Origin of the sequence: Streptococcus alactolyticus (genome assembly GCF_042649785.1) — a bacterium.
In the GTDB taxonomy this organism is placed as follows: domain Bacteria; phylum Bacillota; class Bacilli; order Lactobacillales; family Streptococcaceae; genus Streptococcus; species Streptococcus alactolyticus.
The window spans coordinates 57,672-115,342 of sequence record NZ_JBHRZX010000006.1; the positions used below are offsets into that span (position 1 = coordinate 57,672).

Sequence of the window (57,671 nt, forward strand, 5' to 3'; positions counted from 1 at the left end):
GGTCATTTCAAGCGTGTCAGATGAGAAGGGACGCAAGACAGTTGTGGATTTGTTGCCTGATGTCAAAGAACGCATTTACCCTGTTGGGCGTTTGGACTGGGATACTACAGGTTTGTTGATTTTAACCAATGATGGGGATTTTACAGATGAGATGATCCACCCAAGAAATGAAATTGACAAGGTTTATTTGGCGCGTGTGAAAGGCATTGCGACCAAGGAAAACCTACGTCCTTTGACGCGTGGTGTGCTCATTGACGGTAAGAAAACCAAACCAGCTCGCTACAACATTATCAAAGTAGATCCTGACAAAAACCGTTCTGTTGTGGAATTAACCATTCATGAAGGACGCAATCATCAAGTCAAAAAGATGTTTGAATCTGTTGGGCTTTTGGTGGATAAATTGTCCCGCACACGCTTTGGAAATCTAGATGTGAGGGGCTTGCGTCCTGGGGAATCTCGCCGTTTGAATAAAAAAGAAATCAGCCAGCTACATAATTTAGCGGTGACTAAGACCAAATGATTAAAAAAAGCTTGATTGCTTTGGTGCGGGGCTATCAGAAATTCATTTCCCCACTGACCCCACCGTCTTGCCGCTATGAGCCGACCTGTTCTAGTTATATGATTGTGGCGATTGAAAAGCATGGCATTAAGGGTGTTTTGATGGGGATTGCACGTATTTTACGGTGCAACCCATTTGTCGAGGGTGGCAAAGACCCTGTCCCAGATTATTTCACCCTACACCGTCATAAAGATTTTCGTCATAACTAAGAAGCGACTTCAGGCCTGAGGTCGTTTTTTTTCTCCAAAAAAGCTCCCTTTTTGAAAGGGAGCGGTATGATTAGTATTTAGACCATGTTTTGGGGATGAAAAGCAGTAAGATTGGGAAAATCTCAAGACGTCCCGCAATCATGGCAAAGGACATGAGCAGTTTTGAAAAAGGACTGAAAATGTTGAAGGTTTGGTCGGTGCCAAGCAGTGGGCCGATGTTATTGAACGTTGAAGCCGCGGCACTGGCAACCACCATAAAGTCGCTATTATCAAGTGATAGGAAGAGTGTCAAGACAAGTAAACAGGTCACGTATAGCGACAGGTATTTTAAAACGCTGTGCTGGGTTTCCTTGTCCAGCGGCTGTTGATTAACATGAATGGTCATGACACGGTTAGGATAAAGACTTGAGAGCACTTGATTTTTGGAAATTTTCGTCAAAATCAAGGCGCGCATTACCTTAAAACCACCTGCAGTTGACCCAGCCGACCCACCGATAAACATCAGTATCAGAAGAATGACTTGCGAAAAGAGCGGCCAAACGGTTAAATCGGTGATACCAAAACCAGTGGTCGTGATAACATTGGATACTTCAAAGAAAGCAATCTCTAACCCTTTACCAGCACTGGCATAAAGTCCACTGACATTGAGCCAAATCAAAGCTGTTGCCACGATGATAATACTAATGTAGGTACGCAATTCTTCGTCCTTGAAAAAGGCTTTGAATTTACGCAAGAGCAAGAAGTAGTAAAGGTTGAAATTGATTCCGAAAAGCAGCACCGCGATAGAAACAATATTGGTAATGAGAGAGCTATGGTAGTGGGCGATGGAGTCGTTGTAAACGGCAAATCCCCCAGTCCCCGCACATCCCATGGCGGTAATCAGACTGTCAAACAGCGGCATTCCCACACCAACTAAAATAACGCAAATTACGGCAAACATACTGAGGTAGATGACGTAGAGAATTTGAGCGGTTTCCCTTAGTTTTGATACCACTTTACCAAAAACAGGTCCTGGAACTTCTGCTCGCATGACTTCAAGATGACTGTTCTTACTGTTTTCCATAATGGCAAGGGCAAAAACCAGAACCCCCATTCCTCCGATAAGGTGAGCAAAACTGCGCCAAAACAGCATCGAATGCGATAAGACGCTAACGTCGGGTAAAATGGTTGCCCCTGTCGTGGTAAAACCTGAACTCATTTCAAAGAAAGCATCGATAATGCTAGGAATTTGGCCAGATAGCACAAAAGGCAGAGCTCCAAAGAAGGACCACAAAATCCAACAAAGAGCGACAATCAACAGCCCTTCCTTGGTATAGATATGGTAATTTTGGGGTTTAAAAGCAATTCCAAGTAAACCGATAAGCAGTAAAATCGCAATCGTCATGATAATGCTACTGACCACGCGAGAAGGTTCATGGTAAATAAAAGCGACAACCAAAGGAACCAAAAGCAAACCAGATTCAATCAGGAGCAATTTGGATAGGAGGTAGCGAACCATACTTTTATTCATAACTACCTCGCTAACAAATCATAGATACGTGTCACATTTTTGAGAAATGTGACCACAACAATTTTGTCGCCAACTTGCAAGATGTCTTCACCAGTTGGGTAAATGGTTTTCCCCTTGCGGATAATGGCAGCAATCAAAATATCGTCTTTAAATTTAAGCGAAGAGAGACTCTTGCCAGCCATTTTATTGGATTCGCGGATTTCAAACTGCAAGGATTCGATGCGCCCATTAGCAATGTGGTGCATGGCATCAAGGTTTGAGTCTTGGGCGTTGACGCGTCCACGAATGAAGTGCATCATGGTGTCTACGGCGATATTTTTAGGTGTGACGATGCTTGAAAAACGGCTGGTATCGATGATTTCAAGCAAGCTAGTGCGATTGACCTTGGTAATCGTTTTTGGCACGCCTAAGGTTTCAAGGAACATTGACGTGATGATGTTTTCCTCATCGACTCCAGTCAAGGTAGCCACGGCATCAAAATTTTCCACACTTTCTTCTAGAAGAACGCTTTTTTCCGTACCGTCCCCTTGCACAACATGAACATGAGGAAATTCACGACTGAAAAAGGCAGCACCTTCAGGGTTATTTTCAATAATTTTTAAGCTTATGCGTGTATTTTTTAAGATGTTCAATACATAATAAGCAATGCGTCCAGCTCCGATAATCATCATGTTTTTGATGATTTTAGTTTTCACAGAATTATGGAATTGAATCATCTCGTTACGATTACCAGTGACAAAAATACGATCACCAAGACGTAGCGTGGTATCCCCGTCAGGGATAATAAGCTTGCCCTGACGCTCAATGGCACAGACCACCAAGTTTCCAAATTTCTTGCGGAATTGACTGATCGACAATTGGAACAACTTGCTGCCATCGGCAATGATAAATTCCATTAACATGACGCGCCCATTGGCAAAGTGCTCAACAGACAAGGCATTTGGAAAATCAACCGAATTGGCAATGTAGCGAGCCGTCAGCAATTCTGGATTGAGTACGAGGGAAAAGCCAAGAAAATCATTATCCTTGAAATAGGTGTTGGAATATTCTGGGTTTCGCACACGAACAACCGTTTCTTTTGCCCCCATTTTTTTAGCCAAGACAGCAGAAATCATATTGACCTCGTCTTTTGCCGTCAAGGCGATAAAAATATCACAGTTTCGAATATTGGCCTGTTCAAGAATTTTAAAGTTGGCACCATTGCCAACAATTCCCATAATATCATGGCGTTTGGTAACTTTTTTTAAAACAGACTCTTTTTCCTCAATTAAAATAACATCATGTTTTTCTTCTACTAAAGAACGGCAAAGGGCAGTTCCGACCTTACCTCCACCGACAACAATTATTTTCATCCTGAACCTCCGAAAAGTATCACTTCTATGATACTCCTTTTTTGTAAAAATTTCTAGACAAAACTGAAAGTCCCGATAAGCATTAGCACTCTACTGTTAGAATTGTTACAAATAGATAACACTTACCCAAAATACTTGCGAAATGAGAACAAGAGAACTATAATAAATCGTTATTTAGATTAAGGGAGAATTTCAATGTTTGAAAAGTTAAGGAATCTTTTTATCGGTTATCCATTGAAATCAGCTGGTGATTCCGATGAAGAGCATTTGTTGTCCAAGTCGCAGGCTTTAGCTATGCTCTCAAGTGATGCTTTGTCATCTATTGCTTATGGACCAGAACAAGTGATTTTGGTGTTGACAACCATTTCAGCGGCAGCTATTTGGTGGTCTTTGCCAATCGGGCTATTGGTTCTTGTCTTGTTAGCCAGTCTGACGATTTCTTACCAACAAGTAATTCATGCCTACCCCAAAGGTGGTGGGGCTTATATTGTTTCCACTGAAAATTTATCGCCCAGCATGGGCTTATTAGCTGGTGGAAGCCTTTTGATTGACTATATGTTGACCGTAGCGGTGTCTGTTTCTTCAGGAGCAGATGCCATCACCTCTGCCTTTCCAGCTTTCAAAAATTTCAATTTGGAAATTGCGATTGCCTTGGTATTGCTCTTGATGTTAATGAATTTGCGGGGCTTGCGCGAATCGGCTAGGTCCTTGATGGTACCTGTGTACCTCTTTATCATTAGCACCATGTTTTTGATTGTGTACGGTGCCTTCCAGATTGTAACGGGTCAATTGCCTTACCACGCAACAGCACACGTCGGTGTGGTGGTTCCTGGGGTATCCATTATCTTGTTATTAAGGGCATTTACAAGTGGTTCCGCCTCTTTGACAGGGGTTGAGGCTATCTCAAACGCAGTGCCATTTTTCAAAAAACCAAAAGAAAATAACGCTGCTGGTACCTTGGCTATCATGTCTTTGATTTTGGGAATCATGTTTGCAGGCATTACCTTCTTGAACTACTGGTTGGGGATTTTGCCTAATGCTCATGTGACCGTTTTAGCTCAAATTGCCAAGGAAATTTTTGGCGATTCTCTTGTGGGAAATGCTCTATTTTACGTTTTCCAATTATCTACAGCCTTGATTTTGGCCGTGGCAGCCAATACTGGTTTTTCAGCCTTTCCAATGTTGTCATTTAACATGGCTCGAAACAAGTACATGCCGCATCTCTTTATGGAAAAAGGGGCACGTTTAGGTTATTCAAACGGTATCATCACTCTAGCCGTCGGTGCGATTGCCTTGTTATTCATTTTCAATGGTTCAACCGAACGTCTCATTCCACTTTACACCATTGGGGTCTTTATTCCATTTGCCTTGTCACAAACGGGCATGGTTGTTCACTGGAAACGCAAAATTGGTAAGGGCTTTTTGAGGCACTCTTTAGCTAATGTTTTAGGGGCTATCATTTGCTACGTCATCATTTTAATTCTGCTTATCTTTAGATTAAATGAGATTTGGCCATTCTTCCCAATCATTATTGCCTTGATGATTTTGTTTTATTCTATTAAAAATCACTACAACAACGTGGCCATGCAATTGCGTTTGACAGAGGATGTGACCAACGTTCATTACGATGGCAATACCGTCTTGATTTTAGTGGGAAATCTAACCCAAGCCAGCATTCGTGCCATCAATTATGCCAAAAGCATTGGGCAAACCGTCGTTGCTATGCACGTGTCCACCCTTGAAACCAAGCAAAAAGACTTGGAAATTGAAAAAGAATTTAAAACCTATTTCCCAGAAGTGACCTTTGTCAATATCGAATCCAATTACCGTGATATTGTTAAACCGACCATGTTGTTTGTCAACAAGATGAACCGTGAAGCCCAAAAACAAAACCACACCATGACGGTCATCATTCCAAAATTTATTCCAAAACACAGCTGGCAAAACGTTCTTCACAACCAAATGAGCCTACGCTTACGTGCCCGCTTGCGTTGGTATGAGGATATTATCATTGCCACTTATTCTTATCATTTGAAAAAATAGAGCCTTATCTTTGAAAAAGACTGGTAAAAAAGGCTATAAAATCTTATCAAATCCGTTGACTTTACAGGGCAAAGTGTTATAATAGTTAGCGAAGATTCGTTAGTTTAAATCAAACCTGTTATGATTTAAGTTAATGAACCACCACCAACCACATTGTTTGCTGAGCGCGACTCCGAGCAGTGTGGTTTTCTTTTTATGTCAAAATGAAGGGGAAATCTATGAATATCGAAGAATTGGATTATCACGAAGAAGGTAGCAAAGCGATTAACCATGTCGTGCTTTTTCAACCTCAAATCCCGCAAAATACAGGAAATATCGCAAGAACCTGTGCCGCGACCAACGCTCCCTTGCACATCATTCGTCCTATGGGATTTCCCATTGACGACCGCAAAATGAAGCGTGCAGGACTTGACTATTGGGACAAGCTGGACGTGACCTTTTACGATAGTTTGGAAGAATTTTTGGATAAATGCGATGGAGAATTGCATTTAATTAGCAAATTTGCTGACAAGGTGTATTCGGACGTTGATTACAATGACGGCAAGCACCATTATTTCCTTTTTGGACGTGAAGATAAAGGCTTGCCAGAATCCTTTATGCGTGCCCATGCGGATGAAGCCTTGCGTATTCCCATGAATGATGAGCACGTTCGCAGCCTTAACTTGTCTAATACCGTCTGCATGATTGTCTATGAAGCCCTTCGCCAACAATCCTTCCCAAGCCTTGAATTGAGCCACACATATGCACATGACAAATTAAAATAACCCTGTAAGATAGCTAGTTCTAGCTATCTTTTTTTTCTGTCACATCTATTGCGTCAGGGGCGTTTTTTTGTTATGCTAAAGATGTCTTCAGGGCAGGGTGAGATTCCCGACCGGCGGTGCTTTGTGTCGCAACAAAGCGAAAAGTCCGCGAGCTACGTGAAGTAGTTGACCTAGTGCGATTCTAGGACCGACAGTATAGTCTGGATGGGAGAAGACCAAGGATTAGCTACGCTTTTTTGGTGTCGCTTAATACCTTAGTGCTTCTTTCAATTTGAAAAAATTGGAGGAATTTTTTATGTTTAACACAATGTCTAGGACAAGAAAACTGTCGTATATTGCCATTTTATCAGCCCTTTCCTTTTTGCTGATGTATGTGCAATTTCCTTTAATTCCAGCAGCAAGCTTTTTGCAGTTTGATTTTTCCATTATGCCTATTTTGATAGGCTTGGTGGTTTTGGATTTAAGAAGCGCTATGTGCATTTTAGTGCTGCGGACCTTTTTAAAGCTCTGGCTTAATAATGGGGGCATTTCCAGTCTGATTGGCTTACCCATGAATGTGGTGGCTCTTGGTGTGTTTGTCTTAGCCTTGGCTTTGCTGTGGAATAAGAAACGAACAACTAAAAATTACATCATTGCCTCTGTTGTAGGAACACTTGGTTTGACAGCTGCCATGTTCTGCTTAAATTATATCTATGCCGTGCCATTTTACGCCATGTTTGCGAATTTTGATATTCAGGCTGTTTTGGGACTGGGCAATTATTTATTTGCTATGGTTATTCCGTTTAACCTCATTGAAGGGGTGATTTTCTCGGTTTGCTTTTTCCTTTTGTACCGATGCATCACCTTTCTTAAACTCTAACCCATTTTTTGTGGTATAATGACTCTTATGATGAAACATAAACAATCTTATTTTCTAGGTGGCTCATTTGCATTAGTCCTTTTCATGATGCTAGGCTACTTGGTGAAATTTTACCCAGCAGATTTAGTCCGTATTGATGCTGATATTCAAATCGCTTTGCGTGCGGATTTGCCTCGGCACTGGATCGCATTTTTCAAAATCATTACCAACTTTGGGCATGAAATCTATATCTTTATCTATGTTTTTGCCCTCGCTTCTCTCTTTTATGTTTGGAAGAAATGGAAGATGGAAGCTTTCTTATTGGTTGGTAACCTCTTGTTGATGGGCGTTTTATCAACAGGTTTTAAATACCTTTACAACCGCCCACGTCCAGATATTCCTTATCTTATTGCCAAGCCAATGGGAGCTTCATTCCCAAGTTGGCACGCAGCAGCAACCATGGTTGTTGCCCTTAGCTTGGTCGTTATTGTCAACCAACACCTAACACAGACCTTTGCTAAACGTTGCTTGCAAGTGCTATTCATCGCCTTGGCTTTTGCCACTGCCTTGTCACGCATTTATCTAGGGGTACACTACCCATCAGATATCTTGGGTGGCTGGCTCTTAGCCTTTACTATCGTTTTATTCGTCTATCCTTTTTATGCCGAAAAACGATTTGAATGGCGTTTCCAAGGCAAACAAGATTAAAAAACATCATAAGATGGAAAGACCTTTTGGGTCTTTTTTCGATGAATTAAAGTAAGCAATAAGAGTTTGTTTGTTTTTTGTAAAATGTTATAATAGGTGCTATGAAAAAACGTTATAATACATTAAATGATTATTATCGTCAGCTTTTTGGGGAGAAGATTTTCAAAGTTCCCATTGATGCGGGCTTTGATTGTCCCAACCGTGATGGAACGGTAGCCCACGGTGGGTGTACTTTTTGTACGGTATCGGGTTCAGGTGATGCCATCGTTGCCCCTGAGGCACCGATTCGCGACCAATTTTATAAAGAAATTGATTTTATGCATCGTAAATGGCCCAGCGTTCAGAAATATTTGGTGTATTTTCAAAATTTCACCAACACCCATGATAGGGTTGAAGTGATTCGAGAGCGTTACGAGCAAGCCATCAATGAACCTGGCGTGGTCGGTATTAACATTGGGACTCGTCCAGATTGTTTGCCAGATGAAACCATTGCTTATTTGGCGGAATTGTCTGAGCGCATGCATGTGACTGTTGAGCTAGGCTTACAGACCACTTATGAAAAAACGTCCCAGCTCATCAACCGAGCCCACACTTACCAATTGTACGTGGAAACGGTCAAACGCCTACACCAACAAGCTCCCAAGGTGGAAATCGTGTCGCATTTAATCAATGGCTTGCCAGGGGAAACGCCTGAGATGATGCTGGAAAATGTCAGACGTTGCGTGACGGATAACGATATTGACGGCATTAAACTGCATTTATTGCATCTCATGACCAATACCAGAATGCAACGCGATTATCACGAAGGGCGTCTGAAATTGCTCTCAATGGACGAATATGTCCAAATCATTTGCAATCAGTTGGAAATCATTCCAAAATCTATCATCATTCACCGAATTACGGGTGATGCCCCGCGCGATATGCTTATTGGGCCAATGTGGAGCCTTAAAAAATGGGAAGTTTTAAACGCCATTGACGAAGAAATGGAGCGCCGAGGCAGTTATCAAGGCTGCAAGCTAGAAAATCAAGAGGTGTCTGTATGATAAAACGTCCTTTGCAGGTGTCACATGCCTTTTTGGCGGAAGTTTTAGATAAAGAAGCCATTGCTGTGGATGCAACCATGGGAAATGGCAATGACACAGCCTTTTTGGCTGGCTTGTCAAAAAACGTTTATGCTTTTGATATTCAAGAACAAGCCCTAAAAAGTACGGCCCAGCGTTTGGAAAAAGCAGGTATCTGCAATGCCCACTTGATTTTAGCGGGGCATGAGCAGGTGGACCAGTACGTCACAGAGCCTATCCGTGCGGCTATTTTCAACTTGGGTTATTTACCAAGTGCTGATAAAACAGTGGTTACAAAGCCCGACACAACCCTTGTGGCTATTGAGAAAATCTTGGCCCAGCTCGAAGTTGGCGGTCGCCTAGCCATCATGATTTATTATGGACATGAGGGCGGTGACCAAGAAAAAGATGCTGTGTTGCACTTTGTGCAAAACCTTGACCAAAGGCTCTTTACAGCGATGTTGTACCAACCATTAAATCAAATCAATCAACCACCTTTTCTTGTGATGATTGAAAAATTAAAGAAAGTGAAAGAGGACTAATTTATGCACCCCCTAACGGTTCATGAAACCATTCAGCGTATGCACCAAAAATACTTGGAAACAGAAACGCCAACCGTTTACACTTTAGAAGAAGTGAGCGACCGTGTTTTGCTTATCAAAAGAAGATTGGCAAACTTGGAAAAAGAGCGCTGCATTTGCTTGAGAGAGGGCAGAGATGTCACACGAATTGACCAAAAAATTGCCAAACAAAAGGAACAATTTATGGTGAATTGTTTGCAAAAATAAGAATCAGAGGTGATGGTTATCGAGAGTTCTATCTTACTTATCGCATTTTTCTTAATGCTGATTGTATCTAATATCATCAATCGTCTATACCCTAAAATTCCCTTGCCTTTTATTCAGATTGTCTTGGGAATTTTGGTGGGTGTTTTAGCTAGAGAAAGCACATTAACACTCAATTCGGAGCTGTTTTTGGCTTTGGTTATTGGTCCGCTGAACTTTTGTGAGGGGCAAGAAAGTGATGTCATGACCTTTGTCAAATACAAGTCCATCGTGGCTTATTTGATTTTGCCAACGGTGTTTATCACCATGTTGACCGTTGGTTATGTGACTGGAAAATTATTGCCAGTTGATATTCCCTTGGCAGCTAGTTTTGCCTTGGGAGCTGCTTTAGCCCCAACAGATGCCGTCGCCTTTCTTTCCATTGCCAAACGGTTTAAATTTCCCAAACGAGTGGAGTCTATCCTGACCCTAGAAGGGCTCTTAAATGACGCCAGCGGTTTGATTTCCTTTGAATTTGCCGTTGCGGCTTTGATGACGGGAACCTTTTCGTTGCTTACGGCGAGTTTTAGCCTCTTTTGGGCTATTATCGGCGGTATTTTAGTCGGTATCTTATTTGCCTTGCTAAACCGTGGTGTTTTGTCTTTCCTTGAAAAGATTGATATTGCAGACGTGACAGGGGCGCTGTTGCTAGAATTATCCCTGCCAATTGTGTCTTATTTTGTTGCCAGTCTTTTTGGGGTGTCAGGTATCATCGCCGTGGTTATTGCGGGGTTATCTCAAGCCCGCCGTTTCAAACGCATTCGGCTATTTGATGTTGAGTTGGACCGCGTTAGTCAGATTATTTGGGAAACAGTCAGCTTTATGCTAAACGGCTTGGTTTTTACGGTCTTTGGTTACGAATTAACCCGCATCGTTGAGCCAGCCTTGGTCAATCCTCTAGTCAACAATTACCGTTTGCTGGCTATCGTTTTGACGGTGACGGTCTTGCTCTTTTTAGTGCGTTTTGTGATGATTAGCCTTTACTATGCTTTTCATTACCGTACCATGGTGCGTTCGCTAAGAGCAGCAATCAGAGAAATTCTCCTTTTGACCTTTTCAGGTGTTAAAGGAACGGTATCTATGGCGACCATTTTGCTTTTGCCACAATTCAACGCTTATGCTTACAGTTTGATTTTGTTTACCGTAGCAGCGGTTACCTTATTGAGTTTTGTGACGGGCTTGGTGGTTTTACCTTATCTTGCTCAGAGTTCAGATGGTGAAGAAAAGACCGATTACCTCACGCAAATCGCCATTTTGCACGAGGTGGTGCAAACCTTGGAAGATGATTTGAAAAACACTAAAGACGAAGACAAAGGAGCCCTGTATGCCGCTATTGACAATTACAATAGCCGTATCAAGCACTTGGTTTTGGAACAAGAACCCACGAGTGTCAAACGGGAATTGGTGTATTTGCGTTTGATGATTTTAGGAATTGAAAGTGACGGTTTGGAACATGCCTTTTCAGAAGGCCGCATTGAGTTGGTGGAATACCGCTTGTACCAACGTTATTTGCAAAATCTAGAACGTCAAATCAACCGTGGTTTCATCTCGACCTTTACGTATTTCTTTACCATTAGCATGCGAGGCATTCGCCGTTTGATTCGGGAAAGTTTGAGCTTGTGGCCGACCTTGCGTCGTTTCTTGTCAGGGCAGCCAAGAGAAATTCGCTTGACCGAAGAAAATCGAGAACGCCTGACTGAACTCTACCTCAGCAATACCGAATTGGTGCTAGAAGGTCTGCAAGATTTGGAAGGGGTTTACAACAGCGATTTGATTGCCTTTATGAAACGCTCTCGCTTGCAGGAAGTCGAAATCATCGAAACAGGTGTTTTTGTCGAACGTGTTATCGCCCATATGCGCTCAGACAATATTGATGAAATGTTGCGTGGCTATTATTTGGAGCGAAAAGTCATTGCGGAGTACGAAAGCCGTGGGGACATTACCCCAAGTTATGCGACCTTTTTACGCCGCAATGTTAACAAACTTGAAAGTTATTCCCTCAAAGATGACCTAGCCGAACCTTATAATCACGTTATTATTCAGTAATGATTACATAAAAAATAAAATATGTTATAATATAATCACTGTATTATTTTGATGCAGTGATTTATTCATATTAGTTTTTGAAGAACAGGAGTACATGTAATATGGAAGACCCCAGTCAGAACTTAGCGTTACAATTTGTTTTATTATTGATTTTGACGCTCCTAAATGCCTTTTTCTCAGCTTCTGAGATGGCTTTAGTTTCCCTAAACCGTTCCCGTGTTGAGCAAAAAACAGCAGAAGGCGACCGGAGATATACAAGATTATTGTCTGTTCTGGACAATCCCAACAATTTCTTATCAACCATCCAAGTTGGTATTACCTTTATTGGTCTGCTCCAAGGTGCGAGCTTGTCAGCTTCTCTAGGAAGTGTGATTGCGTCTTGGTTTGGTAATTTTGTTTGGGCCCAAACGGCAGGTAGTGTGATTTCACTTGTCTTTTTGACCTATATTTCCATTGTTCTTGGTGAGCTTTACCCTAAACGAATTGCCCTCAACCTCAAGGAAAATTTAGCGGTTGTTTCTGCCCCAGTCATTATCTTAATAGGAAAAATTGTAAGTCCGTTTGTTTGGCTACTCTCAGCATCAACCAATCTCTTGTCGCGTCTGACTCCAATGCAATTTGACGATGCAGATGAGAAGATGACCCGTGATGAGATTGCTTATATGTTGTCTAATAGTGAAGAAACGTTAGGCGCAGAAGAAATTGAGATGCTCCAAGGTGTTTTCTCTTTGGATGAATTGATGGCGCGTGAAGTGATGGTGCCCCGTACCGACTCCTTCATGATTGACATTAACGACGATACCCAAGACAATATTCAAGAAATTCTGAAACAAAACTTTTCACGTATCCCAGTCTATGACGACGATAAGGACAAGATTATCGGTATCTTGCATACCAAACGTTTGTTAGCTGCTGGTTTTTGCGATGGATTTGACAAAGTGGATTTGCGTAAGATTTTACAAGAACCTTTGTTTGTTCCAGAAACTATCTTTGTGGATGATTTGTTGCGTCAATTGCGTAATACCCAAAATCGAATGGCTATCTTGCTAGATGAGTACGGTGGGGTTTCTGGTTTGGTCACCTTAGAAGACCTTCTTGAAGAAATTGTCGGTGAAATCGATGATGAAACCGATATGGCTGAACAATTTGTTCGCGAAATTGGTGACAATACCTATATTGTTCTTGGGACAATGACTCTAAACGAGTTTAACGATTATTTTGATGTGCAGCTAGAAAGCGATGATGTGGATACCATTGCTGGTTTCTACCTGACAGGTGTGGGCAATATCCCAACCCAAGAGAGTCGTGAAACCTTTGAAATCGACACCAAAGAAAAACATATTGCTATTACCAACGATAAAGTGAAAGATGGCCGTGTCACGAAATTGAAGGTTGTCTTTTCTGATATAGAACAGAGTATTGAAGAAGACTAAGCTAAACCTTAGTCTTTTTTCTTATGAAAATGCTATAATAATATTAGAAAAACGGTTACAAAGGAAATGACAATGACAGAAATAGATTATGGTAAAGTAACAGGAATGGTGCATTCCACAGAGAGTTTCGGTTCTGTTGATGGGCCAGGGGTTCGATTTGTGATTTTCATGCAGGGCTGCAAGATGCGCTGCCAGTATTGCCACAACCCTGATACCTGGGCAATGGAAACCAACAAATCAAGAGAACGCACGGTTGATGATGTGTTAGAAGAAGCCCTTCGTTACCGCCATTATTGGGGGAAAAATGGAGGGATTACTGTTTCTGGTGGTGAGGCTATGTTGCAAATTGATTTTGTGACGGCTCTCTTTACCAAGGCTAAAGCTATGGGGATTCATTGTACCTTGGATACGTGTGGATTTAGTTTTCGCGATACGCCAGAATACCACGAGGTTGTGGATAAGTTGTTAGCAGTGACAGATTTGGTCTTGTTGGATTTGAAGGAAATCAATCCCAAACAACACATCGTGGTGACGCGTCAACCTAACACTAATATTTTAGCCTTCGCACGCTACTTGTCTGACAAGGGAGTGCCAGTGTGGATTCGCCATGTGCTAGTACCTGGCTTGACGGATTTTGATGAGGATTTGATTGAGCTAGGAAAATTTGTCGCGACGCTGAAAAATGTGGATAAGTTTGAAATCTTGCCTTATCATACCTTGGGTGAGTTTAAGTGGCGTGAATTGGGGATTCCTTATACCCTTGAAGGCGTCAAACCGCCAACCAAGGAACGCGTCCAAAATGCCAAAGAATTGATGCACACCGAATCTTATACCGAGTACATGAAACGCATCCACCAATGAGATATTGACATTGCCTCAAAACTTTGATAAGTTATAGCATAAGGTGAAAAAAGCATGAATAGTTACAAAGTTTTAAAATTTGATGAGGCCTTTGTTTACCTGATTCAAGATGGTAAGATTAAAAAAGTGGCGCGTGATTTATTTGATTTTGATATTAAATTGGGTGATACGGTTGATTATATTCAAGATGGAGATATCGTAGTGGTTTTGCCTAGCCAAAAAGCCACAGATGAGGTTGTGGATGACGAGGCTTCGACCAAATCAGCTCTTTTACAGGGCATTTTGAACCTCTTTTTAGAAACCCTAGCCATCCACAATAATGATTTGGGCAATCTCAAGAAAATCTTTTCGCAGTTGCTCGTAACTCTCTTTATGGCGTGGAGTTTAATTGGCGTCATTTTGATTGAGTTTTTGCTGCTGCTAGAATCGCTTATCGTTTTTGTATGGTGGTTATTGGTCAAGGGCGTTCGGAGTTTGCATTTGGTGGATAACAGCCGACGCTACATGGCTTACCGTAAGGAAAAGAAAGCCACACAAAATCGTGAAAACCGCGAGGAAGAAGAACGTTTGTTGCGTTTGGCTTTGGCACAAGAAAAAACCAAACAAACAGAAACTAAAGCTACCGATGACGCTTCAGCTTCTGAAGAACAAGCACCAACTTCCAAAGAGGACACAGAGGAAAACTAAGAACTTCTATAGTCAGAGAATTACTGACCTAGGAGTTTTTTCTTTTGTTGCAACCTTCTAGGAAGTTGAAAGTATTACGCCTCGCATATAGCCTTTTTTGCCTTTTTTTGCTAAAATGAGAGAGAAGTAAAATAATAATGATGAGGTAGAAAACATGTCTAAAATTTTAGTTTTTGGTCACCAAAATCCAGACTCTGATGCTATCGGTTCATCAGTTGCTTATGCATATTTGAAACGTGAACTTGGTGTTGATGCTGAAGGTGTTGCCCTAGGCACTCCAAATGAAGAAACTGCTTTTGCTTTAGACTACTTTGGCGTAGAAGCACCACGCGTTGTGGAATCTGCAAAAGCTGAAGGGGCTGACCAAGTTATTTTGACAGACCACAACGAATTCCAACAATCAATCTCTGATATTCGTGACGTTGAAGTTATCGAAGTTGTTGATCACCACCGTGTTGCAAATTTTGAAACAGCTAACCCACTTTACATGCGTTTAGAACCAGTTGGTTCAGCTTCATCAATCGTTTACCGCCTATACAAAGAAAATAACGTTGTTATTCCTAAAGAAATGGCTGGTTTGCTTTTGTCTGGTTTGATTTCAGATACCCTTCTTCTTAAATCACCAACAACTCATGCCACAGACCCAGCTGTTGCTGCTGACTTGGCAGAAATCGCAGGTGTAAACCTTGAAGAATATGGTTTGGCTTTGCTTAAAGCTGGTACAAACTTGGCAACAAAATCTGCTGAAGAATTGATTGACATTGACGCCAAAACATTTGAACTTAATGGAAACCAAGTTCGTGTAGCACAAGTTAACACAGTTGATATTAACGAAGTTCTTGAACGCCAAGCAGAAATCGAAGCAGCTATTACAGCAGCAAATACTGCAAATGGTTACTCTGACTTTGTACTTATGATTACTGATATTCTTAACTCAAACTCAGAAATCTTGGCACTTGGTTCAAACATTGGCAAAGTTGAAGCTGCCTTCAACTTCAAACTTGAAAATAACCACGCATTCCTTGCAGGTGCTGTTTCACGTAAAAAACAAGTTGTCCCACAATTAACAGAAAGCTTCAACGCTTAATTAATAAGGGATAATAAAAAGGTGACGTGAGTCGTCTAAAAATCTTAGAATTTTATATTAAAACTAAAGTGAGATAATTATTGTATCTCACTTTTTTTCTAAGTTTGTCTAGTCTAGTGATTTTGTTATTTCTAAAAAGTTATTATAATCCATTCAGAAGAGCATTTGTTATGATACAATGAGTACAAAACGAAAGAAAAATGAGGGATTATTATGAAAAAGTTTGTTTTATTTTTTTCTTGCCTATTATTAGTAGGATGTCATCAGGAATCAAATGATACTAAAACAACCACGCAAAGTAGCGAAAAAATACAAACTTCTAGCAGCAGTAGTAATGTATCCTTGCAGGAAGAGAATAAAGATTATAGTGAATGGTACCTAAACTATAAGTATTATTATGTTCAATCTAATACCTCATCATTAATGTTTGGCGGATTATCATTGAATAATGATGGAACAGTAATCTTATATAGATCTGGCGCTGAACTAATGGCTTATAATCAAGGAAATCCTTTGGAAGGAAAGTACACAATCGAGGAGTATGAAGAACCAGATTCTATCCAAACCTATATCACTTCGGGAAATATGACTGTAAATGGTGAAGAACCAAGCCGAACAGAAGTTATGCCGAGTATTAAGATTGTAATTAATATTTCTTCTGAAGACATTCAGCGAGTTAATGGTACAGTTGAATTTTCAGAAGATCAAACGACAGAGGTATTATATGGCTATACCAATGATGAAGGAAATAAAGTATTGACAACAGGAAAAGGAAATCAGTCAGCAATACAGGTTTATTTTCACGGAAAACCTAATAAAACAGAATATGTTGTTAATGCAGATGAGGTAAATTTGCGTTCTAAACCAAGCTTAAATTCCGATATTATTGATTCAAGACGAAAGGGTGATATTATCCAAGTATCTGATTGCGTTAATGGTGATAAGTATAATGATATTTCAAGTTGGTGGGAAGTATCTGTTGATGGAAAAATATGTTATGTTTGGTCGGGTGCGCTACAAATAAAATCAGCATATGATTATGAACAACAATCTGTAAATGATATTGATTTATCTGCAATCAGTAAAGGTGATTATGAATCGTTAGTGGGAACATGGGTTAATGGTAGAGGTGATACTCTTGTCATTCAAGCAGATGGATCTGTTGTCAGTACAGTAAGCGGAAGGACGGGCGAAGGAAGTTTGGGAGGTGCTTTTAGATATGAAAGTGATGGTGTTCCTTATATTGGAATGAGTAATGGCTATATGGGAGGTTTAATAGCATTACTTAAGATTGGTTTTAAAACAGAAGGTGACAATTCAGATACTTCTAAACCACGAATTGTACCAACACAGAATGGTGTGTATAATTTATCGAGTGATGCTTATTATTATCGTCAATAATAATGTAATATTTTTATAGGAGTATTAAGGAAAGGTCAGTTTATGAAAAAGTTTGTTTTACTAGGCATAATGGTTTTATTATTGTCAGGGTGTTCTAAAAAGAGTGATAGTCGAAGTGTAAGTGGTAGTTGGAACACAAACTCGAGTGAGACGATTAGTTCTAGCAGTTCAACTGTATCACAGACAGAAAGTAATGAGGAAGTAACAAGTAATAATAGTATTTATGACGTTGTACTAGAGAAACTTAGAAATGATACCAGTGAGAGCCCTGCGACACATTATGCTTATTATGATATTGATGGAAATGGACAGGATGAACTATTTTCTGGACGGTATTGGGAGTCTACGGGAACAATTGAATTCGCCGCTCTTTATTATGATAATAACGGTGTTGCTGATTATTTGGCACAAAGTTATGTTGCGTCAGCTGGTGGTTATAGAGAAGCTGCAAATATTTATACAGATGGAACGGTTATTACAGCTAAGTGGATGTCAACAGGAACTCAAATGGAAGACACTCAATATCAACTAAGAGCAGACAATAGAGGTGTTGATGTAATAAAAAATGCTAATGTACCTATTGGGAGAGATGTAGAGTTGTCGGATTACTTTGACATCAAGGGGAAAAAAGAGTTTGATTTTAGTATTTTGGATTGGCAACCTTTGGCATCAGAACAGACTTCTTCAGGTGATTTAAATATTGACCAGATACTTAATGGAGATTATACATCATTAGCTGGAACATGGAAAAATGGTAGGGGGCAAACTTTTGAATTTAGTGATGAAGGAATGCTTGAAGGAATGAATATTAGTTCGCCACGAGAAAGTTCTTATGGAACAGTTATCTTAGCATGTGGTGCAGCTAACGGTGCACCCGGTGGATTTGCTATTGAAGTTTACCCTACTGGTGTCAAAAATCCCAAAGGAGATCATTCGGATTCTTCCCAACCAAGGTTGATTGCTGGGCAACAATTTATTGACTTTCCTGCAGAAGCATATTATTATAGAGAATAACAAAACAAAAGCAAACGAATCGTTGGTTTGATTGGTTTGCTTTTTATTTTTGGGATGTTATTCTTGATCACGGATAAAGGTGAGGGTTTGGTCTTTGGATAATTCTGGTGAGAATTGGAAGCCGTCAAAGGTTAGGTGTTTGATTTGCTCAATGGTTTCAATTTGTTTTTCAGCCATTAGTGAGACCAAACGACCACGTCCTTTTTTAGAAATGGTTGAATGAACTTTTGGCTTTCCGTTTCTATTTTCCATAAAGACAATTTTAACTATGCGTTTGCGGATATTTGGAGAGAAAACTTGCTCAAATTCTGATGACAGTAATGAAATGATGAGTTCGTCATCTTGGACTTCTTCGTCGTATTGTTGTCTCCAAAATTGTTTTAATGATGTGTTGTCAATCTTGAGATTTCCTTGAAAATCAAGGCGATGTGGTGCGATTAACGTCATGGGACTGATTAAGCCGTATAAGGCAGTAGCGATACGAAGGTGGTTATCAAGATAATGTCGCTCCGATTCGGTTACCTGAGTTCGTTTCATATACCGATACATGAGACCGTCATATAATAGCCATGCGTGGTAGGTTTTGGCTTCCCCGTCAGCAAGACGTTTCCAGCGCAGCCATTCTTGGTCAGCCTTGTTGGAATTAATTTTGTAAAAGTTGGCCAAGTCATCAACAGCGTATTCGCGTATGATTTTGAGAACTGTTTGACTCATAGGAGTTAGGTTTTGACTTGGAAAAGCATCTTGGTTGGTATGTAATTCTTTGGCGTTAGGAATTAATATTTTCATACTGGCATTATAGCATATCACTAGAGCGTGCTACAATGTTTCGGTTTAAGTGAGAAAGTTTTACAGCCGTCAGGCTGGTTTTTTGTTATAATAAGGCTATGACTATTCAGGAATTGCAGGCGGGGGATTTGCTTTTTGTGAAGGATGCGTCCGACCTGTCACAAGCTATTCAAGAGGCAACAGGAAAGTATAGCCATGTTGCCATTTATTTTGACCACATGATTTACCATGCCACGAGAGATAAGGGCGTGATTAAGGAAGATTTGGCGGCTTTTTTAGCCAGTCATTCGCAGGCAATTGCCGTCTATCGCTATCCGCAAATAAACGTGGAAAAGGTCTTTAGGGCTGCGGAAAATTTACTCGGAAAGCCTTACAATGACAGCTTTTACCCCGACAATGATGCTTATTATTGCTCACAATATATTGCTAGTATTCTGCCTATTTTTCCCCCTATCCCCATGCAGTTTGGTGATGGCAATCAAGAGATTTCCCCTTTTTGGCAGGCTTATTATGATAAACTTGGGCTTGCTGTGCCATTCAATCAACCTGGGACCAATCCCAGCCAATTAGCACAGTCTAAGCTATTACACTATGTAGGAGAATTGATATGATTCGTATATTTAATCCAGATAAATGGACTCGACAAGCTTTTTTTAAAGACTTGGTAGCTTTTTTGTACCAGCACGATGATGTGACCTTGCGTCAGATAAAGGCGGCATTTCCCGAGGTGACCAAAATTGACCGTTTGTTGGAGGAGTACATTCAGGCAGGGTACATTATCCGTGAAAATAAACGCTACACGATTGGTTTGGACTTGTTAGAGGATGTGGCTTGTGTGAGCTTAGATAGTCAGGTTTTTGTGGATGACCAAAGCGAGGTTTTTGCTGAGCTTATGGCGCTGCGTTTTGAAACCGAACTAGCCAATACAACCAACGACTTGGTTGTGCGAGAAGAAACAGGTATTGCACGAGATGACTTGACCTTGGCCAATTACTTTTTCAAGCTGGATGAGAATTTGCCTCTTTCAGCTGCCCAAAAGCCGCTCTATGATTTGTTAGGGGATGTCAATCCTCAGTATGCCTTGAAATACATGACAACATTTCTCTTAAAATTTGCACGCAAGGACGAGGTGGCCCAAAAACGCCCTGATATTTTTGTCACAGCCTTGGAGTTATTGGGTTACATTCACAAAAATGACCAAGGCAAATATGTCTTAAAGATGCTTTTTGACACGGAAAATCTTCTATTGATTAGCAAAGCCTAAAGAAAATCCCTAGACCGAGATGGTTTAGGGATTTTATGCTGTTTTTGACATGAGGTAGAGGAAATAAGGCGCTCCGATGATGGCAACGACGATGCCTGTGGGAATGCCTGTTCCAACTAAGAAAATACGGCCAAGGGTATCGGCGATTAGGAGCAATAGCATTCCCATTATCATGATGGCAGGTAGGCTAACGCGGTGGTCGCTGCCTAGAAAGCGGCGCGTGATGTGTCCAGCCAGTAAGCCAACAAAGGTGATATTGCCAACGAGTACCACGCTAATGGCAGATAAGGCTGTGGCTAATACGAGAATATAGAAGCGTTCTCGTTTCAGATGTAATCCCAAAGCTAGTGCGCTTTCTTCGTTTAGGGTCATGATGTTTAAAGCGTAACTACGGCTGTAAGTTGCCAGCCAGATGAGAATGAGCAGCGGCGCCAAAATTGTCAGCGTTTGCCAATTGCCGCCAGTCACCTTCCCGCTTAACCAAGAAACGATGTAGTCCGTTTCATTTGGGTCAAGTTGGTCCATGACAGCCACCATCACACCAGACAGCAGACTGGAAATCCCCACCCCTGCAATAATAAGGCGTGTTGGATTGATGGGCTGATTTTTCCGATAAGATACGAGATAAACGATGCAAATGGTTAGCATCCCGCCTAGCATGGCAAAGCATGGCATAAGTGCAATAACCAGTGGATGACTCGTGTCTAACAATCCAATCATCAGAGCAATGACCAGCCCAGCGCCTGTATTGATGCCCAAAATACCTGAGTCTGCCAAGGGATTTCGCGTCAGCGTTTGCAATAATACCCCTGCCAAAGCCAGCGAGGCACCTCCCAGCAAACAAGCCAAAATACGTGGCAAACGGATGTCTAAAACGATGAGTGAAGTGGTTGGATCGGCCTGCCCTAAAAAGACTTGGAGGACGTCGCCAAAGGACGAATGCGCATACCCAAGCGACAAAGATAGGAGGAAGGCTAGGACGAGCAAGACGCTTAACAAGATAAAATGACGAGCAGTAGGTCGTTTTGCAGTCATGCTTGTTCTCCTTTTCTAACCAACCATAAAAAGCAAGGCAAGCCGATGATGCTGATGATAGCGCTGAGTGGCGTTTCAGCAGGTGGATTCATAACGCGACTCACCAAATCCACCCACAGCATAAATGTGCTACCTGCAAAAGCTGTTAAGGGCAGAATGAGGCGGTAATCTTTTGCCACAAACAGTTTTATAAAATGCGGAATGATAAGGCCTACGAAAGCAAGACTTCCCACCAAGGCAACTGCAGCAGCAGACAAAATCACCACAATACCAAGAAAAGTCACGGTCATGGAGAAAGTTTCTTGCCCTAAAGATTTAGCAACGGTTTCGTCAAGGCTTAAAATGGTCAATTGATGGGCGAATATTTGGGCTAGAATCAAGCCAAGGACAATGACAGGAGCGATAATGCCCAGCATTTTCCAATTGACCTGAGCCAAGCCACCAGCCTGCCAGCCAATAACAGCCTTTGACAAATCAAAATACAAGGTCAAAGCTTGTCCGATAGCTGACAATAGCATAGCAACCATAGCCCCTGCCAAAATCAATCGCAGTTGCTGGTAACCCTTTCTAGGACGATAAGCCAAGCCAAAAACCAAAAGTGCCGCTACAATAGCTCCTAATAGGCAAAGCACCAACATCACGCTATAATGCATACTCCCCAAAAATGCATAGCCCGCAATCAGTGCCAATCCAGCACCGGCATTGATACCCAAAAGCCCAGGGTCAGCAATGGGATTGCGTGTGATGCCCTGCATGATTGCCCCAGCTTGCGCCATGGCAGCACCAACCAAAATAGCAGCCAGCGTTCTTGGTAAGCGTAAATCAATAATGACATCTTGCACTGGCGAATCCGTCAAAGGGTGCTTGAGCACTTGAACGAGCTGGCTATTGGAATAGGTGATGGCACCAAAGCGAAGCTCTCCATACCAGCCCAGCCCAAAAAGTAGGCAGAGGCAGATAAGGAGAAGCCAAGTAGCAGCGGTTTTATTTTTTTGAAAAAGAAGGGAGATTGGTTTCATGAGATTTCCTTTTCAGAAAGCATTGGATTGATAGGGATTAAGCGTTGAGTTCTTTGATGGCTGTCACGAAAACGTCGAGTTGTTTGTCTAATGACAAGGGGTCTGAGAAATAAAAGAGATTTTCATCGACTTCTAAGACGTGCTTGTTTTTGACGGCAGAGAGGTTGTTCCAAACGTCGCTTTCTTTCAGGGAAGCTGCCACGTTTTGGCTGTCCTTGCTGGTGTTAACCACCAAATAATCCCCAACATAATCGCCTAGCACTTCTTGAGAAATATTTAGCCAGCCTGCAGGAAAGACGTCTTCTTGCACTTTTTGAGGAGCAGCATAGCCAAGAGCGTCATAAATCAGTTCTCCACCACGTCCCCAGTTCTTACCGTAAAGGTAAATGTCCTTATCATAAAAATCCATGATGGTAAAGGTGCTTGATGGGTCGATGTATTGGCTCAATTCTTCCTTGGTAGCCTTGGTTTTTTCTTCCCACTGGTTTAGCCATTCTTTGGCTTTGTCTTCTTTGTCAAAGACCTTTCCAAGAGCGGTCATCATTTCCAAGTAATTGTTTTTGCCGTAATCAATGACCAAAACAGGAGCAATGGCTTTTAATTGAGCGAGGTTGCTATCAGTTGAAAAGGCAATGATTAAATCAGGCTTTTGCGCAGCGATAGCCTCGGTATCATCTGAAGTCAGATGCACAGCCTTATCCAATTGTTTTTCAAAAGCAGGGTTGTTTTTTTCCAAATCTAAGGAATAACTAGACACATTGACCCCAAGTTCCAAGAGGTAGCCTGTGTAAGAATAGGCAAAATTGACGACTTTTTTAGGATTTTTGGGAATGTCCCCTTCGTAAGAGAAGCCAGTGATTTTAGGCATGCTAGACAAGTCTGCCTGCTTGGTATCAGATGATGAGTTATTTTTGTGGCAAGCCACGAGTGTAAAGGTTGCTAGAAATGTTGCTAAAGCGACGAAAAACTTTTTCATATTATTCTCCAAATGATTAATCTATGTCAGCTGATAAGTCAGCAATATTGGGCGGTTGTGGATAGGGTCTTGAACGATCTGGGCATCGATGTTGAAAATATCACGCAAAATAGCTGGCGTCATAATATCGGTGATGCTGCCGTGATAAGCGATTTTTCCAGATTTCATAGCGATTAAGGTATCCGAAAAACGTGCGGATAAATTCAAATCGTGCAAGACCATGATAATGGTTTTCTTGGTTTCAGTGTTGAGCTTTTTGAGCAATTCCAAGACTTCCAATTGGTGATTCATGTCGAGATAAGTGGTTGGCTCGTCCAGAAAAATCGTGTCGGTGTCTTGTGCCAAAGCCATGGCAATCCAAACACATTGCCGTTGCCCACCAGAGAGGGAATCAACGCTTTCATTAGCAAGGTCAGCCACCTTGGTCATCTCCATCGCCCAATTGATTTTGTCCTTGTCCTCTTTGGTCAATCGTCCCCAAGAATTTTGGTGAGGAAAACGCCCATAAGAAACCAATTCATAAACTGAAATACCGTCCGTTGCCTCAAGCATTTGTGGAAGCAGGGCTAGTTTTTTCGCCACTTCCTTAGTTGGCAAGTGTACGATAGACTCTCCGTCAATTAAAACATGCCCAGATTTCACAGGGTGAATGCGAGTCAAGGCTTTTAATAAAGTGGATTTGCCGCAACCATTTGCCCCAATAATCGTGGTGATTTCTTGCTTGGCAATGGTGACAGATAGCTTGTCCAAAATAAGCTTGTCCTCATAGGCAACTGAGATATTTTCAGCAGCAATTTGTGACATACAAGTCCTCCTTTCTAGAAAATGTCTTTTTTATTGTAACAAGAAAAAAAGCCTGAGAAAAGGCTTTTTCTATGATTGCTACTTGGTTAGAATCATTCAAAAGTTTACTTAAAATCATTCTAATCAAGGTATTTTTTGGCGATTTGCAAATCTCCAGCGTAAGGCGTGTGTTCTCCGTTGACGATTTGGTAAGCGTCAGCCCCTTTTCCTGCAATGATAACAGCATCATCTTGTGTTTTTGTTAATGTCATAGCGTGCGCGATAGCTTTTTCACGGTCCACTTGAATGGTAAGCGGACGGTTGACTTGGCTGGCAATTTCTTCGGCAATAGCTTGCGGGTCTTCGTAGTTAGGGTCATCTGCCGTCAAAATCACGTGTAGATTAGGGTGGGCATTGATGATGCGGGCAAAATCAGCTCGGCGACTTTCCCCTTTATTACCAGTCGCTCCCAAAATCAAATACAAGTTTCCTTTTTGGTGTTCTTCCACGACAGACAACAATTTGGCAAGGCTATCCCCGTTATGGGCATAGTCCACAAAGACCTTGGCACCATTGGCTTGGGTGATGACTTCCATACGACCTGGGACGCTGGTTTCAGCAATTCCTTTTTGAATATCATCAAGGCTAGCTCCTAGACGGTGGCAGGCAAGTCCAGCTGCCAAGGCATTTTCTTGGTTAAATGAACCAATGAGCTGAATATCGTAGTGCCCAGCCAAGGTTCCTGCCACGTCAAATGCAAAAGCTTTGCTATTGTGGATAGTATTGTCAGTCGTTTTGCCGTAAAAATCATGCGGTTTGTCAGCCACTTGTTGGGCCACCACTTTGAAATGGTCCATGTCAGCATTGACCACAACCGCTTTGCTATTAGCCATCAACAGACGCTTGTGGTAGAAATAATCCTCAAAGGTCGGATGCTCAATAGGTCCAATATGGTCTGGGCTGATGTTGAGAAAAGCGCCCACATCAAAGCTCAAACCATAAACACGGTCAACAAGATAAGCCTGACTAGACACTTCCATGATGAGATGGGTCATGCCGTTGTCTACCGCTGTCGCCATCATTTTGAAGAGGTCAAGGCTCTCAGGAGTTGTCAGATGCGATTTGAAAAAAGTCTTTCCATCAAGCGTGGTGTTCATGGTTGAGAGCATGGCTGGTTTGTGGCTTTGTTTTAGAATATGGTAGGCAAAATAAGCCGCCGTAGTCTTGCCCTTCGTTCCTGTAAATGCCAGCAAATGCAATTGTTTTTCAGGGTGTCCGTAAAAGACCATAGCAATCAAACTCATGGCTTTTTTGATGTCCGTCACGATGATGGCTGGAATCGCAAGACCATAATCCACTTGGCTCACATAAAAGCCTAGCCCTTTTTGAATAGCTTGCTCAAGGTATTCTTTTTTAAACGTCGCTCCCTTGGCAAAGAAAAGGGTGTCTTGGTCTACATCGCTACTATCAAAGCTGATGTGCTTAAACTGCGGATTTTCAGGCCAATCAAGGCTGTAATGATTGCCAAAGATAATCTCACGAAAATTGTGGTCTTTGGTTAAAATCTGGATGGTTTCTTCAAGTGTAATCATACGTTCTATTTTAGACTTAAAGTCTTTAATTTACAAGTCATAAGCAAAAGTTTATAATAAAACGTAACGCTTATTTTTAAAATTTACATCTAGAGAGAATACTATGTCTGAAAATAATACAACAACGACACAGCAACAACAGATGGTCCGTGGGACGGCTTGGTTGACGGCTTCCAATTTTCTCAGCCGCCTGCTCGGTGCTTTCTACATTATTCCTTGGTACGCTTGGATGGGAACGCACGCCGAACAAGCCAATGCCCTTTTTGGAATGGGGTATAACATTTATGCCGTTTTTCTTCTCATATCAACGGCAGGAATTCCTGTTGCCATTGCCAAACAGGTTTCCAAGTACAATGCCCTTGGTCAAGAAGAAACCAGCTACCACTTGCTGCGGAAAATACTGAAATTAACCAGTATTTTAGGGCTGATTTTTGCAGCCATCATGTATCTAGGCTCGCCGCTTCTGGCTGCTTGGAGTGGTGGTGGGGAAGACTTAGTTCGTGTCATGAAAAGCTTGTCTTGGGCCCTGCTGATTTTCCCTTCAATGAGTGTTTTACGTGGCTTTTTCCAAGGTTTCAATAATTTAAAACCCTACGCCATGAGCCAAATTGCTGAGCAAATTATCCGCGTGATTTGGATGCTGCTCACTGCCTATATCATCATGAATATCGGCTCTGGAGATTATGTGAATGCCGTCGTGCAATCCACTTTTGCAGCCTTCATTGGAATGATTGCCAGCGTCTTGGTTTTGGTAGTTTTCTTGTGGCGAGAAGGCAAATGGCAAGCTATTTTTGCTGGCAATACCAACGACGTGACGGTTGACACGCAAGCCCTTATCCTTGAAACAATAAAAGAAGCCATTCCTTTTATCATCACAGGAGCAGCTATTCAGCTCTTTCAAATTGTGGACCAAATGTCCTTCATCAATACGATGACATCTTTTACATCGTATAGCAACAAAGACCTGCAAATCTTGTACGCTTTTCTATCAAGTAACCCTAACAAGATTACGATGATTTTGGTGTCTATTGCAACGGCTATCGCAGGTGCGGGTATTCCCCTATTAACCGAAAACTTTGTCAACAAAGACAAAAAAGCCGCTGCTCAATTAGTTGTCAACAACTTGCAAATGCTTTGGATGGTGCTCTTCCCAGCCTTGGTTGGAGCCATTATCTTGGCAGAACCTATCTATACGCTCTTTTACGGAGCTCCAAGCAATACAGCTCTCTGGCTTTTTGTGGGGGCCTTGATTCAGGTTATTTTCCTAGCTCTTTACAGTTTGTTAGCACCAATGCTTCAAGCCCTCTTTGAACCTCGCAAAGCTATCCTTTACTTTGTCTATGGTTTGGTGGTGAAGATTGTGCTGCAAATTCCATTTATCTATGTGTTCCAAGCTTACGGTCCTTTGATTTCAACGGCGATTGGCTTAGCTGTGCCCATTGTCTTGATGTACCGTCGTATTCATGAAGTGACTGGCTTTAATCGCCAAGGGTTAAGACGTTCGACTCTCTTGATGACGCTATTAGCGCTTATCATGGGTGTGGTTGTGGCTATAGCAGCTTATGGGCTTCATTTTGCCATTAGTCCGACAACACGTCTTGGTAGTGTGGTTTACATTGCCTTGGTTGGTGCGATTGGCGTCCTTGTCTATGGTTTTTTGACCCTAGCCACTCATTTGCTGGATAAACTCATCGGAACACGCGCCAAAACCTTGCGTCAAAAATTACACTTACCTTAAGATATTAAAAAAGCACCCTTGCGGTGCTTTTTTGTGTTATAGTTTTGACTTATAGCTCATTATCAAGAATTAGAATAACCAAAAAGCCTGTCTAATGCCTAATAAGTGGTAGAATAGTGATAACATTTAAAAAGAGATTGATTGCTTTGGAGCAATCAAAAGAAAGGGGACTAGAATGACTAACGAATACAAATTAGCCACTATCTTGGCACATACGGGAATCAAATCAGACGAAGCAACAGGAGCCTTGGCGGCACCCATTCACTTTTCCACAACTTATCAACACCCTGAATTTGGCAAATCAACAGGTTTTGATTACACACGCACCAAAAATCCAACGCGCGCGACCTTGGAAAAAACCTTAGCAGCGATTGAACAAGCTGATTATGCCCTAGCCACATCCTCTGGTATGAGTGCTATTGTGCTGGCTTTTGAAATCTTTCCTGTCGGCGCTAAAGTGGTTGCGGCGCGTGACTTGTACGGTGGGTCTTTCCGCTGGTTCAACGACAAAGAAAGCGAAGGACGTTTTACCGTTGAGTATGCCAATACAGAAAGCGACTTGTTGGCAGCCATTTCTGATGATACTGACATTGTTTACATCGAAACCCCAACCAATCCCTTAATGGTCGAATTTGATATTGCGACGGTTGCCAAAGCCGCTCACGACAAAGGAGCCAAACTCATTGTGGATAACACTTTTTATAGCCCTATTTACCAAAATCCTATTCCTCTTGGAGCAGATATTGTGGTGCATTCGGCAACCAAGTACTTGGCAGGGCACAATGACGTTTTAGCAGGGATTGTAGTGACCAATGACCAAGCCATTTATGACAAACTCTTCTATAATTTAAACACCACAGGCTCAACCCTATCGCCTTTTGATTCATACTTATTGATGCGTGGCTTAAAAACCCTCAAATTGCGCATGGAAAAAGCCACTGAAAATGCACGTGAATTGGTTACTTTTTTGAAAACCTTGCCAACAGTTAAGGAAGTTCTTTATACAGGAAAAGGTGGCATGATTTCCTTTAAAGTGGCTGATGAAAGCAAAATTCCAACGATTATCAACCGCTTGGAAGTTATCACGTTTGCGGAAAGTCTTGGCGGTGTGGAAAGCCTTATCACCTACCCAAGAACGCAAACTCACGCTGATATTCCAGAGGACGTCCGCCTGTCTTACGGCTTGACCAATGATTTATTGCGTTTGTCTATTGGTATCGAGGACGTAGACGATTTGAAGCAAGATTTGAAAGCAGCATTGGGGGCTTAATATGGGACAATACGATTTTACAACCAGACCCAATCGCCTAAATCAATTTACTTATAAATGGCAAGCGTCGGAAAATGACCCTGATTTGCTACAACTTTGGGTGGCAGATATGGATTTTTTCCCTGTTCCAACTATCAAGGAAGCTATCATCAACTATGGTCAGGAGCATATTTTTGGATATAATTATGCCAAAGACTCGCTGTATCAATCGGTGATTTATTGGGAGAAAAAGGAGCATAGCTACGCTATCAGTAAGGAAGACATTGCCTTTATTGACGGCGTTGTTCCTGCTATTTCCGTTGCTATTCAGGCCTTTACCCAAAAAGGCGACGCTGTTCTCATCAATTCGCCTGTTTATTACCCTTTTGCCAGAACCGTTCGTTTAAACGACCGCAAATTGGTGGAAAATTCCCTTCTCATTCGAAATGGGCATTTTGAGATTGATTTTGAGCAGTTGGAAAAAGACATTGAGGATAATGAGGTCAAGCTCTACATCTTTTGTAGTCCTCACAATCCAGGTGGGCGCGTGTGGTCCAAAGAGGAACTCCAAAAAATCGGTGACCTTTGTGCCAAACACGGTGTTATCTTGATTTCCGATGAAATTCACCAAGATTTAGCCCTTTTTGGCAATACCCACCATTCTTTTAACACGGTGGACGAGCGTTTCAAGGATTTTGCCATCATTCTTTCATCAGCGACAAAGACCTTTAACATCGCGGGAACAAAGAACAGCTTTGCGATTATCCAAAATCCGCAATTACGCGATGCTTTCAAACGTGTCCAATTAGCCAATAATCAGCACGAAGTGCCAACCTTGGGCATGATAACAACCGAAACCGCCTTTACTTATGGCAAACCTTGGCTAGAAGAATTGAAATCAGTCATTGAGGAAAACATCACTTACGTTGTGGATTACTTGAGGGAAAATACTAATATCAAGGTCATGAAACCTGAAGGGACCTATCTGATTTGGCTTGATTTTTCAGCTTACGGCATTCAACAACCCCAGCTCAACGAAAAATTGCAAAAAGAAGCGCGTGTGGTCCTAAATGACGGAGAGCATTTTGGGGAAGAAGGCAAGACCTTTGCCCGCCTCAATGTCGCCGCTCCCCTTGAAACCATCAAAGAAGCCACCATGCGCATAGCAGATACCTTTGGGAAAATCAACTAGTGAAACCATCAAAAGACTTGGCAACAAGTCTTTTGATTTTTTTTTGATTTGAATTGTCATAAATTGCTAAAAAGGAGTCGCTTTTTGCTGTTCTGTTTTTAGGGGTGGCGGTGTAAACTAATACCATAAGGTCGAGAGAGGCCAAATAAAAAAATAACTAAAAAACGAAAGAGGTATTTGATTATGCCATACCAAAGTAAAAACCCATATAACAACGAAGTTCTTGCAACATTTGATACATTAACAGATGCTCAATTAGAAGAAAAATTAGTCAAAGCTCACGAAGCTTTCCAATCTTGGAAAAACACAACGTTTGAAGAACGTGCAGCAATCCTTCACCGCGCTGCTGAATTAGTTATGGAACGCCGCGAAGAGTTGGCAAGCTACAATACACTTGAAACAGGAAAACTCTTCATGGAATCAGCTTGGGAAATGAACGTGGTTGCTGATATGTTTAACCACTACGCTGATCACGGTGCTGAATACTTGAAACCAGAAATCATCAAAAACCCTGACCAAAACGCAGGTGATGCAGTAGGTATCTACCAACCAACAGGAATTATTTACCAAATCGAACCATGGAACGCTCCTTACTTCCAAATCGTTCGTCCAATGTCAGCAACCCTTATGGCAGGTAACGTGATGGTCTTGAAACACGCTTCAAACGTACTACAATGTGCCCTTGCAATGGAAAAATTGATGCGTGACGCTGGTGCACCAGAAGGTGTCTTCACAAACTTGTTTGTCAGCTACGAACAATCTGACCGTGTCATTGCTGACCCTCGTGTGACAGGTGTGACTATTACAGGTTCAACAGAAGTTGGACGTGGTGTGGCTGCAACAGCTGGTCAAAACCTTAAGAAAATCGTCCTTGAATTAGGTGGTTCTGATGCCATGGTTGTTCTAGACGATGCAGATATGGAAAAAGTGATGCAAGGTGCTATGGTTGGACGCCTAACCCTATCAGGTCAAGCTTGTGTAGGCGACAAACGTATGTTCATTCACTCTAGCCTTTACGATACTTTCATGGAACAAATCAAAGAAGCTGTTTGCAACTTGGTATCTGGTGACCCAATGGACCAAGCAACAACTCTAGCTCCTGTTGTGAATAAAAAAGCCGCTGACAAAGTTCGTGCACAAATTGCCCTTGCCGTTGAACACGGTGCAACAGCAACAACTTATGGTCAACCTGTTCCAGAAGACACAGCCTTTGTTCAACCGACTATCTTGACAAATGTGACTCCAGATAACCCAATCTTCAACGAAGAAATCTTTGGTCCTGTCTTGATGATCTTCTCATTCGACACTGAAGAAGAAGTGGTTGCCCTTGCTAATGGTACACAATACGGTCTAGGTAGCTCAGTTTACACGGAATCACCAGAACGTGCTTACCGCCTTGCTGCACAAATGGAATCAGGTGCAGTCAGCGTTAACCAACCAACTCTTCCATCACCAGCTATTCCATTTGGTGGTATCAAAAACTCAGGTTACGGCCGTGAATTAGGTGCTGACGGTATCCGTGAATTTACTAACCAAAAATACATCAATAGCAATAGCATTGATATGAAAGTTTTCCATTTATAATTATAGATAAGACGACTCCTTAAGAGGCTAAGAGGCTACACTCTTTTTCTTTTTAGCAGTTCATTTTGATGAAAGCTGTCAAGGATTGTCGTAAAATGGCAAATGAAAGGCATCCTTTATCATTTTATTTCCAATACTTTAGACGTATAATAATAGTGTCAAAAGTTAAGAGTCAACATCTTAAGGATGTGTTGACAGGTACTTGTAAGAAAGGAAAAGAGTATGGCAACAGCAATTATTTTAGTTGCTACTGGTGAAGTAGGTGGCCATATTTTAAATGAAACACTGAAAAGTGCTTACTATGATAAGGTTTATGTCCTAGGACGTGAGTCTATTCGACGTTTACCAGACCACGACAAGATGAAGAGAATCTTGATTGATTTTAACCATCCGATTGTCGATGATGTGGTGTTACAAGACGCAGATGTCTTTTTCGCCATTGGAACAGATGGCCGCAAGTTATTTGAAAAAGTTGATTTTGGCTATGATTTCCAATTCGCGAAAATTTGTCAAGGTAAAATCAGAAGCTTTAATTTAGTATCTGCTATGGGTGCCAATAGCCAAATATCTTATTACAAATATTTGCAAGTTAAAGGGCGCTTAGAAGATTCGCTACGCAGTATGTCACTTGGTGATGTGCGTTTCTACCATCTGTCAATGCTCATCGCCCCTGACCGCGAGAACCTGCCACTTGGCGATGCCATTTGGATTAAGATTTTCCAAGTCATCTCACCTGTCCTAGTCGGACCAATGTCTGGCTGGAAAGGTATCACCCCACAAAACGTTGCGCAAGCAATGGTGAAAAATGCAGAACGCCGCACCAAACAAACGGTTTACCTGCATGATGACATGATGAACAGCGTTCACTAAAAATATGACGAAAAATGTTATTGCGTTTGTCATTAACTGTCATAATAATGGCGTTATAAGTTATGGCAAAAGCCAAAATTAAGGACTATAATAAAGACATCAATTGAAAAAGAAGAAATAGAGGTAAGAAAAAATGAAAAAGGTTATTTTGTTAACAGGAGCAAGTAGTGGTATTGGTTATCAAACAGCATAAGATTTGGCTGGACAAGGTCATATCGTTTACGGTGCAGCACGTCGTTTGGATGCTATGGAACCTTTGAAAGCTAAAGGTGTTAAACCAATCTACCTAGACGTGACAGATGGCGATTCAATCAAAAAAGCAGTCGATACCATCATCAAAAACGAAGGTCGCATCGATGTTTTGGTTAACAACGCTGGTTACGGTTCATACGGTGCCCTAGAAGACGTTAGCATGGAAGAAGCACGCGCTCAATTTGAAGTTAACGTATTTAGTTTAGCGGAATTGATTCAACTAGTATTGCCACATATGCGTAAACAAAAATCAGGACGCATCATCAACGTTTCATCAATGGGTGGTCGTTTGACAACTTACTTTGGTGCTTGGTACCATGCAACAAAATACGCCGTAGAAGCTTTGTCTGATGCTCTTCGTATGGAAACCTCTGACTTTGGTATTGACGTTTCAATCATCGAACCAGGTGGTATCAAAACGGATTGGGGCTTCATCGCAGCTGACAAATTGGAAGCATCTGCAAAAGGTTGAGCTTACGAAGAACAAGCTACAAAAGCAGCAAAAGGTATGCGTAGCCAATATTCAGGTAACATGATGTCTGATCCAAAAATCATTTCACGTGCGATTTCAAAAGCGGTCAACAGCCGTCGTCCTCGCCCACGTTACTTGATTGGTATGGGAGCTAAACCACTTGTCTTCCTACACACTATCTTACCAACTCGTCTATTTGACTATATTATGAAACACGCAAGCTAATTAAGGGGAAATAAATTATGAAATTAAGTGTGAGTGGCCAATATTTTCAATTTTTAAAAAGCATTGATGTTGACTTAGACCAATTACCTGAGTCACTGCGCTATCAAGAAGATTATCAAAAAGAAGAATTCGCGTTATCAACACTTGATTACTTCCATTTATTAACCGCTTTGGACGAACTCTTGACGGATGAGCAAATTTTAGAAATGAGCCGTCTGAAAAACATCCAAATGATGATGCCACCGTTTTTTGCCGCTTTGTCGTCAAAAAACGGCTTGATGGCTATCAAGCATTTTGCAAAATTTAAACGCATCACAGGACCAATCATTGTGGATATTGAAACCTTTGATGATTTGGTGCGAGTGAGCTACCGTTACGATTACACAGGCTTGGAATTGCCACGCTTTGCGGTCTTAAATGAGCAACATTTGATTTTGGATATGATTCGGACAGGAACAGGTGAAGCCATCAAACCTGTTCGTATAGGGGTTCCTTTCGAATACGGTCAAGAAGCCTTAGAATCATTTGGTTGCCACGTGGAATACACCGAAGGTAATGAAATTATCTTCAACAAGGCTGACTTAGAACGCCCATTTATCACAGCTAACAACATCATGCTGGATTATTTGGAGCCGCAATTGAAAGAACGCCTAGCCGAAGCTATTTCTGGTGAAAGCTTTACAGGTGTTGTCCAACAAATGCTCTACAAAGCTATTCCAAGTGGGGAATTCTCAGTTGAGGATATCGCAGTAGCCTTGGGTATTAGCAGCCGCACCTTACAACGCAACTTGAGTGCTGAAGGTACCAAATTCAACCAAGAATTGCAAAACGTTCAAAAATTATTAGCATTAAGTTACTTGAAAAAACCAGAAATGACTACTGATGAGGTCGCGTATTTGATTGGTTATGCTGAAGTTTCTTCTTTCTCACGCGCCTTCAAAAAATGGACTGGAATGACCATCACCGAATACAAAAATTCAACTGACGATTAGCATCGTCCGCTCTTAAAAAGGATAAGCACGCCAAAGATGAAGTTAATCATTACACCACAGTTTCAAAGTTTCCTGTCTTCCATAAATATTCAAATGCGAGATATTTTGGAAAAAGCCGAGCTGCCCAATAAACTTTGGCAAGACGAAATCGAATACGATGCCGCTCAATACTTGAAATTGGTTAAAATATTGGAAGAAGAGATTTCAGATGAGGTCATTTATTCGATTAGTCAGCTAGTTAACGTCAAAATGCTGGTTCCTCCCTATTTTTCAGCCTTGTCTTGCCGTAATGGTTTAGAGGCCTTGGAACGCATTGAAACCTATCGAAAAAGCAATGGATCTGTCCTTGTTCATGTGGAGGATTTAGGGGACACTGTTTCTATTCAGTTTTCTTATATGCTACCTGACAAGCCACTACCACGTTTTCTCATTATTAATCAGCAATTGCTTTTATTAGATGTTTTGAGGACTGGAACGGGCGTTGATATTCATCCCATTTCAGTCACTACTCCTTATCCTTACGAGGATATCTTACATGACACATTTGCTTGTCCGATACAAATAGGTGCAGATAATCAAATGCTGCTGGCTAAAGCCGATTTGGAAAGGTATTTCTCTCCTTCTCACAACATGATGTGGTCTTACTTAGAATCCTTATTTGACCAAAACTATACCTTTTCACCAGTAGCAGAAGATAGCATGACAGCAAAACTTCGCCGAGAACTCAAACGCAGTATTCCTAGCGGTAAGGGAGATTTGAACACCCTTGCTAAACGTTTAGACACTAGCTCAAGAACCTTACAACGTAAACTCGTCGCTGAAGGGACTAGCTTTAATAAAGAACTGCAAGAAGTGCAAAAAGCCATGGTCTGCTCCTATCTGCAATTGCGTCTATCTACTGAGGATATCTTATACTTGCTTGGTTATGCTGAAAGTTCAAGCTTACTAAGAGCCTTTAAACGCTGGACAGGCATGACCTTTAAACAATACCAAACCAAATTATTAACCGAACCTAACCTTTCTCATCAACAAAATATTAGCTGAGCAAAGGCACAAAAATGATGACATTTGTCAGTCAATCATGAGCATATTTTTCGTATTTCTGATATAATTGATAGGGTTATACCAAAAAATGAAAAGGGGAGTAGAATTATGGGAAAATTTCAAGTTATCTCACATCCATTGATTCAACACAAATTGTCTATTTTGCGTCGCTCAACAACGTCAACCAAAGATTTTCGTGAATTGGTCAATGAAATTGCCATGTTAATGGGTTATGAGGTATCACGTGACCTTCCTTTAGAAGAAGTCGAAATCGAAACACCTATTACAAAGACAGTTCAAAAACAATTGGCTGGTAAAAAATTAGCTATCGTTCCAATCTTGCGCGCAGGTATTGGGATGGTTGACGGTTTTCTTAGTCTAGTACCAGCAGCCAAGGTTGGTCACATTGGTATGTATCGTGACGAAGAAACCTTACAACCTGTTGAATACTTGGTGAAATTGCCAGAAGATATTGACCAACGTCAAATTTTCGTCGTTGACCCAATGTTGGCCACTGGTGGTTCAGCCATTTTAGCAGTGGATTCCTTGAAAAAACGTGGTGCTGCTAACATTAAGTTTGTCTGCCTCGTATCTGCTCCTGAAGGGGTCAAAGCCTTGCAAGAAGCTCATCCAGATGTGGATGTCTACACCGCCGCTTTGGATGAAAAACTAAACGAACACGGCTACATCGTTCCAGGTCTTGGCGATGCTGGTGACCGCTTATTTGGAACAAAATAATATTCAGAAAACTTTCTAGTTTCGGCTAGAAAGTTTTTAAAAAGCGACGTTTTTATTTGACCTTTGTTGACCAATTGACTATAATAAACTCATATCAATCGAGCACAGCACAATCCTTGATAAACAGCTTGCTCTGACTATTTAAAAAAGGAGAATATTTATGATTCCTGTAGTAATTGAACAAACAAGCCGCGGTGAGCGTTCATACGATATTTATTCACGTTTGTTGAAAGACCGTATTATCATGTTGACTGGACCTGTTGAAGATAATATGGCAAATTCAATCATTGCTCAACTCTTATTCCTTGACGCCCAAGACAATACTAAAGACATTTACCTCTATGTCAATACTCCTGGTGGTTCAGTATCTGCTGGTTTGGCGATTGTGGATACAATGAATTTCATCAAATCAGATGTTCAAACTATCGTTATGGGTATGGCAGCATCTATGGGTACCATCATCGCCTCTTCAGGTGCTAAAGGCAAACGTTTCATGTTGCCAAATGCTGAATACATGATTCACCAACCAATGGGTGGTACTGGTGGCGGTACACAACAAACAGATATGGCTATTGCTGCTGAACACCTTTTGAAAACACGTCAAAACTTAGAACAAATTTTGGCGGATAATTCAGGACAACCGCTTGAAAAAGTTCACCTTGATGCTGAACGTGATAACTGGATGAGTGCCCAAGAAACCCTTGAATATGGCTTCATCGATGAAATCATGGTCAACAACGAATTAAACTAAGGCATAAGCCTTATCATAAAAGTCTGCTCTTGCAGACTTTTTTTGTGCTATTTTGAAAACAAGGTGAGGGTACATTTTCAGACAAATATGGTATAATCGATTTATGTTGACAATTGATGACCAATTACTAGCCATTGATGATGCGATTGATGAGGTTGTTGCAGCCTTTTTAGCCTTAGATAGCGTGCAAGATTACCTTGCGGTGCGGCACGTCTTTCTCTCAGATAAGGCTTTGCAAGAAGACATTGCAGTTTTTCAAGCCCTGCGGCAAGAATATGAGGCTGTTGAGACTTATGCAGCTTTTCGCCCTGAAGTCAAAACCTTGCGTCGTCAATTGGTTCAAACAAAAAGAACAATTGATATGCATGAGAAAATGAGTGCTTTGCGGCAAAGTGAAGTTGCGGTGCAAAAGATTTTAGCAGAATTGACCCAAGACATCTCGTCAGTGATTTCATCTGCTATTTTTGTGGATACGGGACTGCCCCTAGCCGCCCACTCATCTCACCACCAATGCCATCATAAAGGAGGATAAGCTATGTTTGAAAAGACGGAACGACAAGGGATTATCGTTTATTTGTATTATAATCGTGATGCGCGAAAGTTGGCAAAATACGGCGATGTCCTCTATCATTCTAGAAAAATGCACTATCAAATTTTGTATGTCAATAAGGCCGATGCGCCAGCCATTGCAGACGAAATTGCCCGTTTGAAATTTGTGAAATCAGTTTCATTGTCACAATTGGACAATATTAACCAAAATTTTGTAGGCAATCTGGAAAATTTTTGATATAATATAATTTCTGATAACTAAAAATTATTTAATATAAAAAATTTTCTGATAATTCAGTATATTTTATCTGGATTATCAGGTATTGAAGGAGAAAGATGCTATGAATAAAAAGGTTACCACATTTCTGTTGCCTTTTTTAGCAGCCCTTGTTTTAGTTGGTTGCAATAAGTCGCCAGATGTTACCGCAAACGCCACAGGAACAACCATTGGCGATACGTTGAAAATCGGTGTCAATTTGGAATTGACAGGTTCGGTTGCGGCCTACGGTAATGCCGAAAAAAACGGGATTAACCTAGCAGTTGAGCAAATCAATAAGGCTGGCGGGGTTGACGGCAAAAAGATTGAAGTCATCACCAAGGATAATAAATCGGAAAATGCGGAAGCATCAACAGCTGCTACAAACTTAGCGGTTCAAAGCCAAGTAAATGCGATGATTGGCCCAGCGACATCAGGTGCCGTAGCAGCAGCCAGCTTGAATGCTCAAAAAACGGGTGTCCCTTTGTTGACGCCTAGTGGTACGCAAGATGATTTGACCATTGACAAAGATGGCGTGAAAAAATACATTTTCCGTACAACTTTCCAAGACAGTTTCCAAGGTCAGGTTCTTGCTCAATACGCTTACCAAAACTTGAATGCTAAAAAAGTCGTTCTTTATTATGACAATTCAAGTGACTATGCCAAAGGGATTGCCGAAGAATTTCAAAGAGTTTACCCAGGTGAAATCGTAACGGTGGCCACTTTTGCCTCAGGCGACAAGGATTTCCAATCAGCTTTGACAAAATTCAAAGATTTGGATTATGATGCGATTGTCATGCCAGGATACTATACAGAAACAGCTATCATTACAAAACAAGCGCGTGATATGGGCATTGAAGTGCCAATCTTGGGTCCTGACGGATTTAATGACGATAGTTTTGGTGACTTGGCTGGTGTGGCCAATACACACGACGTTTACTACGTTTCAGGTTATTCTACCAAAACAGCTCTTTCAGATAAAGCAACGCAATTTATTGAAGCTTACAAGAAAAAATACGGTTCTGAGCCTAATATGTTTGCAGCCTTGGCTTATGATTCGGTTTACATGATTGCAGAAGCTGCCAAAGGTGCTAAAACGTCTATTGACATTGCTGATAATTTGGCGAAACTCTCTCAATTTGACGGGGTGACTGGTACCATGACGATTGATAAAGATCACAATCCAATCAAAACCGCTTTGATGGTTAAGATGGAAAATGGTGCAGAAGCCTCAGCTGAAGCAGTCGAAATCAATGGGAAAAACTAACGAATGTTTTTTGCAACGTTTATATCACATCACTAGAAAGTTTGGTATTATATGTTTTTAGAACAACTTCCCCAACAACTGGTTAATGGTATTATTCTGGGCAGTATCTATGCCTTACTTGCCCTTGGATACACCATGGTGTATGGGATTATTAAATTGATTAACTTTGCTCATGGCGATATTTATATGCTGGGGGCATTCATTGGGTATTATGCGATTAGCGCTTTGCACATGAATCTTTGGATGGCTTTGATTGTGACAATGATTACAACGGCTATTTTTGGGATGCTTATCGAATTTCTGGCCTATAGACCTTTGCGCCATTCGACACGTATTTCTGCTTTGATTACAGCAATTGGGGTATCCTTCTTGCTGGAGTATGGCATGGTCTTTTTGGTCGGTGCTAACACGCGTTCATTCCCACAAGCTATTAAAATTGTCAATTACCACATTGGTTCGATTACTGTAACAAATATTCAGTTGCTTATCCTTATTGTGGCTCTTGTTTTGATGGTGGCTCTTCAAATTATCGTTAGAAAAACGAAAATGGGGAAAGCCATGCGTGCAGTATCTGTTGACAGCGACGCAGCAGAATTGATGGGGATTAACGTCAATTCAACCATCAGCTTTACCTTTGCTCTTGGTTCAGCACTAGCTGGTGCTGCAGGTGTCTTGATTGGATTGTACTACAATTCAATTGAGCCGTTGATGGGAATGACTCCAGGTATTAAAGCCTTTGTCGCTGCCGTTCTCGGTGGTATTGGTATCATTCCAGGGGCTGCTTTAGGTGGTTTTGTCATTGGAATTTTGGAAACGTTATCCATTTCTCTAAATCTTTCAAGCTATCGTGATATCGTTGTGTACGGTGTTTTGATTATCATTTTATTAGTAAGACCAGCTGGTATTCTCGGTAAAAACGTAAAAGAAAAGGTGTAGAAAATGAAAAAAAATCTAAAAGTAAATCTTTCATGGCTGGCCTTGATTGTTGTTCTTTATGCCATTTTAGAGGTTTTAACCCGCACAAATATTTTAAACTTGTACTACGTGCAAATTTTGATGGGGATTGGTATTAGTATCTTGATGGGGCTTGGAACCAACTTGGTTCTTGGCTTCTCAGGGCAATTCACCTTGGGGCAGGCTGGTTTCATGGCTATCGGTGCTTACGCAACAGCCATCATGACTCAGCAAAATCCAACTTACGGTGGCTTTTACCTATCAATGCTCGTTGGGGTTCTCATTGCCGTTGTGGTTGCCCTTATTTTTGGGATTCCGACCTTGCGGTTGAAGGGGGACTATCTGGCCATCGCAACCTTGGGTATGGCTGAGATTATCCGTATCTTGATTGTCAATGGTGGCGATTTGACTAACGGAGCTGCTGGTTTGACTGGTATTTTACCTTATACTACATGGCCTGTTATCTTTGCCTTTGTTGTGGTGATTACCATTTTAGTCTTGAATTTCCTACGTTCATCAATGGGACGTCAGGTGATTGCCGTTCGTGAAGATGAAATTGCAGCCGAAGCTATGGGTGTCAATGTGACCAAGATGAAAGTGCTGGTTTTTGTGATGGGGGCTATTATTTCATCTATCGCAGGTTCGCTTTATGTGGGTTACATCGGTACAGTTGTTCCTAAAGATTTCACCATTATGAAATCTATCGACTACTTGATTATCGCCGTTCTTGGTGGACTTGGTTCTATTACAGGAACGATTTTAGCGGCGGTTGCCCTAGGTATTTTGAATATGTTCTTGCAAAATATCTCAAATCTTCGTATGATTATCTATTCTCTTGCCCTCATTTTGGTTATGATTTTCCGACCAGGAGGACTTTTGGGAACGAAGGAATTCACGTTATCTCGATTCTTTAACAAAACTAAGGGAGGTAAGCAGTAATGGCACTTCTTGATGTTAAAAAGCTCACCAAAAATTTTGGCGGATTGACAGCCGTAGGTGATGTTACCATGCATCTCAATGAAGGTGAATTGGTTGGCTTGATTGGTCCAAACGGTGCTGGAAAAACCACACTTTTCAACTTGTTAACAGGTGTTTATGAGCCAAGTGAGGGAACTGTGTCACTTGATGGTACCATTTTAAATGGCATGAAACCTTATAAAATTGCGTCTTTGGGCTTGTCGCGTACCTTCCAAAACATTCGTTTGTTTAAGGAAATGACGGTTTTGGACAATGTTTTGATTGGGATGGCTAATCAAACCTCTCCGCATCTTTTAGCTAGTTTCTTGCGCTTGCCAAAATACTACCAAAGCGAGGAAGAATTGCGTCAAAAGGCCTTGGATTTATTGGCTATTTTCAATTTGGAAACAGAAGCTGATACTCTTGCTAAAAATCTTCCTTATGGGCAACAACGCCGTTTGGAAATTGTGCGTGCCTTGGCAACCAAACCCAAAATTCTCTTTTTGGACGAGCCAGCAGCAGGGATGAACCCGCAAGAAACAGCAGAATTGACAGAACTCATCCGCAAAATCAAAGACGAATTTAATATCACGATTATGCTAATCGAACACGATATGAGCCTTGTCATGGAAGTAACAGAGCGCATCTATGTGCTTGAATATGGTCGTCTGATTGCCCAAGGAACACCAGACGAAATCAAGACCAACCAACGTGTTATTGAAGCTTACTTAGGAGGTGAAGGGTAATGGCGATGTTAAAAGTGGACCACTTGTCTGTGCATTACGGTGTGATTCAAGCGGTTAAAGATGTTTCTTTTGAAGTCAATGAAGGCGAAGTCGTGACCCTTATCGGTGCTAATGGAGCTGGTAAAACCTCTATTCTCCGTACGATTTCAGGTTTGGTGCGTCCAAGTGCTGGCGAAATCAGCTTTTTAGGAAAAGAGATTCAGAAAGAGCCAGCTCGTAAAATTGTGGCTTCTGGTTTGTCGCAAGTTCCTGAAGGGCGACACGTTTTTCCAGGAATGACGGTTTTAGAAAACCTTGAACTAGGTGCCTTTTTACGCCGTGACCGTGAAGAAAATCAAAAGAATTTGAAGAAAATTTTTGACCGTTTCCCACGTTTGGAAGAACGTAAATCACAAGACGCTGCAACCTTGTCAGGTGGTGAACAGCAAATGCTTGCTATGGGAAGAGCCTTGATGAGTCAACCCAAATTATTGCTTTTAGATGAACCATCAATGGGATTGGCGCCAATTTTCATTCAAGAAATCTTTGACATTATCCAAGATATCCAAAAACAAGGAACAACAGTCTTGTTGATTGAGCAAAATGCCAACAAAGCCTTAGCCATCGCTAACCGTGGTTACGTTTTGGAAACAGGTAAGATTGTCTTGTCAGGAACAGGTGAAGAATTATTGGCTTCTGAAGAAGTGCGTAAAGCTTATCTAGGAAGCTAGTGATAATTGCCAATAGTATCACTTGACTGCAACTAGCATGAACCATTTCCCTGATATCAAAAGAAAGCGTTATATGGTATAATAGTTGCGAAAAAAGGATTTGGAGAAATGATATGCCAGTAAAAGATTTTATGACGAAAAAAGTTGTCTATGTGTCGCCTGATACGACAGTAGCGCACGCGGCTGATATGATGCGCGAGCAAAAGTTACGCCGCTTGCCTGTTATTGAAAACGATAAACTTGTCGGTCTTGTCACTGAAAGAACCATGGCAGAAGCTAGCCCTTCTAAAGCAACGAGCTTGTCCATTTATGAAATGAATTACCTGCTCAATAAAACCAAGATTCGCGACGTGATGATTCGAGAAGTGGTGACGGTTTCCCCTTACGATAGGCTGGAAGATGCGATTTACCTCATGATGAAAAATCACGTTGGTATTTTGCCTGTTGTGGAAAACAATCGCGTACATGGTATTATCACCGATAAAGATGTTTTCAAAGCCTTTCTTGAAATTTCAGGATATGGCGAAGAAGGGGTGCGGGTCATTATCTCAGCAGATGATACTGTGGGCACTCTGGCTAAAATCACAGAAACCATTTCAGCGGATAATCTAAATATCAAACGCACGGTGGTTGCCACACGCAAGTCTGGTAAAGTTGCTATTGAAATTCAAATTGACGGAAAAGTGGATCCATCGCATTTAGAAAAAGCCTTGCTGGCCAAGGGTATTCAAGTGGATTCTATTGAATTGACAGAAGCCAAATCATTGGATTAATAAGGATTTAGCTAGGTTGTTACACAAGTCTATTTAGGTGCTGCCATATTCGGTAGTGCCTTTTTGCTATATTTTTGATAGAATAGAAGTAATAAGTTTGGAAGGAATTTTCATGAAAAACGGAGTAATCATCTCTTTTGAGGGACCTGACGGAGCTGGTAAAACCAGCGTTTTAGAACGCATCATTCCACTATTGCAAGCGCAAGGGCTTAGTGTCTTGGCGACACGAGAGCCAGGTGGTGTGGCGATTGCAGAGCGGATTCGAGAGGTGATTTTAGACGTCCATCACGTTAATATGGACTATAAGACGGAATTGCTTTTGTATATGGCAGCACGTCGTCAGCACTATGTGGAAAAAGTCTTGCCAGCCTTGGAAAATGGGAAGATTGTACTGATTGACCGCTTTATTGATAGCTCGATTGCTTATCAGGGCGCAGGGCGTGGTTTGGATGAGGCGACCATTACACAACTCAATGATTTTGCAACAGACGGTCGTAAACCTGATATTACCATTTATTTGGATATCGAATCAGAACTTGGCTTGCAACGCATTGCTCAAAATGCTGAACGTGAGGTCAATCGTCTGGATTTGGAAAAATTAGATATGCACCAACGCGTGCGTCAAGGCTATTTGCGTTTGGCAGAACAGGAAAAAGACCGTATTGTGACCATCGATGCCTCACGTGACTTGGACAGCGTCGTTGAAGAGGTGTATCAGGTGATTTTACAACACTTAGCGTAGGTAGTAGGAAAATGAAAATGGATTTGGAAAGCTTGCAACCTCATCTTTTTGAGGAATTCAATCACATCTTAAGGTCAGATAGGATGAGCCATGCCTATCTTTTTTCTGGAGATTTTGCGAGCTTGGACTTTGCCCTTTACTTAGCTAAAAGCCGTTTTTGTGAGCATTTTCAAGATGGCTTGCCTTGTGGCAAGTGCCGTGAATGTGTTCTCATCGCTGAGAATGAATTTTCAGATGTGAAACAAATCAAGCCAACAGGTCAAGTTATTAAAACAGATACGATTCGTGACTTGTTGCGGGACTTTTCACGCTCAGGTTTTGAGAGCCAATCGCAAGTTTTTATCATTCAGGATTGTGACAAGATGCATCCAAACGCCGCTAATAGCCTGTTAAAATTCATTGAAGAGCCGCAAAGTTCGTCTTATATGATTTTGCTGACGAGTGATGAAAGCAAGGTCTTGCCAACCATCAAGAGCCGTACCCAAGTCATTCGTTTTCCAAAAAACGAGGCGCTATTACGCAAACAGGCTGAAGAAGCTGGTGTTTTAAAGACACAGGCAGAGATTTTGGTTGCCTTGGCTAAGACGCCCCAACACCTTGAAAAATTGATACAGGATAAAAAGGTTGAGGAGTTGTTGCAAGCGAGCGAGCGTTTTGTCGCTACCTTGTTTAAAGACACGGATACGGCTTATTTGGAAGTCAATGAGTTGGTGAAGTTGGCTACTGAAAAAAGCGAGCAAGAGTTGGCTTTTCAGTTGTTGACTTTGTATTTATCCAAACACCTCGAGCGCAAACAAACTTTGGTTTATTTGGAAAAGGCTTATCAAGCTCAGCAAATGTGGAAAAGTAATGTGAGTTTTCAAAACGTATTAGAATATATGGTGGTTTCATGACAGAAGTATTGCGTATCAAATATAAAGAAACAGGTGGCATTGCCTATGTCTTGCCTAATCGCTGCTACAAACTTGGCGAGCTGGTGGTTGTCAAAAACAAAAAAGGCAATCGCTTAGCAGAAGTGGTCTGCGAAAATCAGGACATTGACGACACAAAATTACCAGCTGAAATGGATGTGATTTCGCGAGCAGCTGATGCCAAGGATATCAAGCATTATCAAGACAATAAAGCCTTTGCCAAAGACTCTTTTGAGGCTGTTGATCACTTGGTTGCTCTCAATCAATTGCAGATGAAGGTCATTGATATCGTCTTTCCTTTGGAGCGCGATTACGTGCTTATCACTTTTTCGGCGGAAGAACGGGTTGATTTTCGAAAATTGCTGCGTGATTTGGCTAGTCATTTCAAGACAAGGATTGAATTAAGACAGATTAACAATCGGGAGGAAACCAAGGTTTACGGCGGTTTGGGCCCTTGTGGTCGTACGCTTTGTTGCTCAACTTTTCTGGGTGAATTTCCACCTGTTTCCATCAAAATGGTTAAAAATCAAGGCATGTCACTGAGCACAGGCAAGACAACTGGTCGCTGTGGTCGCCTCATGTGTTGCTTGAGTTTTGAGGATGATTTTTACAGAGAAGCCAAGGAAAAATTCCCTGATGTGGGAAGTGACATCGAAACGGCAGAAGGTGTGGGAAGTGTGGCCAGCATTGACGTCTTTTCAGATACCATTAAAGTGAAATTTCCTGAAAAACACGCCCTATTAACATATACTTTAGATGAGGTCAAACGATATGGATAAGAAAAAATTATTTGATGCTTTTGACGGTTTTTCGCAAAATTTGATGATTACATTGGCTGAAATTGATGCCATGAAAAAACAAGTCCAATCGCTTTTGGAAGAAAACACCGCATTGCGTCTTGAAAATGATAAATTAAGAACGCGCCTTGCCCAATTGGAAGAAAATGCTTCGGCTAAGACCTCTAAACAAGGAAAACGCTATATTGAAAGCATCTACCACGATGGCTTCCACATCTGCAACGATTACTACGGACAACGTCGTGAAAATGATGAGGAGTGCATGTTTTGTATGGAAGTGCTAGATAGAGAGTGAGGTTGTGATGCAGGTCCAAAAAAGTTATCATAACGCTTCTACGACAGGTGAATTGTATCTTGTCCCAACGCCTATCGGCAACTTTCAAGACATGACTTTTAGAGCGGTTGAGGTTTTGCAGACGGTGGATTTTGTCTGTGCAGAAGACACTCGAAACACAGGAATTTTGCTGAAACACTTTGATATACCGGTAAAACAGATTAGTTTTCACGAGCACAATGCCTATGACAAAATTCCTGAGTTGATTGCCCTGTTAAAAGACGGCAAACGTTTGGCACAGGTATCTGATGCAGGGATGCCGTCCATTTCTGACCCAGGTCATGATTTGGTCAAGGCAGCTATCGAAGAAGGCATTCCTGTCATTTCTTTGCCAGGGGCATCGGCTGGTATTACCGCATTGATTGCCAGTGGTTTGGCGCCTCAACCCCATGTGTTCTACGGTTTTCTTCCCAGAAAAGCTGGGCAGCAAAAAGAATTTTTTGAGAGCAAGAAAGCCTATCCTGAAACGCAAATTTTCTATGAATCACCTTATCGCGTGTTGGATACGCTTAGCAATATGCAGGACATTTATGGCGACCGCCCCATCGTTCTTGTCCGTGAATTAACCAAAATTTACGAAGAATACCAACGAGGAACGATTTCAGAAATCATGGAGCATATCACCCAAGTGCCTTTGAAGGGGGAGTGTCTTTTGATTGTATCGGGGCAAGATGAAACAGCTATTCCCCAAGAAAGTGTGGCTCTGAGCGACATTCCAGACTTGGTCAATGACTTGATTGCCTCAGGAGAAAAAACAAACCAAGCCATCAAAAAAGTTGCTAAAACCTATGGTTTAAAACGCCAAGAGGTTTACAACGCTTATCACAATATTGATTAAATATCCAAAAGAGTCGAGTTGCTAGCACGACTCTTTTTGTGTTATAAAATATGACATAATCTAACGACAAACATTTCGGGTAAAAGCTTACATCAGATGTATTTGGGGAAAAGTGGAAGAAAAAGCGGTTTTGTTTGAGAAAAGATAGTCGTTTGTCTTAAAAACAAGTAACATTTTAGGTTATAAATGCAGAAAATTTAGAAAATTTTTGTAAAAAGTATTGCTTTTAGGAAAACTTAGTGTTATATTATCTAACATAATAACTCAAGTCATTGAGGTTGACATCTTTAGGAAGTGGCTTTTTATCCAAAAGTCGTGGTAAAGAGAGTAAAGGAGATAGGATATGAATTCAGGAAGTATAGCGTTTATCATTATTTGCGCGAGTTTGGTTTTTCTTATGACACCGGGTCTGGCTTTCTTCTATGGTGGCTTAGGGAGGCGTAAGAATGTCATCAACACGATGATGATGTGTGTCCTGCCGATTGCTCTGGCGTCAGTGATGTGGATTGTTTGTGGGTATTCTCTTTCTTTTGGTGGAAAAGGGGATATCATCGGAAATCTGTCCCATGTCTTTCTAAATGGTGTCAGTGAAACAACAAGCACACGTGGTCTAGAAATTCCAGATGTCTTATTTGCAGCATTTCAAATGATGTTTCCGATTATTACGGTTGCCATTTTAACAGGGGCAGCTGCAGGGCGTATGCGTTTTAGTACTTTGATTATCTTTATTGTTTTTTGGCTCTTATTGGTCTATTTCCCATTTGCTCATATGGTTTGGGATGAAGGGCTTCTTGCTAAATGGGGAACCATTGACTTTGCTGGTGGCGATGTGGTTCATATCACGTCAGGGGTGTCAGGTTTGGTTCTAGCCTTGATGCTTGGTAAACGTCGTGACTATCATCGTTTGGAATACCGTCCTCACAACGTACCATTTGTCTTTTTAGGAGCTGGTATCCTTTGGTTTGGTTGGTTTGGTTTTAACGCTGGGTCAGCTCTTGCAGCAGATGGACTTGCGGTTCATGCTTTTATCACAACACATATCGCAGCAGCATCAGCCCTATTATCATGGATGATTGTTGAAAAAATCATGGCGGGTCGTTTCTCACTTGTAGGCGCGTCAACAGGTTTGGTAGCAGGGCTTGTTGCGATCACACCAGGGGCAGGTTTTGTATCAACTTGGAGTTCTCTTATCATTGGTCTTTGTGTGAGTCCTATTTGTTACTTTGCTATTTCTGTTTTGAAACCAAAATTAGCTTATGATGATGCCTTGGATGCCTTTGGTTGTCACGGTATCGGTGGTATTTTTGGTGGTCTAGCAACAGCTATTTTCACAACGCCAGAATTGGCTCTTGATTCGCATAATGTTGGTTTGATTTATGGCAATGCTCACTTGCTTTTGGTCACAGTAGCTGCTATTATCTTTACAATTGTTTGGTCAGCGGTAGCAAGTTTTGTGATTATCAAAGTCATTTCGCTCTTTATGGACATCCGTGTGGAAGAACGTTTGGAAGCAATTGGTCTTGATGATGCTGAGCATAAAGAAACAGCCTACCCAACCTTCATGGGATTGGATTCTTAATAAAAGCGAGGAAGTGACATTATGAAAAAAGTAGAAGCCATTATTCGAGCAGACCGCTTGGAAGATTTAAAGGATGCCCTGTCTAAGAAGAATCTGACCAATGGCATGACTGTCAGTCAGGTTTTGGGCCACGGCAAGCAACGTGGATTTGCGGAATATGTTCGTGGTCAAAAAATTGTGCCAACCTTATTGGCAAAAGTTAAGGTGGAAATCGTGGTTTGCGATGCTTTGGTGGATGATGTGGTGAGTAGTATCTGCCAGACTGTTCGGACAGGCGATGTCGGCGATGGGAAGATTTTTATCATTCCAGTTGATGAGGTGATTCGCATTCGGACAGGCGAAAAGGGCAGAGATGCTCTCTAATCAAAAAAACGAGGACGGCTAAGTCCTCATTTTTGGCTTTTAGGCCATGATTTTAGTACCGTGGGCGGCTTGGGCACCCGTTTGTTTAATCAAATCTTGGTAGTTTTCTGCTGTCACGCCACCGCCAATCATGATTTCAATGCGACCGTCAGCATATTCAACCAAGTCTTTCAAGTGGGTGATGTTTTCAGTAATTGGGTTATTTTGAGCAGACCCATGTGTCAAAATACGCGTGAAGCCTAAGTCCACCAATTGGTCAATGGCTTCTGTTTGTTGATCAAGTGGGATATGGTCAAAAGCCATGTGGAAAACTAGCGGCAAACCCTGTGTTGCTGGCAAGAGTTGTTCAATAGCGTCTTGGTCAATGAGGTTGTCCTCGGTTAACAATCCCAAAACCAAGCTATCACTTTCTAATTCCACCGCGCGTAAAATATCATCTTCCATGATGCGCAATTCACTATCATTATAGACAAAATTCCCTCCACGCGGACGAATCATAGTGGCTAGGGCAATGCTTTTTTCATGGAGATAGCGCGCTGCTTCCTTGATAACCCCATAAGAGGGAGTCGTACCGCCAACGGCTAAGTTATCGCACAATTCAACGCGTTTAATCGTATCATCGAGCTGGTTAAGGCGTGTGGTATTTTCTGCACAAAATTCTTTAATAATCATGAAAACTCCTTTTCTAGTTCTTCGTTATCATTATAACATGATTATTTATAAATCATTTGAGTAAAAATCTTAAAAATCTTTACAAAATTCAGAATATTATGCTATAATTTATAACAATTATAACGGAGGTATTTTTATGACAATTTACAATTTCTCTGCAGGTCCTGCAGTGTTGCCAAAACCCGTGCTTGAACAAGCACAGCGTGAAATGCTTGACTACCAAGGTAGCGGCATGAGTGTTTTAGAAATGTCCCACCGTTCCAAAGAGTTTGACCACATTATTAAAGAAGCAGAACGCTTGTTGCGTGAATTGATGGCGATTCCTGATAATTATAAGGTACTGTTTCTTCAAGGTGGTGCATCAACGCAATTTACAATGCTGCCTTTGAATCTAGCAAAGGGGCGTAAAGCGTACTATCTTGTTGGAGGATCATGGGGGAAAAAAGCTTATGCAGAAGCTGTAAAATTGTCCAAAACCATTCCTTTTGAGCCTGTTTTGTTGGCATCGTCTGAGGATACGGTGTATGACCATATTCCAACATTTGACCCTAAAACCATTGATCCAGAAGCCGCTTATGTGCATATCACAACCAACAATACCATTGAGGGAACAGCCATTTATGACCTTCCTGATACCAATGGTGTGCCGATTGTCGCTGATATGTCGTCTAATATTTTAGCTGCGCGCTACAATGTGGAAGATTTTGCGGTTATTTATGCAGGCGCTCAAAAGAACATTGGTCCTGCAGGTGTGACTGTGGTGATTATCCGCGAAGATTTCCTAAACGACGAGCCAACTTTGTCATCAATGCTGGATTATCGCATCCAAGCAGAGGCAGGTTCGCTCTACAATACCCCACCAGCTTATAGCATTTACATTTCAAAATTGGTTTTTGAGTGGGTCAAGGCCTTTGGTGGTGTGGATAAAATGGAAGAAGCCAATCGTGAAAAATCAGGACTTTTGTACGATTTCATTGACCAGTCTGATTTTTACACCAATCCTGTTAAAAATCCAGCCCAACGTTCTGTTGCCAATGTTCCTTTTGTGACACCAAGTAAAGAATTGGATGCGCAGTTTGTGGCAGAAGCGACAGCGCTTGGCTTTAAAAACATCAAAGGGCACCGCTCAGTTGGAGGCATGCGTGCAAGTCTTTACAACGCATTCCCACGTCAAGGTGTGGTGGATTTGATTGCCTTTATGAAGCAATTTGAAGCTGAAAATAAATCTAACTAATGCCCTTTTTACAGCAGAAATGTTATACAATAGGTGTATATCAATAAAAAAGAGGTAATAAAATGGAGATTAGACAAGCTTTTCCCAATGAAGTGACACCAATCATGCGAGTAATTGAGGATGCTAGAAAGCAATTAGCTGCAAGTGGTAGCAACCAGTGGCAAGGGACTTACCCTGATGAAAATACCATTTATGATGATATTTTAGCTGGTCAAGCTTATGTAGGCTTATTGGATGGGGAAATTGTTGCCCATGCTGCGGTGGTGATTGGGGTTGAACCTGCTTATGAAAAGATTTACGATGGTCATTGGCAGCACAACAATCACCAATACGTCACCTTTCACCGTGTGGCGGTCTTATCGCGCGTGACAGGGCAAAAAGTCGCTCAAACCTTTCTTCAAGGCTTGATTGAAGGGACAAAAGGGCATGATTTTCGTTGCGATACCCACGAGAAAAACCTTGCTATGCAGCATATTTTGACCAAACTCGGTTACGTTTATTGTGGAAAAGTCCCTGTTGATGGGGAACGTCTAGCTTATCAAAAAATCAAAACTAAGGCTGAGAATGCCTTTTATCAAGAAGTTGATGAGGCGGACCACCATAGTTTGTAACAAATAAGAGAAAAGGGAGGCTGCCTGCAGCCTTGGAGTGAAGTCTATGGTCTATAGTGTTAAAACGTTTAATAATATCAATCAAGTGGGTCTAAAGGAATTAGGCAATCATTTTCAGGTAGATGGTGATTTGGCAGATAATCCTGATGCTTATATTTTGCGGAGCCAAAATCTGCACGGGACAACATTTCCAGATAATCTCAAAGCTATTGCGCGTGCGGGTGCTGGTACGAATAATATTCCGATTGACGAGGCAACGGCAGCAGGGATTGTGGTTTTTAACACCCCAGGTGCCAATGCCAATGCCGTCAAAGAAGCTGTTTTAGCATCTCTTTTGATGTCTGCGCGTGATTACATTGCTGCAAATAAATGGGTCAATACCTTGTCAGGTGATGACGTTCCCAAACAAGTTGAAGCAGGCAAAAAACAATTTGCAGGTAGTGAAATTTCAGGTAAAACCCTTGGTGTCATTGGACTTGGTGCCATTGGTGGTCGCATTGCCAACTACGCTCAACGTCTAGGTATGAATGTCATGGGCTATGACCCTTATGTGTCTATTGAAACGGCTTGGAATATTTCACACCATGTCAAACGCGTGGACGATGTGAAAGAGATTTTTGCCAATGCGGATTACATCACTGTTCATGTGCCTTTGACTGATGAAACCCGTCACACTTTTAATAGCGAAGCCTTTGCCTTGATGCCAAAGGGAACTGTGATTATCAACTTTGCCCGTGGTGAATTGGTGGATAATGCTGCACTTTTTGATGCGATTGAAACTGGCGTTGTTAAACGCTATATCACTGATTTTGGGACAGAAGAGCTTTTAAATAAAGATAAAATCACGGTTTTCCCACACGTTGGTGGTTCAACGGCAGAAGCTGAGTTGAATTGTGCGATTATGGCTGGTAAAACAATTCGTCAATTTATGGAAACAGGTGAAATCACCAATTCTGTGAATTTCCCAAATGTGCATCAGGCTTTGACGGCGCCTTATCGCATTACCTTGATTAACAAAAATGTGCCAAATATCGTGGCGAGAATTTCAACCGCCGTGTCTAACCTAGGCATTAACATTGACAATATCATTAACCGTTCAAAAGGCGAGTACGCATATACTTTGCTTGATTTGGACGAAACAGACAAAGCGAAAATTGATGATTTGGTAGCAACCTTTGAAGCCAGCGACAACATCGTTCGTGTGCGCTTAATTACCAAAAAATAAAGCCAGTTCCCTATTACCTCGCGTGGGTGATAGGGGCTTTTGTTTTTCCTTCCCACCGCTTTTTGCTATAATGAAATCAGTTAAACCTCTAGCATTTGGAAAGGCACTGACGATGTTGATGCGAATCTATTACCCTTCTCCCTTGGGAACTATCAGTTTGTTGGCAGATGAGCGTGGCTTGCTGGGATGCTACTTTGTCGGGCAAAAGTATTTTGAAAATGGCTACCGCGACCAAGCGATTGTGGAGGGTGATTCTATCTTTTTAGCAGATGCAACAGCGTGGTTAGATGCTTATTTTGTTGGTGAAAATCCTAAAGCTGAGGACGTGGTTTTAGCTCCACAAGGAACGGCTTTTCAACAAAACGTGTGGCAGGTTTTGAGGGAGATTCCTTATGGAAAAACGATGACTTATGGGGAAATTGCCCAAAAAATCCAGTGTGCATCTGCCCAAGCAGTCGGTGGTGCTGTCGGAAAAAATCCTTTGTCTGTCTTTGTTCCTTGTCATCGGGTTTTAGGAAGTCAAGGGCAGTTAACGGGATATGCTGGAGGACTAGAGCGGAAACGTTGGCTTCTATCCCATGAAGGGGTCACGTTTTAGAAAAGAGGACATGATGTTAACATTTTATGAATACCCAAAATGCAGTACTTGCCGTCGTGCTAAAGCAGAATTACAGAAATTAGGAGTGGATTTTAAGGCAGTTGATTTGACGGTGGATACACCCACAGCAGAGCAACTAAAGAAATGGATGCAAGAGTCCGATTACACGATAAAGAACTTTTTCAACACCAGCGGTCAGGCTTACCGCGCTTTGGGCTTGAAAGATAAGGTTGATAGTCTTTCCATTGATGAGGCGGCTGAGTTGCTGGCTTCAGACGGCATGTTGATTAAGCGTCCCGTACTAGTCAAGGACAATCATGTCTTGCAACTGGGTCACCGTAAGTCTTACCGTGATTTATTTGAATAAGTAAAATACCTCGGAGAACAGCATCTCTGAGGTATTTTTTATGCTTACAAATCAATTTCCAAAAGAATTGGGGTGTGGTCTTGGCGAGCGCCTGAGTCAATCATTTCAGATTTGACGATTTTATCGGCAATGCGATTTGATGTGAGCCAATAGTCAATCCGCCAGCCAGCATTGTTGATTTTGCTGGTTTTGCTGCGTTGTGCCCACCAGCTATAGACATTTGGAATGTCGCCATGAATATAACGGAAAGTGTCGGTAAAGCCCTTAGCCAACAAATGAGTAAAGCCTGAACGTTCTTCATCTGTGAAACCAGGTGAACGACGGTTGGCACTTGGGTGAGCTAAGTCAATTTCCTTGTGGGCAACATTGTAATCGCCAGTTGCCAAAACAGGTTTCTTTTGGTCCAATGATACCAAGTAATCTGCGTATTTTTCATCCCAAATTTGGCGATCGGCTAAGCGTCTTAACCCATCCCCAGCATTTGGCGTATAAACTTGGGTAACATAGTAGTGCTCAAATTCAAGGGTGATGATACGTCCTTCACAATCCATGGTGTCAGGGGAACCAATTTCAGGGTAAGAAATACTTGGGTTTAAGCCCTTTTTGTAAAGAAACATGGTACCAGCGTAGCCTTTTCTAGCAGGTTCAACAGACGAACGCCAAGCGATTTCATAATCTGGGAAATAGTCTTGTAAGATTTGCAGGTGTTTTTTCGTTGGGCCTTTGGCAGACAATTTGGTTTCTTGGATAGCGATGATGTCAGCTTCTTCCGCGACTAAGGTATCAATAACCGCGCGTGACAAAACGGCGCGTGCAGAATCGCTGGTCAAGGCAGCGTTAAGCGAGTCGATATTCCATGAGATTAATTTCATAAGGTAAAACAGGTCTTCTTTCTATACTTTGCTACCTGCTATTCTACCAAAAAATCCCCCATCCAGCGATAAATTTGATTATTCTGATTGATTTACGCTATAAGGGGTCACAGAAATGTGGTATAATGAGGTGTTATCAATAAAGGAGTTTCATTAGCTTCGATTTGAAAGGAAAGAAAATGACGAGTAAACAACCTTTTTACATTACGACACCGATTTACTACCCATCAGGTAAGCTTCACATTGGTTCAGCTTACACGACAATTGCTTGTGACGTTTTAGCCCGTTACAAACGCATGATGAACCACGAAGTCTTTTATTTAACAGGACTTGACGAACACGGTCAAAAAATTCAACAAAAAGCAGAAGAAGCAGGTATCACGCCACAAGCTTACGTTGACGGCATGGCTGCTGACGTTAAAAAATTGTGGGAAATGCTTGATATTTCTTATGACAAATTTATCCGCACAACAGATGACTACCATGAAAAAGTGGTGGCTGATGTGTTTGAAAAATTGTTGGCACAAGATGACATTTATTTGGGCGAATATTCAGGTTGGTATTCAGTTTCAGATGAAGAATTTTTCACAGAAAGCCAATTAGAAGAAGTTTTCCGTAACGAAAAAGGGGAAGTCATTGGTGGTATTGCCCCTTCTGGTCATGAAGTTGAGTGGGTTTCTGAGGAGTCATACTTCCTTCGCTTAGGCAAATACGCTGACCGCTTGGTTGACTTTTTCCATGCTCACCCTGATTTTATTCAGCCTGAAGGTCGTATGAACGAAATCATCAAAAACTTCATTGAACCTGGTCTTGAAGATTTGGCTGTGAGCCGTACGTCATTTACATGGGGTGTCAAAGTGCCATCTAATCCAAAACACGTGGTATATGTGTGGATTGATGCTCTATTGAACTATGTGACTGCTCTTGGTTACGACCAAGAAGACCATGCCAACTTTGACAAATTCTGGAACCAAGGTACTGTTTTCCACATGGTTGGTAAAGATATCTTGCGTTTCCACTCTATTTACTGGCCAATTATGTTGATGATGTTGGACATGAAATTGCCAGAACGCTTGATTGCTCACGGTTGGTTTGTCATGAAAGACGGTAAAATGTCTAAATCAAAAGGTAACGTGGTTTACCCTGAAATGCTGGTAGAACGTTACGGTTTAGACCCACTTCGTTATTACCTCATGCGTTCTCTTCCAGTCGGTTCAGATGGAACCTTCACGCCTGAAGATTACGTTGGACGTATCAATTATGAGTTGGCAAATGACCTTGGAAACTTGCTCAACCGTACCGTTGCCATGATTAACAAATATTTTGACGGTAAGGTTCCAACTTATGTGGAAAATGTGACAGCCTTTGATGCGGATTTGGCGGCTGTCGTGGCAGAAAATATCGCAGAATACCACAAACAAATGAACGCAGTTGATTACCCACGTGCTTTGGAAGCTGTTTGGAACATCATCTCACGTACTAATAAATACATTGACGAAACAGCGCCTTGGGTTCTTGCTAAAGACGAGGCTAAACGCGATGAATTGGCAGCTGTAATGGCACATTTGGCGGCTAGTCTGCGCGTGGTGGCTCACTTGATCCAACCATTTATGATGAGCACCTCAGATGCTATCATGGAACAACTTGGTCTTGGCAATGATTTTGACCTTGAAAAATTGACCTTGGCTGGTTTCCCAGAAGGTATCACAGTAGTTGCTAAAGGAACACCAATCTTCCCACGTCTTGATATGGAAGAAGAAATTGACTACATCAAAGCCAACATGGGAGCTGGTGCAGTTGTTGCCGAAGAAAAAGAATGGGACCCAGCAGACGTTGAACTTAACAATGAGAAAAAAGCCATTAAATTTGATGATTTTGACAAGGTTGAAATCCGTGTTGCTGAAGTCAAAGAAGTGTCTAAAGTTGAAGGCTCTGAAAAACTCTTGAAATTCCGCTTGGATGCCGGTGATGGTGAAGACCGTCAAATCCTTTCAGGTATCGCGAAATACTATCCAAACGAACAAGAATTAGTGGGAAAAAAATTACAAATCGTAGCTAATTTGAAACCACGGAAAATGATGGGCTTGCTCAGTCAAGGAATGATTTTATCAGCTGAACACGATGGCCATTTAACTGTTTTAACAGTGAATCCAAGTGTTCCAAACGGCAGCCAAATTGGCTAAGAGAGCAGAATATTCAGCCTCAAATCAGAGGCTGAGTATTTGTTTGTTGAGGAATGAAACTCCTTTCAGGAAATGACAGTTTATTTTCATTTAAGTTTCCTTTGCTAGATTTTAAGGGACTTTTAACTGAAAAAACGAATAGAATTGAGAAAAACAGATGAGTTTAACGATTTTATCCAGAGCGGATTACGAACAAGTGAGTGCCTCTTTTAAAGAACGCTCGTTTATGCAGTCTGTCGAAATGGCAGATTTACTTGAAAAACGTGGGTTTGAGGTGACTTTTCTAGGTTTGGAGGCAGACGGAGCTATCCAGGTGGCTGGCATTTTGTATAGCAAGGCGATGACAGGTGGGCTTCACATGGAAATCAATTCAGGTCCAGCTTCTAAGGACCCAGCCTATCTTTCAGGCTTTTATCGGGAATTACAAGCCTACGCCAAGGAAAATGGCGCCTTGGAGCTGATTGTCAAACCTTATGACATTTATCAAAGTTTTGATACCCATGGCAATCCCAACGACGATGAAAGACCAGAATTGATTACAGATTTGACAGACCTTGGCTATCACTATGATGGTTTGCAGACGGGCTACCCTGATGGTGAACCAGATTGGCATTATGTCAAGGATTTGACAGGCTTGACACCTGAAACGCTACGCAACTCCTTCAGTAAAAAAGGACGCCCTTTGGTTAATAAGACCAATTCTTTCGGTATCAAGGTGCGTCGCCTCAAACGTGATGAATTGTCTATTTTTAAAGAAATCACAGCTTCCACATCAGCAAGACGCGATTATCAAGACAAGCCTTTAGATTATTATGAGGACTTTTATGATAGTTTTGGGGATAACTGTGAATTTATGATTGCGACTTTGAATTTTAAAGATTATCTAAACAACCTTCAAGAAGGTTATGATGATATTGCGGCTCAGTTAGCGGTTTTAAATCAAAAAATTGCTGACGGGGTCAACTCAGCTAAGGTTAACAAACAAAAAGCGCAGTTGGATAAGCAAATTGCCACTTTTGACGTTCGTATCAAGGAAGCTAAGGACTTGATTGCTCAGCACGGTTCAGAAGATGTGGTCTTGGCAGGTAGTCTCTTTATCTACACACCACAAGAAGCGGTTTACCTTTTCAGCGGTTCTTACACCGAATTTAACAAATTCTACGCACCAGTA

General features: G+C 41.6%; 59 protein-coding genes, 1 pseudogene and 1 riboswitch (2 of these 61 cut by a window edge). Of the genes and pseudogenes, 50 read left to right on the top strand and 10 right to left on the bottom strand.

The genetic code is table 11. The annotated features are described in order from the left end of the window. A protein-coding gene (locus ACFORE_RS01485) for a pseudouridine synthase (protein WP_293956775.1) crosses the window boundary here: on the top strand, positions 1–520 show its 3' portion. The gene continues 206 nt to the left of window position 1, outside the view; 520 of the gene's 726 nt are visible here — the last part of the coding sequence; its start codon lies beyond the left edge, outside the window; it ends in the stop codon at positions 518–520. After that, complete coding sequence (gene yidD, locus ACFORE_RS01490; protein ID WP_154454533.1) at positions 517–768, top strand: membrane protein insertion efficiency factor YidD; 252 nt, start codon at positions 517–519, stop codon at positions 766–768. The genes ACFORE_RS01485 and yidD overlap by 4 nt, the downstream gene beginning before the upstream one ends. Positions 769–838: 70 nt before the next feature. On the opposite strand, the gene ACFORE_RS01495 is transcribed toward yidD, so the two are convergent. Both ACFORE_RS01495 and trkA read right to left on the bottom strand, forming a co-directional pair. After that, positions 839–2,278: a TrkH family potassium uptake protein gene (locus tag ACFORE_RS01495; RefSeq protein WP_154454534.1), complete on the bottom strand. Its 1,440-nt coding sequence runs from the start codon at positions 2,276–2,278 to the stop codon at positions 839–841. Between the two features lie 2 nt (positions 2,279–2,280). After that, the gene (trkA, locus tag ACFORE_RS01500) at positions 2,281–3,630 is read right to left on the bottom strand and encodes a Trk system potassium transporter TrkA (RefSeq protein WP_154454535.1); all 1,350 of its coding nucleotides are present in this window, start codon (positions 3,628–3,630) and stop codon (positions 2,281–2,283) included. A 195-nt stretch (positions 3,631–3,825) separates the two neighbouring features. Here trkA and ACFORE_RS01505 point away from each other — a divergent pair, with 195 nt between their 5' ends. From ACFORE_RS01505 to ACFORE_RS01570, 14 genes are all read left to right on the top strand, one after another. Continuing rightward, complete coding sequence (locus ACFORE_RS01505; protein ID WP_294592088.1) at positions 3,826–5,673, top strand: APC family permease; 1,848 nt, start codon at positions 3,826–3,828, stop codon at positions 5,671–5,673. 218 nt (positions 5,674–5,891) lie between these two features. After that, positions 5,892–6,437, top strand: coding sequence for a tRNA (cytidine(34)-2'-O)-methyltransferase (locus ACFORE_RS01510; protein WP_154454537.1), 546 nt, complete (start codon positions 5,892–5,894; stop codon positions 6,435–6,437). Positions 6,438–6,516: 79 nt separating this feature from the next. Next, positions 6,517–6,657, top strand: a riboswitch (FMN riboswitch). Between the two features lie 75 nt (positions 6,658–6,732). Further along, positions 6,733–7,296 carry an ECF transporter S component gene (locus ACFORE_RS01515; RefSeq protein WP_154454538.1) on the top strand — a complete coding sequence of 188 codons (564 nt, stop codon included), beginning with the start codon at positions 6,733–6,735 and terminating at the stop codon, positions 7,294–7,296. A gap of 30 nt (positions 7,297–7,326) precedes the next feature. Further along, on the top strand, positions 7,327–7,983 hold the full coding sequence (locus ACFORE_RS01520; protein ID WP_154454586.1) for a phosphatase PAP2 family protein: 657 nt from the start codon (positions 7,327–7,329) through the stop codon (positions 7,981–7,983). A 101-nt stretch (positions 7,984–8,084) separates the two neighbouring features. After that, positions 8,085–9,026 carry a tRNA modification radical SAM protein MnmL/YtqA gene (mnmL, locus tag ACFORE_RS01525; RefSeq protein ID WP_154454539.1) on the top strand — a complete coding sequence of 314 codons (942 nt, stop codon included), beginning with the start codon at positions 8,085–8,087 and terminating at the stop codon, positions 9,024–9,026. Next, the gene (mnmM, locus tag ACFORE_RS01530; RefSeq protein WP_154454540.1) at positions 9,023–9,586 is read left to right on the top strand and encodes a tRNA 5-(aminomethyl)-2-thiouridylate-methyltransferase MnmM; all 564 of its coding nucleotides are present in this window, start codon (positions 9,023–9,025) and stop codon (positions 9,584–9,586) included. The genes mnmL and mnmM overlap by 4 nt, the downstream gene beginning before the upstream one ends. Before the next feature lie 3 nt (positions 9,587–9,589). Further along, on the top strand, positions 9,590–9,832 hold the full coding sequence (locus ACFORE_RS01535) for a hypothetical protein (protein ID WP_154454541.1): 243 nt from the start codon (positions 9,590–9,592) through the stop codon (positions 9,830–9,832). An 18-nt stretch (positions 9,833–9,850) separates the two neighbouring features. Beyond that, the gene (locus ACFORE_RS01540; RefSeq protein ID WP_380434925.1) at positions 9,851–11,914 is read left to right on the top strand and encodes a cation:proton antiporter; all 2,064 of its coding nucleotides are present in this window, start codon (positions 9,851–9,853) and stop codon (positions 11,912–11,914) included. A gap of 101 nt (positions 11,915–12,015) precedes the next feature. Continuing rightward, positions 12,016–13,347 (top strand): hemolysin family protein, encoded by a 1,332-nt coding sequence (locus tag ACFORE_RS01545; protein WP_154454542.1) that lies wholly within the window; start codon positions 12,016–12,018, stop codon positions 13,345–13,347. A gap of 66 nt (positions 13,348–13,413) precedes the next feature. Then, on the top strand, positions 13,414–14,208 hold the full coding sequence (gene pflA, locus ACFORE_RS01550; RefSeq protein WP_206148149.1) for a pyruvate formate-lyase-activating protein: 795 nt from the start codon (positions 13,414–13,416) through the stop codon (positions 14,206–14,208). Positions 14,209–14,262: 54 nt separating this feature from the next. After that, positions 14,263–14,895, top strand: coding sequence for a hypothetical protein (locus tag ACFORE_RS01555; RefSeq protein ID WP_154454544.1), 633 nt, complete (start codon positions 14,263–14,265; stop codon positions 14,893–14,895). 154 nt (positions 14,896–15,049) lie between these two features. Beyond that, positions 15,050–15,982: a manganese-dependent inorganic pyrophosphatase gene (locus ACFORE_RS01560; protein ID WP_154454545.1), complete on the top strand. Its 933-nt coding sequence runs from the start codon at positions 15,050–15,052 to the stop codon at positions 15,980–15,982. 213 nt (positions 15,983–16,195) lie between these two features. Then, entirely contained in the window at positions 16,196–17,383 is a 1,188-nt protein-coding gene (locus tag ACFORE_RS01565) for a DUF6287 domain-containing protein (protein WP_235300283.1), read from the top strand. Positions 17,384–17,425: 42 nt separating this feature from the next. Continuing rightward, a complete protein-coding gene (locus ACFORE_RS01570) occupies positions 17,426–18,397 on the top strand; it encodes a DUF6287 domain-containing protein (protein WP_154454546.1) in 972 nt (323 codons plus the stop codon). 57 nt (positions 18,398–18,454) lie between these two features. Here ACFORE_RS01570 and yaaA read toward each other — a convergent pair whose 3' ends face one another. Further along, positions 18,455–19,186 (bottom strand): peroxide stress protein YaaA, encoded by a 732-nt coding sequence (yaaA, locus tag ACFORE_RS01575; protein ID WP_235280825.1) that lies wholly within the window; start codon positions 19,184–19,186, stop codon positions 18,455–18,457. Between the two features lie 98 nt (positions 19,187–19,284). Between yaaA and ACFORE_RS01580 the strand changes: the two genes are divergently transcribed. Next, positions 19,285–19,797 (top strand): YiiX/YebB-like N1pC/P60 family cysteine hydrolase, encoded by a 513-nt coding sequence (locus tag ACFORE_RS01580; protein WP_154454548.1) that lies wholly within the window; start codon positions 19,285–19,287, stop codon positions 19,795–19,797. Then, positions 19,794–20,450: a DUF1803 domain-containing protein gene (locus ACFORE_RS01585; protein WP_154454549.1), complete on the top strand. Its 657-nt coding sequence runs from the start codon at positions 19,794–19,796 to the stop codon at positions 20,448–20,450. The genes ACFORE_RS01580 and ACFORE_RS01585 overlap by 4 nt, the downstream gene beginning before the upstream one ends. Positions 20,451–20,483: 33 nt before the next feature. Here ACFORE_RS01585 and ACFORE_RS01590 read toward each other — a convergent pair whose 3' ends face one another. The 5 genes from ACFORE_RS01590 to ACFORE_RS01610 form a co-directional block, all read right to left on the bottom strand. Then, positions 20,484–21,485: a FecCD family ABC transporter permease gene (locus ACFORE_RS01590; protein ID WP_154454550.1), complete on the bottom strand. Its 1,002-nt coding sequence runs from the start codon at positions 21,483–21,485 to the stop codon at positions 20,484–20,486. After that, positions 21,482–22,504: a FecCD family ABC transporter permease gene (locus tag ACFORE_RS01595; protein ID WP_154454551.1), complete on the bottom strand. Its 1,023-nt coding sequence runs from the start codon at positions 22,502–22,504 to the stop codon at positions 21,482–21,484. The genes ACFORE_RS01590 and ACFORE_RS01595 overlap by 4 nt, the downstream gene beginning before the upstream one ends. 37 nt (positions 22,505–22,541) lie before the next feature. Further along, on the bottom strand, positions 22,542–23,480 hold the full coding sequence (locus ACFORE_RS01600; RefSeq protein WP_154454552.1) for an ABC transporter substrate-binding protein: 939 nt from the start codon (positions 23,478–23,480) through the stop codon (positions 22,542–22,544). A gap of 21 nt (positions 23,481–23,501) precedes the next feature. Then, on the bottom strand, positions 23,502–24,284 hold the full coding sequence (locus tag ACFORE_RS01605) for an ABC transporter ATP-binding protein (protein ID WP_154454553.1): 783 nt from the start codon (positions 24,282–24,284) through the stop codon (positions 23,502–23,504). 119 nt (positions 24,285–24,403) lie between these two features. Further along, on the bottom strand, positions 24,404–25,855 hold the full coding sequence (locus ACFORE_RS01610) for a UDP-N-acetylmuramoyl-L-alanyl-D-glutamate--L-lysine ligase (protein WP_235280827.1): 1,452 nt from the start codon (positions 25,853–25,855) through the stop codon (positions 24,404–24,406). A 103-nt stretch (positions 25,856–25,958) separates the two neighbouring features. On the opposite strand from ACFORE_RS01610, the gene ACFORE_RS01615 reads away from it, so the two are divergent. From ACFORE_RS01615 to ACFORE_RS01735, 25 genes and pseudogenes are all read left to right on the top strand, one after another. Continuing rightward, positions 25,959–27,593 carry a putative polysaccharide biosynthesis protein gene (locus tag ACFORE_RS01615; RefSeq protein WP_264879607.1) on the top strand — a complete coding sequence of 545 codons (1,635 nt, stop codon included), beginning with the start codon at positions 25,959–25,961 and terminating at the stop codon, positions 27,591–27,593. A gap of 175 nt (positions 27,594–27,768) precedes the next feature. Further along, positions 27,769–28,863, top strand: a complete 1,095-nt coding sequence (locus ACFORE_RS01620; protein ID WP_154454556.1) for a cystathionine gamma-synthase — start codon at positions 27,769–27,771, stop codon at positions 28,861–28,863. Position 28,864: 1 nt separating this feature from the next. Further along, positions 28,865–30,034, top strand: coding sequence for a MalY/PatB family protein (locus tag ACFORE_RS01625; protein WP_294592108.1), 1,170 nt, complete (start codon positions 28,865–28,867; stop codon positions 30,032–30,034). Positions 30,035–30,217: 183 nt separating this feature from the next. Continuing rightward, the gene (locus ACFORE_RS01630) at positions 30,218–31,618 is read left to right on the top strand and encodes an NAD-dependent succinate-semialdehyde dehydrogenase (protein ID WP_294426324.1); all 1,401 of its coding nucleotides are present in this window, start codon (positions 30,218–30,220) and stop codon (positions 31,616–31,618) included. Positions 31,619–31,840: 222 nt separating this feature from the next. Next, on the top strand, positions 31,841–32,488 hold the full coding sequence (locus ACFORE_RS01635) for a Rossmann-fold NAD(P)-binding domain-containing protein (RefSeq protein WP_294917160.1): 648 nt from the start codon (positions 31,841–31,843) through the stop codon (positions 32,486–32,488). A gap of 196 nt (positions 32,489–32,684) precedes the next feature. Then, positions 32,685–33,437: pseudogene (locus ACFORE_RS01640) on the top strand (oxidoreductase). 17 nt (positions 33,438–33,454) lie between these two features. After that, complete coding sequence (locus ACFORE_RS01645) at positions 33,455–34,429, top strand: helix-turn-helix domain-containing protein (RefSeq protein ID WP_235280828.1); 975 nt, start codon at positions 33,455–33,457, stop codon at positions 34,427–34,429. Between the two features lie 36 nt (positions 34,430–34,465). Further along, positions 34,466–35,473 carry a helix-turn-helix domain-containing protein gene (locus ACFORE_RS01650; protein ID WP_235280829.1) on the top strand — a complete coding sequence of 336 codons (1,008 nt, stop codon included), beginning with the start codon at positions 34,466–34,468 and terminating at the stop codon, positions 35,471–35,473. 108 nt (positions 35,474–35,581) lie between these two features. Further along, entirely contained in the window at positions 35,582–36,211 is a 630-nt protein-coding gene (gene upp / locus ACFORE_RS01655; protein ID WP_294607471.1) for a uracil phosphoribosyltransferase, read from the top strand. 160 nt (positions 36,212–36,371) lie between these two features. After that, entirely contained in the window at positions 36,372–36,962 is a 591-nt protein-coding gene (locus ACFORE_RS01660; RefSeq protein ID WP_154454564.1) for an ATP-dependent Clp protease proteolytic subunit, read from the top strand. A 103-nt stretch (positions 36,963–37,065) separates the two neighbouring features. Then, on the top strand, positions 37,066–37,494 hold the full coding sequence (locus tag ACFORE_RS01665) for a YlbF/YmcA family competence regulator (protein ID WP_235280830.1): 429 nt from the start codon (positions 37,066–37,068) through the stop codon (positions 37,492–37,494). 3 nt (positions 37,495–37,497) lie between these two features. Continuing rightward, positions 37,498–37,749, top strand: a complete 252-nt coding sequence (locus tag ACFORE_RS01670) for a DUF2129 domain-containing protein (protein WP_154454566.1) — start codon at positions 37,498–37,500, stop codon at positions 37,747–37,749. 103 nt (positions 37,750–37,852) lie between these two features. Then, entirely contained in the window at positions 37,853–39,034 is a 1,182-nt protein-coding gene (locus tag ACFORE_RS01675; RefSeq protein ID WP_380434915.1) for an ABC transporter substrate-binding protein, read from the top strand. A gap of 51 nt (positions 39,035–39,085) precedes the next feature. Further along, entirely contained in the window at positions 39,086–39,970 is an 885-nt protein-coding gene (locus ACFORE_RS01680) for a branched-chain amino acid ABC transporter permease (RefSeq protein ID WP_168260452.1), read from the top strand. Between the two features lie 3 nt (positions 39,971–39,973). Further along, entirely contained in the window at positions 39,974–40,927 is a 954-nt protein-coding gene (locus ACFORE_RS01685) for a branched-chain amino acid ABC transporter permease (RefSeq protein ID WP_380434916.1), read from the top strand. Beyond that, a complete protein-coding gene (locus ACFORE_RS01690) occupies positions 40,927–41,691 on the top strand; it encodes an ABC transporter ATP-binding protein (RefSeq protein ID WP_154454570.1) in 765 nt (254 codons plus the stop codon). Before ACFORE_RS01685 ends, ACFORE_RS01690 begins: the two co-directional genes overlap by 1 nt. Further along, positions 41,691–42,401, top strand: coding sequence for an ABC transporter ATP-binding protein (locus ACFORE_RS01695; RefSeq protein WP_204984255.1), 711 nt, complete (start codon positions 41,691–41,693; stop codon positions 42,399–42,401). Before ACFORE_RS01690 ends, ACFORE_RS01695 begins: the two co-directional genes overlap by 1 nt. A gap of 113 nt (positions 42,402–42,514) precedes the next feature. Next, entirely contained in the window at positions 42,515–43,174 is a 660-nt protein-coding gene (locus ACFORE_RS01700) for a CBS domain-containing protein (RefSeq protein ID WP_154454572.1), read from the top strand. Positions 43,175–43,286: 112 nt separating this feature from the next. Further along, a complete protein-coding gene (gene tmk, locus ACFORE_RS01705; protein WP_235280678.1) occupies positions 43,287–43,916 on the top strand; it encodes a dTMP kinase in 630 nt (209 codons plus the stop codon). A gap of 17 nt (positions 43,917–43,933) precedes the next feature. Next, positions 43,934–44,809: a DNA polymerase III subunit delta' gene (locus tag ACFORE_RS01710; RefSeq protein ID WP_294607477.1), complete on the top strand. Its 876-nt coding sequence runs from the start codon at positions 43,934–43,936 to the stop codon at positions 44,807–44,809. After that, positions 44,806–45,606, top strand: a complete 801-nt coding sequence (ricT, locus tag ACFORE_RS01715; RefSeq protein ID WP_294607480.1) for a regulatory iron-sulfur-containing complex subunit RicT — start codon at positions 44,806–44,808, stop codon at positions 45,604–45,606. The genes ACFORE_RS01710 and ricT overlap by 4 nt, the downstream gene beginning before the upstream one ends. Continuing rightward, on the top strand, positions 45,599–45,919 hold the full coding sequence (gene yabA, locus ACFORE_RS01720) for a DNA replication initiation control protein YabA (protein WP_154454576.1): 321 nt from the start codon (positions 45,599–45,601) through the stop codon (positions 45,917–45,919). The genes ricT and yabA overlap by 8 nt, the downstream gene beginning before the upstream one ends. Positions 45,920–45,926: 7 nt before the next feature. Continuing rightward, on the top strand, positions 45,927–46,796 hold the full coding sequence (rsmI, locus tag ACFORE_RS01725) for a 16S rRNA (cytidine(1402)-2'-O)-methyltransferase (RefSeq protein WP_154454577.1): 870 nt from the start codon (positions 45,927–45,929) through the stop codon (positions 46,794–46,796). Positions 46,797–47,139: 343 nt separating this feature from the next. Further along, positions 47,140–48,375, top strand: a complete 1,236-nt coding sequence (locus ACFORE_RS01730; RefSeq protein ID WP_380434917.1) for an ammonium transporter — start codon at positions 47,140–47,142, stop codon at positions 48,373–48,375. 21 nt (positions 48,376–48,396) lie between these two features. Further along, a complete protein-coding gene (locus tag ACFORE_RS01735; RefSeq protein WP_154454579.1) occupies positions 48,397–48,738 on the top strand; it encodes a P-II family nitrogen regulator in 342 nt (113 codons plus the stop codon). A gap of 39 nt (positions 48,739–48,777) precedes the next feature. On the opposite strand, the gene ACFORE_RS01740 is transcribed toward ACFORE_RS01735, so the two are convergent. Then, positions 48,778–49,410 carry a copper homeostasis protein CutC gene (locus ACFORE_RS01740; protein WP_154454580.1) on the bottom strand — a complete coding sequence of 211 codons (633 nt, stop codon included), beginning with the start codon at positions 49,408–49,410 and terminating at the stop codon, positions 48,778–48,780. 136 nt (positions 49,411–49,546) lie between these two features. Here ACFORE_RS01740 and serC point away from each other — a divergent pair, with 136 nt between their 5' ends. From serC to ACFORE_RS01765, 5 genes are all read left to right on the top strand, one after another. Continuing rightward, complete coding sequence (serC, locus tag ACFORE_RS01745; protein WP_154454581.1) at positions 49,547–50,644, top strand: 3-phosphoserine/phosphohydroxythreonine transaminase; 1,098 nt, start codon at positions 49,547–49,549, stop codon at positions 50,642–50,644. A gap of 62 nt (positions 50,645–50,706) precedes the next feature. Next, a complete protein-coding gene (locus ACFORE_RS01750) occupies positions 50,707–51,255 on the top strand; it encodes a GNAT family N-acetyltransferase (RefSeq protein ID WP_154454582.1) in 549 nt (182 codons plus the stop codon). Positions 51,256–51,301: 46 nt separating this feature from the next. Further along, positions 51,302–52,480 carry a 3-phosphoglycerate dehydrogenase family protein gene (locus ACFORE_RS01755; protein WP_168260458.1) on the top strand — a complete coding sequence of 393 codons (1,179 nt, stop codon included), beginning with the start codon at positions 51,302–51,304 and terminating at the stop codon, positions 52,478–52,480. 112 nt (positions 52,481–52,592) lie between these two features. Beyond that, a complete protein-coding gene (locus ACFORE_RS01760; RefSeq protein WP_380434926.1) occupies positions 52,593–53,078 on the top strand; it encodes a methylated-DNA--[protein]-cysteine S-methyltransferase in 486 nt (161 codons plus the stop codon). Between the two features lie 13 nt (positions 53,079–53,091). Next, a complete protein-coding gene (locus tag ACFORE_RS01765; RefSeq protein ID WP_308526012.1) occupies positions 53,092–53,445 on the top strand; it encodes an arsenate reductase family protein in 354 nt (117 codons plus the stop codon). A 44-nt stretch (positions 53,446–53,489) separates the two neighbouring features. Here ACFORE_RS01765 and ACFORE_RS01770 read toward each other — a convergent pair whose 3' ends face one another. After that, positions 53,490–54,317, bottom strand: coding sequence for an exodeoxyribonuclease III (locus ACFORE_RS01770; RefSeq protein ID WP_380434918.1), 828 nt, complete (start codon positions 54,315–54,317; stop codon positions 53,490–53,492). Positions 54,318–54,496: 179 nt separating this feature from the next. On the opposite strand from ACFORE_RS01770, the gene metG reads away from it, so the two are divergent. Together metG and ACFORE_RS01780 are read left to right on the top strand one after the other, a co-directional pair. Continuing rightward, positions 54,497–56,500, top strand: a complete 2,004-nt coding sequence (metG, locus tag ACFORE_RS01775) for a methionine--tRNA ligase (protein ID WP_380434919.1) — start codon at positions 54,497–54,499, stop codon at positions 56,498–56,500. A 157-nt stretch (positions 56,501–56,657) separates the two neighbouring features. After that, a protein-coding gene (locus ACFORE_RS01780) for an aminoacyltransferase (protein ID WP_380434920.1) crosses the window boundary here: on the top strand, positions 56,658–57,671 show its 5' portion. The gene runs 222 nt beyond the window's last position; only the first 1,014 of its 1,236 coding nucleotides appear in the window; its start codon is at positions 56,658–56,660; its stop codon lies off the right edge, out of view.

Bases quoted from the DNA above. Each gene is read 5' to 3' on its own strand.
- ACFORE_RS01605 (WP_154454553.1), bottom strand. From the start codon at position 24,284: ATGTCACAAATTGCTGCTGAAAATATCTCAGTTGCCTATGAGGACAAG.
- upp (WP_294607471.1), top strand. From the start codon at position 35,582: ATGGGAAAATTTCAAGTTATCTCACATCCATTGATTCAACACAAATTG.
- ACFORE_RS01560 (WP_154454545.1), top strand. From the start codon at position 15,050: ATGTCTAAAATTTTAGTTTTTGGTCACCAAAATCCAGACTCTGATGCT.
- ACFORE_RS01750 (WP_154454582.1), top strand. From the start codon at position 50,707: ATGGAGATTAGACAAGCTTTTCCCAATGAAGTGACACCAATCATGCGA.
- mnmM (WP_154454540.1), top strand. From the start codon at position 9,023: ATGATAAAACGTCCTTTGCAGGTGTCACATGCCTTTTTGGCGGAAGTT.
- yidD (WP_154454533.1), top strand. From the start codon at position 517: ATGATTAAAAAAAGCTTGATTGCTTTGGTGCGGGGCTATCAGAAATTC.
- ACFORE_RS01630 (WP_294426324.1), top strand. From the start codon at position 30,218: ATGCCATACCAAAGTAAAAACCCATATAACAACGAAGTTCTTGCAACA.
- yaaA (WP_235280825.1), bottom strand. From the start codon at position 19,186: ATGAAAATATTAATTCCTAACGCCAAAGAATTACATACCAACCAAGAT.
- yabA (WP_154454576.1), top strand. From the start codon at position 45,599: ATGGATAAGAAAAAATTATTTGATGCTTTTGACGGTTTTTCGCAAAAT.
- ACFORE_RS01565 (WP_235300283.1), top strand. From the start codon at position 16,196: ATGAAAAAGTTTGTTTTATTTTTTTCTTGCCTATTATTAGTAGGATGT.
- ACFORE_RS01515 (WP_154454538.1), top strand. From the start codon at position 6,733: ATGTTTAACACAATGTCTAGGACAAGAAAACTGTCGTATATTGCCATT.
- ACFORE_RS01665 (WP_235280830.1), top strand. From the start codon at position 37,066: ATGTTGACAATTGATGACCAATTACTAGCCATTGATGATGCGATTGAT.
- ACFORE_RS01685 (WP_380434916.1), top strand. From the start codon at position 39,974: ATGAAAAAAAATCTAAAAGTAAATCTTTCATGGCTGGCCTTGATTGTT.
- ACFORE_RS01580 (WP_154454548.1), top strand. From the start codon at position 19,285: ATGACTATTCAGGAATTGCAGGCGGGGGATTTGCTTTTTGTGAAGGAT.
- serC (WP_154454581.1), top strand. From the start codon at position 49,547: ATGACAATTTACAATTTCTCTGCAGGTCCTGCAGTGTTGCCAAAACCC.
- ACFORE_RS01625 (WP_294592108.1), top strand. From the start codon at position 28,865: ATGGGACAATACGATTTTACAACCAGACCCAATCGCCTAAATCAATTT.
- ACFORE_RS01615 (WP_264879607.1), top strand. From the start codon at position 25,959: ATGTCTGAAAATAATACAACAACGACACAGCAACAACAGATGGTCCGT.
- ACFORE_RS01585 (WP_154454549.1), top strand. From the start codon at position 19,794: ATGATTCGTATATTTAATCCAGATAAATGGACTCGACAAGCTTTTTTT.
- trkA (WP_154454535.1), bottom strand. From the start codon at position 3,630: ATGAAAATAATTGTTGTCGGTGGAGGTAAGGTCGGAACTGCCCTTTGC.
- ACFORE_RS01760 (WP_380434926.1), top strand. From the start codon at position 52,593: ATGTTGATGCGAATCTATTACCCTTCTCCCTTGGGAACTATCAGTTTG.
- ACFORE_RS01670 (WP_154454566.1), top strand. From the start codon at position 37,498: ATGTTTGAAAAGACGGAACGACAAGGGATTATCGTTTATTTGTATTAT.
- ACFORE_RS01695 (WP_204984255.1), top strand. From the start codon at position 41,691: ATGGCGATGTTAAAAGTGGACCACTTGTCTGTGCATTACGGTGTGATT.
- ACFORE_RS01595 (WP_154454551.1), bottom strand. From the start codon at position 22,504: ATGAAACCAATCTCCCTTCTTTTTCAAAAAAATAAAACCGCTGCTACT.
- ACFORE_RS01690 (WP_154454570.1), top strand. From the start codon at position 40,927: ATGGCACTTCTTGATGTTAAAAAGCTCACCAAAAATTTTGGCGGATTG.
- ACFORE_RS01645 (WP_235280828.1), top strand. From the start codon at position 33,455: ATGAAATTAAGTGTGAGTGGCCAATATTTTCAATTTTTAAAAAGCATT.
- metG (WP_380434919.1), top strand. From the start codon at position 54,497: ATGACGAGTAAACAACCTTTTTACATTACGACACCGATTTACTACCCA.
- ACFORE_RS01675 (WP_380434915.1), top strand. From the start codon at position 37,853: ATGAATAAAAAGGTTACCACATTTCTGTTGCCTTTTTTAGCAGCCCTT.
- ACFORE_RS01730 (WP_380434917.1), top strand. From the start codon at position 47,140: ATGAATTCAGGAAGTATAGCGTTTATCATTATTTGCGCGAGTTTGGTT.
- ACFORE_RS01555 (WP_154454544.1), top strand. From the start codon at position 14,263: ATGAATAGTTACAAAGTTTTAAAATTTGATGAGGCCTTTGTTTACCTG.
- ACFORE_RS01755 (WP_168260458.1), top strand. From the start codon at position 51,302: ATGGTCTATAGTGTTAAAACGTTTAATAATATCAATCAAGTGGGTCTA.
- ACFORE_RS01650 (WP_235280829.1), top strand. From the start codon at position 34,466: ATGAAGTTAATCATTACACCACAGTTTCAAAGTTTCCTGTCTTCCATA.
- ACFORE_RS01700 (WP_154454572.1), top strand. From the start codon at position 42,515: ATGCCAGTAAAAGATTTTATGACGAAAAAAGTTGTCTATGTGTCGCCT.
- ACFORE_RS01710 (WP_294607477.1), top strand. From the start codon at position 43,934: ATGGATTTGGAAAGCTTGCAACCTCATCTTTTTGAGGAATTCAATCAC.
- ACFORE_RS01620 (WP_154454556.1), top strand. From the start codon at position 27,769: ATGACTAACGAATACAAATTAGCCACTATCTTGGCACATACGGGAATC.
- pflA (WP_206148149.1), top strand. From the start codon at position 13,414: ATGACAATGACAGAAATAGATTATGGTAAAGTAACAGGAATGGTGCAT.
- ACFORE_RS01590 (WP_154454550.1), bottom strand. From the start codon at position 21,485: ATGACTGCAAAACGACCTACTGCTCGTCATTTTATCTTGTTAAGCGTC.
- ACFORE_RS01545 (WP_154454542.1), top strand. From the start codon at position 12,016: ATGGAAGACCCCAGTCAGAACTTAGCGTTACAATTTGTTTTATTATTG.
- ACFORE_RS01600 (WP_154454552.1), bottom strand. From the start codon at position 23,480: ATGAAAAAGTTTTTCGTCGCTTTAGCAACATTTCTAGCAACCTTTACA.
- ACFORE_RS01520 (WP_154454586.1), top strand. From the start codon at position 7,327: ATGAAACATAAACAATCTTATTTTCTAGGTGGCTCATTTGCATTAGTC.
- ricT (WP_294607480.1), top strand. From the start codon at position 44,806: ATGACAGAAGTATTGCGTATCAAATATAAAGAAACAGGTGGCATTGCC.
- ACFORE_RS01510 (WP_154454537.1), top strand. From the start codon at position 5,892: ATGAATATCGAAGAATTGGATTATCACGAAGAAGGTAGCAAAGCGATT.
- ACFORE_RS01635 (WP_294917160.1), top strand. From the start codon at position 31,841: ATGGCAACAGCAATTATTTTAGTTGCTACTGGTGAAGTAGGTGGCCAT.
- ACFORE_RS01535 (WP_154454541.1), top strand. From the start codon at position 9,590: ATGCACCCCCTAACGGTTCATGAAACCATTCAGCGTATGCACCAAAAA.
- ACFORE_RS01660 (WP_154454564.1), top strand. From the start codon at position 36,372: ATGATTCCTGTAGTAATTGAACAAACAAGCCGCGGTGAGCGTTCATAC.
- ACFORE_RS01570 (WP_154454546.1), top strand. From the start codon at position 17,426: ATGAAAAAGTTTGTTTTACTAGGCATAATGGTTTTATTATTGTCAGGG.
- ACFORE_RS01770 (WP_380434918.1), bottom strand. From the start codon at position 54,317: ATGAAATTAATCTCATGGAATATCGACTCGCTTAACGCTGCCTTGACC.
- ACFORE_RS01680 (WP_168260452.1), top strand. From the start codon at position 39,086: ATGTTTTTAGAACAACTTCCCCAACAACTGGTTAATGGTATTATTCTG.
- ACFORE_RS01765 (WP_308526012.1), top strand. From the start codon at position 53,092: ATGTTAACATTTTATGAATACCCAAAATGCAGTACTTGCCGTCGTGCT.
- ACFORE_RS01740 (WP_154454580.1), bottom strand. From the start codon at position 49,410: ATGATTATTAAAGAATTTTGTGCAGAAAATACCACACGCCTTAACCAG.
- ACFORE_RS01495 (WP_154454534.1), bottom strand. From the start codon at position 2,278: ATGAATAAAAGTATGGTTCGCTACCTCCTATCCAAATTGCTCCTGATT.
- ACFORE_RS01735 (WP_154454579.1), top strand. From the start codon at position 48,397: ATGAAAAAAGTAGAAGCCATTATTCGAGCAGACCGCTTGGAAGATTTA.
- mnmL (WP_154454539.1), top strand. From the start codon at position 8,085: ATGAAAAAACGTTATAATACATTAAATGATTATTATCGTCAGCTTTTT.
- rsmI (WP_154454577.1), top strand. From the start codon at position 45,927: ATGCAGGTCCAAAAAAGTTATCATAACGCTTCTACGACAGGTGAATTG.
- tmk (WP_235280678.1), top strand. From the start codon at position 43,287: ATGAAAAACGGAGTAATCATCTCTTTTGAGGGACCTGACGGAGCTGGT.
- ACFORE_RS01610 (WP_235280827.1), bottom strand. From the start codon at position 25,855: ATGATTACACTTGAAGAAACCATCCAGATTTTAACCAAAGACCACAAT.
- ACFORE_RS01505 (WP_294592088.1), top strand. From the start codon at position 3,826: ATGTTTGAAAAGTTAAGGAATCTTTTTATCGGTTATCCATTGAAATCA.